This is a genomic window from Leclercia barmai (assembly GCF_049312895.1).
GTDB lineage: Bacteria > Pseudomonadota > Gammaproteobacteria > Enterobacterales > Enterobacteriaceae > Enterobacter > Enterobacter barmai.
Genome location: NZ_JBMNWZ010000004.1, coordinates 112,800 through 170,470 on the forward strand (window position 1 = coordinate 112,800; position 57,671 = coordinate 170,470).

The 57,671-nt window shown below is 57.6% G+C and carries 43 protein-coding genes and 3 tRNA genes; 30 read left to right on the forward strand and 16 right to left on the reverse strand.

What is annotated here, in order from left to right; genetic code table 11:
* Positions 1 to 156 precede the first annotated feature (156 nt).
* From ACOYA6_RS16305 to recD, 8 genes are all read left to right on the forward strand, one after another.
* Positions 157 to 621, forward strand: a complete 465-nt coding sequence (locus ACOYA6_RS16305; RefSeq protein WP_422655010.1) for a prepilin peptidase-dependent protein — start codon at positions 157 to 159, stop codon at positions 619 to 621.
* Positions 612 to 1,175, forward strand: coding sequence for a prepilin peptidase-dependent protein (locus tag ACOYA6_RS16310; RefSeq protein WP_139563541.1), 564 nt, complete (start codon positions 612 to 614; stop codon positions 1,173 to 1,175). Before ACOYA6_RS16305 ends, ACOYA6_RS16310 begins: the two co-directional genes overlap by 10 nt.
* Positions 1,172 to 1,576, forward strand: coding sequence for a DUF2509 family protein (locus ACOYA6_RS16315; protein ID WP_039029903.1), 405 nt, complete (start codon positions 1,172 to 1,174; stop codon positions 1,574 to 1,576). Before ACOYA6_RS16310 ends, ACOYA6_RS16315 begins: the two co-directional genes overlap by 4 nt.
* Complete coding sequence (locus tag ACOYA6_RS16320) at positions 1,561 to 1,884, forward strand: prepilin-type N-terminal cleavage/methylation domain-containing protein (RefSeq protein WP_138370531.1); 324 nt, start codon at positions 1,561 to 1,563, stop codon at positions 1,882 to 1,884. Before ACOYA6_RS16315 ends, ACOYA6_RS16320 begins: the two co-directional genes overlap by 16 nt.
* Positions 1,885 to 1,896: 12 nt before the next feature.
* Positions 1,897 to 5,271, forward strand: a complete 3,375-nt coding sequence (recC, locus tag ACOYA6_RS16325) for an exodeoxyribonuclease V subunit gamma (RefSeq protein WP_039029905.1) — start codon at positions 1,897 to 1,899, stop codon at positions 5,269 to 5,271.
* Between the two features lie 141 nt (positions 5,272 to 5,412).
* Complete coding sequence (gene ptrA / locus ACOYA6_RS16330) at positions 5,413 to 8,295, forward strand: pitrilysin (RefSeq protein WP_422655011.1); 2,883 nt, start codon at positions 5,413 to 5,415, stop codon at positions 8,293 to 8,295.
* Positions 8,292 to 11,837 carry an exodeoxyribonuclease V subunit beta gene (recB, locus tag ACOYA6_RS16335; protein ID WP_422655012.1) on the forward strand — a complete coding sequence of 1,182 codons (3,546 nt, stop codon included), beginning with the start codon at positions 8,292 to 8,294 and terminating at the stop codon, positions 11,835 to 11,837. Before ptrA ends, recB begins: the two co-directional genes overlap by 4 nt.
* Positions 11,834 to 13,654, forward strand: coding sequence for an exodeoxyribonuclease V subunit alpha (gene recD, locus ACOYA6_RS16340; protein ID WP_422655013.1), 1,821 nt, complete (start codon positions 11,834 to 11,836; stop codon positions 13,652 to 13,654). The genes recB and recD overlap by 4 nt, the downstream gene beginning before the upstream one ends.
* Positions 13,655 to 14,123: 469 nt before the next feature.
* On the opposite strand, the gene argA is transcribed toward recD, so the two are convergent.
* A complete protein-coding gene (gene argA, locus ACOYA6_RS16345) occupies positions 14,124 to 15,455 on the reverse strand; it encodes an amino-acid N-acetyltransferase (RefSeq protein ID WP_039029909.1) in 1,332 nt (443 codons plus the stop codon).
* Between the two features lie 229 nt (positions 15,456 to 15,684).
* Here argA and amiC point away from each other — a divergent pair, with 229 nt between their 5' ends.
* Positions 15,685 to 16,938, forward strand: a complete 1,254-nt coding sequence (amiC, locus tag ACOYA6_RS16350; RefSeq protein WP_422655014.1) for an N-acetylmuramoyl-L-alanine amidase AmiC — start codon at positions 15,685 to 15,687, stop codon at positions 16,936 to 16,938.
* A 103-nt stretch (positions 16,939 to 17,041) separates the two neighbouring features.
* On the opposite strand, the gene ACOYA6_RS16355 is transcribed toward amiC, so the two are convergent.
* The 3 genes from ACOYA6_RS16355 to ACOYA6_RS16365 form a co-directional block, all read right to left on the reverse strand.
* Positions 17,042 to 17,118: transfer RNA gene (locus tag ACOYA6_RS16355), tRNA-Met, on the reverse strand.
* A gap of 33 nt (positions 17,119 to 17,151) precedes the next feature.
* Positions 17,152 to 17,228, reverse strand: a tRNA-Met gene (locus tag ACOYA6_RS16360).
* 43 nt (positions 17,229 to 17,271) lie between these two features.
* Positions 17,272 to 17,348, reverse strand: a tRNA-Met gene (locus tag ACOYA6_RS16365).
* Between the two features lie 207 nt (positions 17,349 to 17,555).
* Here ACOYA6_RS16365 and mltA point away from each other — a divergent pair.
* Complete coding sequence (gene mltA / locus ACOYA6_RS16370) at positions 17,556 to 18,653, forward strand: murein transglycosylase A (RefSeq protein WP_039029911.1); 1,098 nt, start codon at positions 17,556 to 17,558, stop codon at positions 18,651 to 18,653.
* A 70-nt stretch (positions 18,654 to 18,723) separates the two neighbouring features.
* The gene (tcdA, locus tag ACOYA6_RS16375; protein WP_039029912.1) at positions 18,724 to 19,530 is read left to right on the forward strand and encodes a tRNA cyclic N6-threonylcarbamoyladenosine(37) synthase TcdA; all 807 of its coding nucleotides are present in this window, start codon (positions 18,724 to 18,726) and stop codon (positions 19,528 to 19,530) included.
* On the opposite strand, the gene csdE is transcribed toward tcdA, so the two are convergent.
* Positions 19,521 to 19,961 carry a cysteine desulfurase sulfur acceptor subunit CsdE gene (gene csdE / locus ACOYA6_RS16380; RefSeq protein ID WP_223074745.1) on the reverse strand — a complete coding sequence of 147 codons (441 nt, stop codon included), beginning with the start codon at positions 19,959 to 19,961 and terminating at the stop codon, positions 19,521 to 19,523. The two genes, tcdA and csdE, sit on opposite strands and share 10 nt — an antisense overlap.
* Positions 19,961 to 21,166: a cysteine desulfurase CsdA gene (csdA, locus tag ACOYA6_RS16385; protein ID WP_422655015.1), complete on the reverse strand. Its 1,206-nt coding sequence runs from the start codon at positions 21,164 to 21,166 to the stop codon at positions 19,961 to 19,963. The genes csdE and csdA overlap by 1 nt, the downstream gene beginning before the upstream one ends.
* 192 nt (positions 21,167 to 21,358) lie before the next feature.
* Between csdA and ACOYA6_RS16390 the strand changes: the two genes are divergently transcribed.
* The 4 genes from ACOYA6_RS16390 (at position 21,359) to rlmM (ending at position 24,381) form a co-directional block, all read left to right on the forward strand.
* Positions 21,359 to 21,586 (forward strand): YgdI/YgdR family lipoprotein, encoded by a 228-nt coding sequence (locus tag ACOYA6_RS16390; RefSeq protein ID WP_039029916.1) that lies wholly within the window; start codon positions 21,359 to 21,361, stop codon positions 21,584 to 21,586.
* A gap of 349 nt (positions 21,587 to 21,935) precedes the next feature.
* On the forward strand, positions 21,936 to 22,850 hold the full coding sequence (gene gcvA / locus ACOYA6_RS16395) for a glycine cleavage system transcriptional regulator GcvA (protein WP_250585678.1): 915 nt from the start codon (positions 21,936 to 21,938) through the stop codon (positions 22,848 to 22,850).
* Positions 22,851 to 22,892: 42 nt separating this feature from the next.
* Entirely contained in the window at positions 22,893 to 23,288 is a 396-nt protein-coding gene (locus tag ACOYA6_RS16400) for a DUF423 domain-containing protein (protein WP_039029918.1), read from the forward strand.
* Entirely contained in the window at positions 23,281 to 24,381 is a 1,101-nt protein-coding gene (rlmM, locus tag ACOYA6_RS16405; protein WP_422655016.1) for a 23S rRNA (cytidine(2498)-2'-O)-methyltransferase RlmM, read from the forward strand. Before ACOYA6_RS16400 ends, rlmM begins: the two co-directional genes overlap by 8 nt.
* Positions 24,382 to 24,473: 92 nt before the next feature.
* On the opposite strand, the gene xni is transcribed toward rlmM, so the two are convergent.
* The 5 genes from xni to queF all read right to left on the reverse strand — a co-directional run bounded on the left by xni (position 24,474) and on the right by queF (position 30,940).
* A complete protein-coding gene (gene xni, locus ACOYA6_RS16410; RefSeq protein WP_422655017.1) occupies positions 24,474 to 25,232 on the reverse strand; it encodes a flap endonuclease Xni in 759 nt (252 codons plus the stop codon).
* A 113-nt stretch (positions 25,233 to 25,345) separates the two neighbouring features.
* Positions 25,346 to 26,713, reverse strand: coding sequence for an L-serine ammonia-lyase (locus tag ACOYA6_RS16415; protein WP_039029921.1), 1,368 nt, complete (start codon positions 26,711 to 26,713; stop codon positions 25,346 to 25,348).
* Between the two features lie 63 nt (positions 26,714 to 26,776).
* Positions 26,777 to 28,066 (reverse strand): HAAAP family serine/threonine permease, encoded by a 1,290-nt coding sequence (locus ACOYA6_RS16420; protein ID WP_039029922.1) that lies wholly within the window; start codon positions 28,064 to 28,066, stop codon positions 26,777 to 26,779.
* A gap of 550 nt (positions 28,067 to 28,616) precedes the next feature.
* The gene (gene ppnN, locus ACOYA6_RS16425) at positions 28,617 to 29,981 is read right to left on the reverse strand and encodes a nucleotide 5'-monophosphate nucleosidase PpnN (protein ID WP_039029923.1); all 1,365 of its coding nucleotides are present in this window, start codon (positions 29,979 to 29,981) and stop codon (positions 28,617 to 28,619) included.
* A 116-nt stretch (positions 29,982 to 30,097) separates the two neighbouring features.
* Positions 30,098 to 30,940 carry an NADPH-dependent 7-cyano-7-deazaguanine reductase QueF gene (gene queF, locus ACOYA6_RS16430; RefSeq protein WP_422655018.1) on the reverse strand — a complete coding sequence of 281 codons (843 nt, stop codon included), beginning with the start codon at positions 30,938 to 30,940 and terminating at the stop codon, positions 30,098 to 30,100.
* Between the two features lie 69 nt (positions 30,941 to 31,009).
* Here queF and syd point away from each other — a divergent pair, with 69 nt between their 5' ends.
* The 8 genes from syd to ACOYA6_RS16470 all read left to right on the forward strand — a co-directional run bounded on the left by syd (position 31,010) and on the right by ACOYA6_RS16470 (position 39,399).
* The gene (gene syd / locus ACOYA6_RS16435) at positions 31,010 to 31,555 is read left to right on the forward strand and encodes a SecY-interacting protein (RefSeq protein WP_138370542.1); all 546 of its coding nucleotides are present in this window, start codon (positions 31,010 to 31,012) and stop codon (positions 31,553 to 31,555) included.
* Between the two features lie 632 nt (positions 31,556 to 32,187).
* The gene (locus tag ACOYA6_RS16440; protein WP_039029926.1) at positions 32,188 to 32,514 is read left to right on the forward strand and encodes a YqcC family protein; all 327 of its coding nucleotides are present in this window, start codon (positions 32,188 to 32,190) and stop codon (positions 32,512 to 32,514) included.
* A complete protein-coding gene (gene truC, locus ACOYA6_RS16445) occupies positions 32,511 to 33,284 on the forward strand; it encodes a tRNA pseudouridine(65) synthase TruC (RefSeq protein ID WP_138370543.1) in 774 nt (257 codons plus the stop codon). The genes ACOYA6_RS16440 and truC overlap by 4 nt, the downstream gene beginning before the upstream one ends.
* A 24-nt stretch (positions 33,285 to 33,308) precedes the next feature.
* A complete protein-coding gene (locus ACOYA6_RS16450) occupies positions 33,309 to 33,758 on the forward strand; it encodes a flavodoxin (protein WP_039029928.1) in 450 nt (149 codons plus the stop codon).
* A gap of 359 nt (positions 33,759 to 34,117) precedes the next feature.
* The gene (locus ACOYA6_RS16455) at positions 34,118 to 35,473 is read left to right on the forward strand and encodes an MFS transporter (protein ID WP_138370544.1); all 1,356 of its coding nucleotides are present in this window, start codon (positions 34,118 to 34,120) and stop codon (positions 35,471 to 35,473) included.
* Complete coding sequence (locus tag ACOYA6_RS16460; protein WP_039030113.1) at positions 35,473 to 36,813, forward strand: enolase C-terminal domain-like protein; 1,341 nt, start codon at positions 35,473 to 35,475, stop codon at positions 36,811 to 36,813. Before ACOYA6_RS16455 ends, ACOYA6_RS16460 begins: the two co-directional genes overlap by 1 nt.
* 12 nt (positions 36,814 to 36,825) lie before the next feature.
* The gene (gene gudD, locus ACOYA6_RS16465) at positions 36,826 to 38,166 is read left to right on the forward strand and encodes a glucarate dehydratase (RefSeq protein ID WP_039029930.1); all 1,341 of its coding nucleotides are present in this window, start codon (positions 36,826 to 36,828) and stop codon (positions 38,164 to 38,166) included.
* Between the two features lie 87 nt (positions 38,167 to 38,253).
* Positions 38,254 to 39,399 (forward strand): glycerate kinase, encoded by a 1,146-nt coding sequence (locus ACOYA6_RS16470; protein WP_422655019.1) that lies wholly within the window; start codon positions 38,254 to 38,256, stop codon positions 39,397 to 39,399.
* 50 nt (positions 39,400 to 39,449) lie between these two features.
* On the opposite strand, the gene barA is transcribed toward ACOYA6_RS16470, so the two are convergent.
* A complete protein-coding gene (barA, locus tag ACOYA6_RS16475) occupies positions 39,450 to 42,206 on the reverse strand; it encodes a two-component sensor histidine kinase BarA (RefSeq protein ID WP_039029932.1) in 2,757 nt (918 codons plus the stop codon).
* 57 nt (positions 42,207 to 42,263) lie between these two features.
* On the opposite strand from barA, the gene rlmD reads away from it, so the two are divergent.
* From rlmD to eno, 5 genes are all read left to right on the forward strand, one after another.
* Complete coding sequence (gene rlmD / locus ACOYA6_RS16480) at positions 42,264 to 43,562, forward strand: 23S rRNA (uracil(1939)-C(5))-methyltransferase RlmD (protein WP_422655020.1); 1,299 nt, start codon at positions 42,264 to 42,266, stop codon at positions 43,560 to 43,562.
* Between the two features lie 52 nt (positions 43,563 to 43,614).
* Positions 43,615 to 45,852, forward strand: a complete 2,238-nt coding sequence (gene relA / locus ACOYA6_RS16485) for a GTP diphosphokinase (RefSeq protein ID WP_422655021.1) — start codon at positions 43,615 to 43,617, stop codon at positions 45,850 to 45,852.
* 103 nt (positions 45,853 to 45,955) lie between these two features.
* The gene (gene mazG / locus ACOYA6_RS16490; RefSeq protein WP_138370549.1) at positions 45,956 to 46,747 is read left to right on the forward strand and encodes a nucleoside triphosphate pyrophosphohydrolase; all 792 of its coding nucleotides are present in this window, start codon (positions 45,956 to 45,958) and stop codon (positions 46,745 to 46,747) included.
* A 224-nt stretch (positions 46,748 to 46,971) separates the two neighbouring features.
* Positions 46,972 to 48,609 carry a glutamine hydrolyzing CTP synthase gene (gene pyrG, locus ACOYA6_RS16495; protein ID WP_039029936.1) on the forward strand — a complete coding sequence of 546 codons (1,638 nt, stop codon included), beginning with the start codon at positions 46,972 to 46,974 and terminating at the stop codon, positions 48,607 to 48,609.
* Positions 48,610 to 48,691: 82 nt separating this feature from the next.
* Positions 48,692 to 49,987 (forward strand): phosphopyruvate hydratase, encoded by a 1,296-nt coding sequence (gene eno / locus ACOYA6_RS16500; protein WP_039029937.1) that lies wholly within the window; start codon positions 48,692 to 48,694, stop codon positions 49,985 to 49,987.
* A 57-nt stretch (positions 49,988 to 50,044) separates the two neighbouring features.
* Here eno and ACOYA6_RS16505 read toward each other — a convergent pair whose 3' ends face one another.
* Positions 50,045 to 51,259 carry a glycosyltransferase gene (locus ACOYA6_RS16505; RefSeq protein WP_422655022.1) on the reverse strand — a complete coding sequence of 405 codons (1,215 nt, stop codon included), beginning with the start codon at positions 51,257 to 51,259 and terminating at the stop codon, positions 50,045 to 50,047.
* Positions 51,260 to 51,513: 254 nt separating this feature from the next.
* Between ACOYA6_RS16505 and queE the strand changes: the two genes are divergently transcribed.
* Complete coding sequence (gene queE, locus ACOYA6_RS16510) at positions 51,514 to 52,185, forward strand: 7-carboxy-7-deazaguanine synthase QueE (RefSeq protein WP_039029939.1); 672 nt, start codon at positions 51,514 to 51,516, stop codon at positions 52,183 to 52,185.
* A 20-nt stretch (positions 52,186 to 52,205) separates the two neighbouring features.
* Here the strand turns inward: queE and ACOYA6_RS16515 are convergent, their stop codons facing one another.
* The gene (locus ACOYA6_RS16515; RefSeq protein WP_341932578.1) at positions 52,206 to 53,600 is read right to left on the reverse strand and encodes an MFS transporter; all 1,395 of its coding nucleotides are present in this window, start codon (positions 53,598 to 53,600) and stop codon (positions 52,206 to 52,208) included.
* A gap of 26 nt (positions 53,601 to 53,626) precedes the next feature.
* Complete coding sequence (locus ACOYA6_RS16520) at positions 53,627 to 54,796, reverse strand: M20 aminoacylase family protein (RefSeq protein ID WP_138370553.1); 1,170 nt, start codon at positions 54,794 to 54,796, stop codon at positions 53,627 to 53,629.
* Positions 54,797 to 54,967: 171 nt separating this feature from the next.
* Between ACOYA6_RS16520 and ACOYA6_RS16525 the strand changes: the two genes are divergently transcribed.
* A complete protein-coding gene (locus ACOYA6_RS16525) occupies positions 54,968 to 57,307 on the forward strand; it encodes a helix-turn-helix domain-containing protein (RefSeq protein ID WP_039029942.1) in 2,340 nt (779 codons plus the stop codon).
* Here ACOYA6_RS16525 and queD read toward each other — a convergent pair.
* Positions 57,292 to 57,654: a 6-carboxytetrahydropterin synthase QueD gene (gene queD / locus ACOYA6_RS16530; protein WP_039029943.1), complete on the reverse strand. Its 363-nt coding sequence runs from the start codon at positions 57,652 to 57,654 to the stop codon at positions 57,292 to 57,294. The two genes, ACOYA6_RS16525 and queD, sit on opposite strands and share 16 nt — an antisense overlap.
* Positions 57,655 to 57,671: the final 17 nt, after the last annotated feature.

Here is a 57,671-nt window from a genome sequence, read left to right on the forward strand (position 1 = left end):
CTCTGCGCCGGTTTTTTTATGCCTGCTTACGCGTTTTGCGAGCCTGTTTCCGCAAGAAATGCAACGCGCTGCAATCCTTTAAAAACCGCGGAAAGCGCCTCGTAAATCATCCAACTGCCTCTCGAATTGCTGATCTCCTCACGGCACCCTGCTGCCATGAAAAAGGAAAAGGGATTCACCCTCATGGAAATGCTGATTGCCCTTTCGCTCATCATGACGCTGAGCGCCGCAGGGCTGTACGGCTGGCGGAGCTGGCAGCAGCAACAGCAGCTATGGCAGACGGCGCGCCAGGTGCGGGATTATCTGGTGGTGCTACGCAATGATGCCTGGCGCAATAACCGTGACCATGTCGTCACCCTGAAACAGGACGGCAAACGGTGGTGCCTGTTAAAGACGGATATGGCTGAGTGTCGGGCAGACAGCGCCTTTGTGCTTATTCCGCAGTGGGGAAATATCAGCATCACCGAGTTAACGCCTGCGCTGGGGTTTTATGGTTTACGGGATACCGCCTGGGCCGGACGAGTAAGACTGCAAAGCCAGGCGGGCGAGTGGCTGATCGTCATCTCCTCGTGGGGGCGTATCCGCATGTGCAACGGCAAGGGAGAGTTCGCGTGTCGCTGAAGCAGCAGGGATTTTCTTTGACGGAATTGCTGATAGCCATGGCGATAAGCAGCGTGCTGCTGTTGAGCGCCGCGCGGTTTTTGCCCGCGCTACAGCAGTCTGTCACTGTGCTGACGAAACAGCAGGAGCTTGAAGAGGAGCTCTGGCTACGCGTAAGCAGCATCGGTAAGCATCTGCAGCGCGCCGGATATTGTGCAGGCGAGTGCGTTGGTGAGGCGCTGAAAATTGGGCAGGGTGGAGAATGTGTCATTGTGCAGTGGGACGAAAACAGCAACGGCCGCTGGGAAACAACTCCCGCGGCCGCGGCAGAACAGACCGGTTTTCGCCTGAGCGGCGGCGCGCTGGAAACATTGCGCGGCGCGACGCACTGCGAAGGGAAGGGGTGGGAGAGGATGACCGATCCCGACAGGATCAGAGTGCTGCGTTTTCAGGTGCAACGTATGACACGGGCGGGCTTTGCGCCGGAGCTGAGTCTGACGCTGGCGGCTTCCGTTAAGGGGAAGCGCGATGGCGGCGTTGAGGCGCACCACATCGTGACCGGATTTAATTTGTGAGCCGTGAGCGGGGAATGTCGTCGCTGGCGCTGGTGCTCCTGCTGTTAATTCTGGGCAGCCTGATGCTGGCCGGGCTTAATCAGCAGCTTGATTCACTGGCGCGTATCGTTAGTACAGAGCGCCAGGCGACAGAGCATCAGGCGATAGCTCAGTCCGCGCTGGAGTGGGGGAGAACGCTCGACTGGCAAACGCAGGGGGACTACGCATGCCAGCAGCATCCGCAACAGCCGTGGCGGGTCTGTTTGCGCCTGATAGAAACACGCGCGCTGCTTATCGCCAGCAGCGACAGCATCACGCTGTGGCGGCAGGGCGAGGTAACGGCAGACGGCGTACGTTTTTCGCCGCACGGCTGGAGCGATTTTTGTCCCATAAAGGAGAGGGCGTTATGTCAGCAACCGTAGCCAGACAGAAGGGGTTCAGCATGGTGGAAGTCCTGCTGGCGATGATGCTGATGGTCTTGGTCGTCACCGCGCTGGCGGGTTACCATCGTGTTTTAGCCAGTCGGTTTGTCACCCTTGAGCAGTATCGCCAGCTCTGGCGTTATGTTCACGCACAGTCACAGCTGAGCGCCGGGGATGTTCCCGCCGGCTGGCAGGTAAACAGGATGCAGACAACACAGGCTGGATGTGTCAGCATCTCGGTCAAACTTATTTCTCCTCTGGGTCGGCAGGGTCAAATGACGCGCCTGCACTGCCCGGTTAGCCAGTAGTTGGGAGCAGCGATGTTAAGGGTCTACCACTCAAACCGTCTTGATGTGCTGGAAGCACTGATGGAGTTTATTGTCGAACAGCAGCGGCTCGACGATCCCTTTGAACCGGAGATGATCCTGGTTCAGAGCACCGGTATGGCGCAGTGGTTACAGATGTCCCTTTCGCAAAAGTTTGGTATCGCCGCCAACATTGATTTCCCGCTGCCGGCCAGCTTTATCTGGGATATGTTTGTCCGCGTGCTGCCGGAGATCCCAAAACAGAGCGCATTCAACAAGCAGAGCATGAGCTGGAAGCTGATGTCGCTGCTGCCTGAGATGTTGACCCATGACGAGTTCGTCATGCTGCGCCACTACCTGAACGACGATACCGATAAACGAAAACTGTTCCAGCTGGCATCAAGGACGGCGGATCTGTATGACCAGTATCTGGTCTACCGGCCGGAGTGGTTAACGCGCTGGGAAGCGGGCGAGCTTGTCGACGGCCTCGACCAGGCGCAAATCTGGCAGGCACCGTTGTGGAAAGCGCTGGTTGAGCATACTGAACAGCTGGGCCAGCCGCAGTGGCACCGTGCGAATCTCTATGATCGCTTTATCGCGACCCTGGAATCCGCCTCTGAGACGCCCGCCGGGTTGCCGTCCCGGGTCTTTATCTGCGGCATATCAGCCCTGCCGCCGATCTACCTGAAAGCGCTGAATGCGCTGGGCAGGCACATCGACATCCATATTCTGTTTACCAATCCCTGTCGCCATTACTGGGGGGATATTCAGGATGCCCGCTGGCTGGCCCGTATGGTGACCCGCCAGCGTCGCCGCCTGTTTGACGAGGGCACGGTGCCGCTCTTTAAAGACAGCGAGACGGCGTCTGAGCTCTTTGACGAACAGGGTATACAGAACTTACCGAACCCGCTGCTGGCCTCCTGGGGCAAGCTGGGGCGCGACTACATCTACATGCTCTCGGAGCTGACCGCCTCCGGCGAGGGGGATGTTGACGCCTTTGCGGATGTCAGCCCGGACAGCCTGCTGCATAACGTTCAGCGGGACATCCTGGAGCTGGATAACCGCGCGGTTACAGGGATCACCGCCAAAGAGTTTTCCCGCAGCGACAGCAAACGCCTTCTCGATCCTGACGATCGCAGCGTGACCGTTCACCTGTGCCATAGCCCGCAGCGTGAGGTGGAAGTTCTGCACGATAAACTGCTGGCGATGCTGGAAGACGATCCTGACCTGACGCCGCGCGATATCGTGGTGATGGTGGCGGATATCGACAGCTACAGCCCCTATATTCAAGCCGTATTTGGTAGTGCCACGGGGGATCGCTATCTGCCGTTTGCGATTTCAGACCGTCGTGCTCGCCAGTCTCACCCGGCGCTGCAGGCGTTTGTCAGCCTGCTTTCCCTGCCGGACAGCCGCTTCGTTCCGGAAGATGTACTGGCTCTGCTGGATGTCCCGGTGCTGGCTGCCCGTTTTGATATTGATGAGGACGCGCTGCGCTACCTGCGCCAGTGGGTCAACGAATCGGGCGTGCGCTGGGGGATGGACGATGACAACGTGCAGGAGTTTGAGCTGCCTGTCACTGGTCAGCACACCTGGCAGTTTGGTCTTACGCGTATGCTGCTCGGCTACGCCATGGAGAGCAGTCAGGGAGAGTGGAATGCCGTTCTGCCCTATGACGAATCCAGCGGCTTAATCGCCGAACTGGTCGGGCACCTGGCTTCGCTTTTGATGCAGCTTAACCGCTGGCGTCGGGAGCTGATGAAGGCCCGTCCGCTCGACGAGTGGATGCCGGTATGCCGGGAGATGCTCAATGATTTCTTCCTGCCGGACCAGGAAACCGAAGCGGCAATGGCGTTAATCGAGCAGCAGTGGCAGGCCATTATCGACGAGGGTATCTCCTCGCATTATGGCGAAGCGATACCCCTGTCGCTGTTGCGGGATGAACTCACCCAGCGTCTCGATCAGGAACGTATCAGCCAGCGTTTTCTCGCCGGGCCGGTGAATATCTGCACCCTGATGCCGATGCGTTCCATTCCGTTTAAGGTTGTCTGCCTGCTGGGCATGAACGACGGTATTTACCCGCGCGCGCTGGCGCCGCTGGGCTTTGATTTAATGAGTCAGAATGCGCAGCGCGGTGACCGCAGTCGTCGCGATGATGACCGCTATCTGTTCCTTGAGGCGCTGATTTCCGCCCAACAGCAGCTCTATATCAGCTATATCGGCCGCTCGATTCAAGATAACAGCGAGCGTTTCCCCTCCGTGCTGGTGCAGGAACTGGTGGACTACATCGGCCAAAGCCACTATCTGCCGGGCGATGAAGAGCTCAACTGTGATGAAAGCGAAAAGCGCGTAAAAGCGCACATCACCTGCTGCCACAGCCGTATGCCGTTTGATGCCGTTAACTACGAGGACAACGAGCAGCAGAGCTACGCCCGGGAATGGCTGCCCGCCGCGAAGAGAGAAGGGGTTGCCCATGGCGACTTTATCCAGACCCTGAAGCCGTTAGCGATCGATACTGTCCCCTTCGAGCAGCTTCAGCGCTTCTGGGCCCACCCGGTGCGGGCCTTTTTCCAGATGCGGTTGCAGGTGAACTTCCGCTCCGAGGAGAGCGAGATCCCGGATGCCGAGCCGTTTACGCTGGATGGCTTAAGCCGTTATCAGCTTAACCAGCAGCTGCTGAATGCGCTGGTGGAGCAGGAGGATGCGCAGAAGCTGTTCCGGCACTATCGCGCTGCGGGACAACTGCCGTATGGTGCCTTCGGTGAGATCGTCTGGGACGCCCAGTGTCAGGAGATGCAGGCGCTGGCAGGCCGGGTGATTGAGTGCCGTCAGCCTGGTACGAGCATGGAGATCGATCTCAATTGCAACGGTATCAATCTGACGGGGTGGCTGCAGCATGTGCAGCCTGACGGGCTGCTGCGCTGGCGGCCGTCGATGCTCAGCGTTTCACAAGGTTTGCAACTTTGGCTGGAACACCTTGTCTACTGTGCGAGCGGTGGCGAAGGTGAGAGCCGGTTGTTTGTACGTAAAGACGGCGAATGGCGCTTCCCGGCGCTTCCCGCTGAACAGGCAATGAACTATCTGTCGCAGCTGGTTGAGGGTTATCTGCAGGGGATGAATAAGCCTCTGCTGCTGCTGCCAGAAAGTGGGGGGGCGTGGATTAAAACCTGTTACGACGCCACAAATGATGCCATGTTAACGGATGACGCAACCCTGCAAAAAGCGCGCAGTAAATTTTTGCAGGCCTACGAAGGCAACATGATGGTCAGTGGCGAGGGTGACGACGTCTGGTATCAACGCTTATGGCGAACCCTTGAACCTGAGTACTTTGAGGCGATTACCGACGAGGCCCGACGCTACCTGTTGCCGCTGTATAAATTTAATCAGTCCTGACATTTGTATAAAAATTGCACAGGGATGGGCATTCATTTATGATGCGCATCTTGTCATGGACTGATGTACCAAAACAAAGAGATGCTGGCTTGTCCGGCACGAAGCTTGTTAATGATGATGTCCGTGATGAAGAGGTAGTGAATGCCAGGCAGCACCTTGTTGAAATCGTTGGTTTTGTTCGTCGCTCTTTGGGCCCCCCTCAGTCAGGCAAATACCGGTTGGCAACCCGTTCAGGAAACGATCCGCAAAAGTGATAAAGACACCCGTGACTATCAGGCGATCCGCCTCGATAACGGGATGGTCGTGCTGCTGGTTTCCGACCCTCAGGCCGTAAAGTCACTGTCGGCGCTGGTGGTGCCGGTGGGCTCGCTGGAAGATCCGGAATCCCATCCGGGACTGGCGCACTATCTTGAGCACATGACCCTGATGGGCTCAAAGAAGTATCCGCAGCCTGACAGCCTGGCCGAATTTTTAAAAATGCACGGTGGCAGCCATAACGCCAGCACCGCGCCGTACCGTACGGCTTTTTATCTGGAAGTCGAAAACGATGCGCTGGAAGGTGCGGTCGATCGTCTTGCGGACGCCATTGCCGCGCCGCTGCTGGATAAAAAATATGCCGATCGTGAGCGCAACGCCGTTAACTCGGAGCTGACGCTGGCGCGTACCCGGGACGGTATGCGTATGGCGCAGGTCAGCGCTGAAACCATCAACCCCGCACACCCCGGCTCTCGCTTCTCCGGCGGTAACCTTGAGACGCTGAGCGATAAACCGGGCAGCCCGGTGCTCGACGCACTGCACGCATTCCGCGACAAATACTACTCCGCTAACCTGATGAAGGCCGTGGTGTACAGCAATAAGCCGCTGCCGGAACTGGCGCAGCTGGCGGCCCAGACCTATGGCCGCGTGCCGAATAAAAATATTACCCGTCCGGAAACTACCGTTCCGGTGGTCACCGACGCCCAGAAAGGGTTAATCATTCACTATGTTCCTGCGATGCCGCGTAAGGTGCTGCGCGTTGAATTCCGTATTGATAACAATACTGCGCAGTTTCGCAGCAAAACCGACGAACTGGTTAACTATCTGATTGGCAACCGGAGCCCGGACACGCTCTCCGACTGGCTGCAAAAGCAGGGGCTGGTGGAAGGTATCCGCGCGGACTCCGATCCTGTCGTCAACGGCAACAGCGGTGTGCTGGCGATCTCCGCCACCTTAACCGATAAAGGGCTGGCCCATCGCGACGAGGTTGTCGCCGCGATTTTCAGCTACCTCTCGCTGCTGCGCGATAAAGGCGTGGATAAACGCTACTTCGACGAACTGGCGCACGTGCTGGACCTCGACTTCCGTTATCCTTCCATCACCCGCGATATGGACTACGTCGAGTGGCTGGCGGACACTATGATCCGCGTGCCGGTTGAGCATACGCTGGATGCGGTCAACATCGCCGATAAATACGATGCTGATGCCGTTAAAGCCCGCCTGGCGATGATGACGCCGCAGAACGCCCGTATCTGGTATATCAGCCCGAACGAGCCGCATAACAAAACGGCCTACTTTGTGAATGCCGAGTACCAGGTGGACAAAATCAGCGAGCAAACTTTCGCCGACTGGCAGAAGAGAGCCGCTGGCATCGCCCTCAAGCTGCCGGAGGTGAACCCCTATATCCCGGATGATTTCACCCTGATCAAGCCCACAAAAGAGTATCCAAAACCGCAGCTGATTGTGGATGAACCTGACCTGCGCGTGGTCTATACCCCCAGCCGCTATTTCGCCAGCGAGCCGAAAGCTAACGTCAGCATGGTGCTGCGTAACCCTGCGGCGATGGACACTGCTAAAAATCAGGTGATGTTCGCGCTGAATGACTATCTGGCGGGTATCGCGCTGGATCAGCTCAGCAACCAGGCCGCGGTAGGCGGGATCGGTTTCTCAACCAACGCCAACAATGGCCTGATGCTGAACGCTAACGGTTATACCCAGCGTCTGCCGCAGCTGTTCAAGGCGTTGCTGGAAGGCTATTTCAGCTACACCGCCACCGGGGAGCAGCTTGAGCAGGCGAAATCCTGGTATGCGCAGATGATGGACTCCGCCGAAAAAGGCAAAGCCTTCGACCAGGCCATCATGCCGGTGCAGATGCTCTCCCAGGTTCCCTATTTCCAGCGCGAAGAGCGCCGGGCGCTGCTGCCGTCCATCACCCTCGACGAGGTGATGGCCTATCGTGCCGCGCTGAAAACCAACGCCCGCCCGGAGTTCCTGGTCGTGGGCAACATGAGCGAAGATCAGGCGAAAACCCTGGCGCAGGACGTGCGTACACAGCTGGGTGCGAAGGGTACTGAATGGTGTCGTAACCAGGACGTGCTGGTCGAAAAACAGCAGAACGTGATATTCGACAAAGCAGGCAGCAGCACGGATTCCGCGCTGGCAGCGGTCTTTGTCCCGACCGGCTATGACGAATACGCCAGCTCGGCATACAGCGCCATGCTCGGACAAATCGTGCAGCCCTGGTTCTACACCCAGTTACGTACCGAAGAGCAACTGGGCTATGCCGTCTTTGCCTTCTCGATGAACGTTGGCCGCCAGTGGGGGATGGGCTTCCTGTTGCAAAGCAGTGATAAACAGCCGGATTATCTCTGGCAGCGTTTCCAGGCTTTCTTCCCGCAGGCGGAAGCGAAGCTGCGCGCCATGAAGCCAGAAGAGTTTGCCCAGATCCAGCAGGCGGTCATTACCCAGATGATGCAGCCGCCGCAGACGCTGGCTGAAGAAGCATCAAAGATCAGCAAAGATTTTGATCGGGGTAATATGCGCTTTGATTCGCGTGATAAAGTAGTGGCCGAGATAAAACAGCTCACGCCACAGAAAGTGGCCGACTTCTTCCACCAGGCGGTGGTTGCCCCGCAGGGGATGGCTATCCTGTCACAGGTTTCCGGTAGCCAGAGTAAAAAAGCCGACGTCACCCCGCCTGCAGGCTGGACGGTATGGAAGAGCGTGAGCGCATTGCAGCAATCTTTGCCCAGGAGTAAGAACGAATGACCGATACCGCTGAGTCCCTTAACCCCTTAGGTTTACCGTTACAGGGGGAGCGACTGATAGAGGCCTCAGCGGGAACCGGAAAAACTTTCACCATCGCGGCACTCTATCTGCGACTGCTGCTCGGCCTGGGCGGCAGCGCTGCCTTCAGCCGCCCGCTCAGCGTGGAAGAGCTGCTGGTGGTGACCTTCACCGAAGCCGCGACGGAAGAGCTGCGCGGACGTATCCGCTCCAATATTCATGAACTGCGCATCGCCTGCCTGAGACAGAGCACGGATAACCCGCTGTACGCCAGCCTGCTGGAAGAGATTAACGATAAACAGCAGGCGGCCCAGTGGCTGCTGCTGGCGGAACGGCAGATGGATGAGGCCGCCGTGTTCACTATCCACGGCTTCTGCCAGCGTATGCTCAGCCTGAACGCCTTTGAATCCGGCATGCTCTTTGAGCAACAGCTGATCGAAGATGAATCCCAGCTGCGCTACCAGGCGTGCGCCGACTTCTGGCGTCGCCACTGTTACCCTCTGCCACGCGACATTGCCGAAGCGGTACACGGATTGTGGAAAGGCCCGGAGGAGCTGCTGCGGGCCATCGATCGCTATCTGCAGGGGGAAGCCCCGGTCATTAAATCTGCTCCGCCTGCAGACGAAACGCTGGCGTCCCGCCATGAGAAAATCGTCGGCTTAATTGCCACCATGAAACAGCAGTGGTCTGACAGCGTGGCGGAAATCGAGGCGGTGATTGAGCGATCCGGCATCGACCGTCGCAAGTTCAACCGCGGCAATCAGGCAAAGTATATCGAGCGTATCACCGCCTGGGCCCAGGAAGAGAAGCACAGCTATCAGCTGCCCGACGCGCTGGAAAAATTCTCCCAGTCGTTCCTTGCTGAGCGCACGAAAGCGGGCGGCGAGGTGCCTGAACACCCGCTGTTTGTCGCCATCGACACTCTGCTGGCAGAGCCGCTGACCCTTAACGATCTGATGATTACCCGCGCGCTGGCAGAGATCCGCGAAACGGTGGCGCGCGAAAAGCGCCGTCGCGGCGAACTCGGTTTTGACGATATGCTCAGCCGTCTCGATGAAGCCCTGAACAGCGACAATGGCGAGGCGCTGGCCGCCGCTATCCGGGGGCGTTTCCCGGTGGCGATGATCGACGAATTTCAGGATACCGATCCCCAGCAGTACCGCATTTTCCGCCGCATCTGGCGTCAGCAGCCTGATACCGCGCTGCTGCTGATTGGCGACCCGAAACAGGCGATTTACGCGTTCCGTGGGGCGGATATCTTCACCTATATGAAAGCGCGTGGCGAAGTGGCCGCGCACTACACCCTGGACACCAACTGGCGCTCGGCGCCCGGCATGGTCGACAGTGTGAATACGCTCTTCTCACAGATGAACGACGCCTTCATGTTCCGGGAAATCCCTTTTTTACCGGTCAAATCCGCCCCGAGGAACGCCACGCTGCGTTTCGAGTATAAGGGCGACTTCCAGCCAGCGATGAGCATCTGGCTGATGGAGGGCGAGGGGTGCGGCGTCGGGGATTACCAGACCTTTATGGCTCAGCACTGCGCGGCACAAATCCGCGACTGGCTTAGCGCAGGGGTGCGCGGCGAAGCGATCCTGCACCGGGGCGATGACGCCCAGCCGGTGAAGGCGTCGGACATTACGGTGCTGGTGCGCAGCCGCCAGGAGGCGGCGCTGATCCGCGATGCGCTGACCCTGCTGAGCATTCCTTCGGTCTATCTCTCAAACCGCGACAGCGTGTTTGAAACGCTGGAAGCCCAGGAGATGCTTTGGCTGCTGCAGGCGGTACTGGCACCGGAGCGTGAAAGCACTCTGCGCAGCGCGCTGGCAAGCGCCATGCTCGGTCTTAACGCCCAGGATATCGATACGCTGAATAACAGCGAGGTCCTCTGGGATGAGGCGGTAGAGGAGTTTACCCGCTACCGTGAGCGCTGGCAGAAGCGGGGCGTCATGGCGATGCTGCGCGACATCATGACCCAGCGCAACATCGCTGAAAATATGCTGGCAACCGCCGGAGGCGAACGCCGCCTGACCGATATTCTGCACATCAGTGAACTGCTTCAGGAGGCGGGCGCACAGCTTGAAAGCGAGTACGCCCTGGTGCGCTGGCTGGCGCAGCACATCGCTGAGCCAAACAGCAATGCTTCAAGCCAGCAAATGCGCCTCGAAAGTGACAAGCATCTGGTCAAAATCGTCACCATTCACAAATCGAAAGGGCTGGAGTATCCCCTGGTCTGGTTGCCTTTTATTGCCAATTACCGGGTGCAGGATCAGGCCTTTTATCACGATCGTAAAACCTTTGAAGCGGTGCTCGACCTCAGCAAGGCCGACGACAGCGTGGAACTGGCCGAGGCCGAGCGGCTGGCGGAAGATCTGCGTCTGCTGTATGTGGCGTTAACCCGTTCGGTGTGGCACTGCAGCTTAGGCGTGGCGCCGCTGTTCCGCCGTCGGGGTGAAAAATCCGGCGACAGCGATTTTCACCTGAGCGCGCTCGGGCGTCTGATCCAGCGCGGCGAGCCGAAAGACGCCGCCGGTCTGCGCCAGTGCCTGGAGGCGCTCTGCAACGAGCACATCGCGCTGCAGCTTGCGGGTGTGGCAGACACCGCCCGCTGGCACATGCCGGAGCCGGTAATGCCGGATCTGCAGGCGCGGCAGGTGGCCCGCTCGCTGTTCGACGACTGGCGGGTTACCAGCTATTCCGGGCTACAGCAGAACGGGCACAGTATCGCCCAGGATCTGATGCCGCGCCTCGACGTTGATGCCGCGGGCACCGGCGATGTGCCGCAGCAGCCTGAGCTGACCCCGCACCAGTTTCCGCGCGGAGCCTCGCCGGGGACCTTTTTACACAGCCTGTTTGAAGCGCTCGATTTTACGCAGCCCGTCTCCCCGGAGTGGGTGCTGGAGATGCTGCAAAAAGGGGGCTATGACGCCCACTGGGAGCCGGTGTTGACCCGCTGGATCGCCCAGGTGCTGGAGACCCCGCTCAATGAGGAGGGCATCTCGCTGAGCAAGCTAACGGCCGCTGATAAACAGGTTGAGATGGAGTTTTATCTGCCCGTGGCCGGACCGCTCACCGCCGATGCGCTGGATGCACTGATCCGCGAGTACGATCCCCTGTCGCAGGGCTGCCCTCCGCTCGATTTTCGTCAGGTGCGCGGCATGCTGAAAGGCTTTATCGACCTGGTGTTCCGCCACAATGGCCGCTACTACCTGCTGGACTATAAATCCAACTGGCTGGGGGAAAACAGCGAAGCGTACACCCCGCAGGCCATGGCCAGGGCGATGCAGTCCCATCGCTACGATCTGCAGTACCAGCTCTACACCCTGGCGCTGCACCGTTATTTACGTCACCGTATTGCCGACTATGACTATCAACAGCATTTCGGTGGGGTGATCTACCTGTTTTTACGTGGGGTGGATGGCAGCTCGCCGGGTGCCGGTTGCTTTGCCACCCGCCCGGATGAAGCGTTAATTGATCAAATGGATAGCCTGTTTTCAGCCAGTAACGAGGAGCTAACACAATGACGATGCAGGAACACTTGCTGGAGGCCGTAGAGCAGCGCGTGCTGCGTCGTCTGGATGTGCAGTTCGCGATGATGGTGGCCGGTAACGACGAGCCGGCGGTGATGCTGGCGGCGGCAGTTTTAAGCCGTGATACGGGAGAAGGGCACGTTTGCCTGCCGCTGTCGCGACTGCGGGCCGAGGCGAAAAGCGCCGCGTTACAGCCCTGCTTTGCCCTGTTTGACGAAGAGCCGGACTGGGAAGCCACGCTCCTGCGCTCCCGCGCGGTGAGTACCGGGGATGAACCGACGCCGCTGGTGCTGACCGGCGAGCGGCTCTATCTCAACCGGATGTGGCGCTACGAGCGGGCGGTGGCCAGCTTCTTTAGCGAAGCCAACCAGCCTTTGCCTCATGACAGCGCCGACGTTCAGCGTACCCTGAACGCGCTGTTCACCTCTGATGAGGCCGTCAACTGGCAAAAGGTGGCCGCGGCGGTTGCGTTAACGCGGCGCATCTCTGTGATTTCCGGCGGGCCGGGTACCGGTAAAACCACCACCGTTGCCCGCCTGCTGGCGGCGTTGATCCAGATGGCGGGAGAGCAGAAATGCCGTATTCGCCTGGCGGCACCGACCGGTAAAGCCGCCGCGCGCCTGACCGAATCTCTGGGCGGTGCTCTGCAAAAACTCCCCCTGACCGACGCTCAGCGTACGCGATTCCCGACGGAAGCGAGCACGCTGCACCGTCTGCTCGGCGCGCAACCGGGCAGCCAGCGCCTGCGCTACCATGCCGGAAATCCGCTGCATCTGGATGTGCTGGTGGTGGATGAAGCCTCGATGATCGACCTGACGATGATGTCCCGCCTGATCGACGCCCTGCCGCCTCATGCCCGGGTGATCTTCCTGGGCGATCGCGATCAGCTGGCCTCCGTCGAAGCGGGCGCGGTGCTGGGAGACATCTGTACCTGGGCCTGCGCCGGATTTACCGTCCAGCGCGCGCAGGAGCTTGCCAGCATGACGGGATGCGAGATGGAGGGCAACGTCAGCCCGGTGGCGGGTGCGCTGCGCGACAGCCTGTGCCTGCTGCAAAAAAGCTACCGTTTCGGCAGCGATTCAGGCATCGGACAGCTGGCGGCGGCGGTCAACCGCGGCGATCGTCACGCTATCCGCTCGGTATTTGACGGCAAATTCAGTGATATCGAGAAAAAACAGCTTCAGAGCGGGGAAGAGTATCTGGTGATGCTCGAAGATGCCCTGCAGGGGTATCAACACTTCCTCGACAGCGTGCAGCAGCAGGCTTCCGAAGCAGACATTCTGGCTGCATTTGGTGGCTTCCAACTGCTGTGTGCCTTGCGGGATGGGCCCTTTGGCGTTGCCGGCCTTAACGAAAGGCTGGAGCAGGTGCTGGCGCAAAAACGGCGGATTGGTCGCCAGCCGCATTCGCGCTGGTATGAGGGAAGGCCGGTGATGATCTCACGCAACGACAGCGCGCTGGGGTTGTTTAACGGCGATATTGGCATTGCGCTGGATCGCGGTCAGGGGCTGCGCGTCTGGTTCCAGATGCCCGATGGCAGCGTGAAATCGGTCCAGCCCAGCCGCCTGCCGGAACATGAAACCGCCTGGGCTATGACGGTGCATAAATCCCAGGGCTCTGAGTTCGATCATGCGGCGCTGATTTTACCTAACCAGATCTCCCCGGTCGTCACCCGCGAGCTGGTCTATACCGCCATTACCCGCGCCCGTCGGCGGCTGTCGCTGTATGCAGATGAAGGCGTGCTGACCCAGGCCGTCACCACTCGTACAGAGCGGCGCAGCGGCCTGAGCGCGATTTTTGAGACCCTGTGATTATTCCTTCTCCCAATGGGTTGAAGAATCCCCAGTAATTTTCGTATGTTTGATGCGATGAAATAATTTCAGGATAATAAATGACTTAAAGCGACTGCCTCGTTCGGCTGAAAATCGACGAAGCGTTGACCGCAGGCCGGGGCGAGGCGCAGGGACGCGCCGAGAGGGTATAGCCTGCATGGATGCAGGCTGGTACCCGACCCGAAAGCCTGCGGGAATAAGCTGAGTGCACCGCGAAGCGGCGATTTTCTTTGCCGGGAGCCGGGATTGCTAAGGGGGCGGCGGCGAGCCCACTTAGCACGTTCACGGGTGACGGAGCTGACAGAGAAGCACAAAAGATACAGTGAACGGAACCACCACCACAGCCGCATGTTCCCCCTCACCCCAGCCCTCTCCCTGAATGGAGAGGGGGCAGACCGTGCCAATATTTATTGTGGTGATCCCTAAACCTGATGGGAGAGGGAAGAGCTTATCCCAGATCCGCCATCAGCACCTTAGAACGACGCTGATAGTTATACATCTCTTTCTTGGTTTCCGGCAGGGAATCAATGTCCACCGGGCTAAACCCCCGCTCCTGGAACCAGTGAATGCTGCGGGTGGTCAGCACGAACAGCTTGCTCAGCCCCATCTGGCGTGCCTGGAGAGCAATTCGCTCCAGCAACACTTCGCCGCGCGACGAGCTGCGGTAATCAGGATGCACCGCCACGCAGGCCATCTCGCCGATCTTCTCTTCCGGGAAGGGATAGAGCGCCGCACAGGCGATGGTCAGGTTATCGCGCTGAATAATGGTGAACTTGTCGATCTCCATCTCCAGCTGCTCGCGGGAGCGACGCACCAGGATCCCCTGCTGCTCCAGCGGGCGGATAAGCTCCAGAATGCCGCCGATGTCGTTGATGGTGGCGCGACGAATTTGCTCCGCGCTCTCCATCACAATCTGCGTCCCGATGCCGTCGCGAGAGAACAGCTCCTGCAGCAGGGCACCATCTTCCTGATAGCTGATCAGGTGGCTGCGGCGCACGCCGCTGCGGCAGGCTTTGATTGCGCCGCGCAGAAAACGCACGGTGCCGGAGTAATAATCACCCTGCGCCTCGAGCGCGTCGACGCGCGCCTGGGCTTCGTTCGGGAACAGCTCGGAGACGATATTCCCCAGCTCGTTAGTCACCCCCTGAGAGGAGCAGAAGCCGATCATTTTCTCAGCCTTCAGCTTGATCGCCAGCTGGGTGGCTATCTCTTCGGAGGTGAGGTTGAAGCTTTCGCCGGTGACGGAGACGGCGACCGGGCCGGTCAGCACAATCGCACCGCCGTCGAGCTGGCGATGGATGGCCTCTTCATCAATACGACGAATACGTCCGCTGTGGCAATAATCCACACCGTCATCCACGCCAAGCGGCTGGGCGATAATAAAATTACCGCTGACCACGTTAATGTGCGCCCCTTGCAGCGGGGTGTTGTTGAGGCTCATCGACAGGCGCGCGGTAATATCCAGCTGCAGCAGACCGGCTGCCTGCTTAACCAGCTCCAGCGTTTTGGCGTCGGTAACGCGGGTATGCTTGTGGTAGATCGGCTCGTGATGGTGCGCGGCCAGATTCTGTTCGATCTGCGGGCGGGCGCCATAAACAACCACCAGGCGGATCCCCAGGCTGTGCAGCAGGCCTATATCATTGACTATGCTGGAGAAATTTTCATGCTCAATGGCTTCGCCACCCAGCATGACGACAAACGTCTTTCCCCGGTGGGCGTTGATATAGGGAACAGAATGACGGAATCCCTGGACCAGTTCGATTCTACGTTCCTTCACCACGGCATAACCCCTCAATGAATGTTTATTCGTAATTTTTGTATTTTTATTCGAATATGCCCTTGCGCGCAAGCCAAAATTTCCTGCGAAGCAAAGAAAAGATTCAGCGAAGTTATCGTTAACGCATGATTGTTTACCCTTTTATGGATGACAGGTTATGCATCATTCGCTAAAGTTTTTGGTCAATTTGGACGTTATGAAAAGTTATTCGATATCTTTGCTCGGGAGAAGCATGTCGGGATCCAGTAAAGCATTAAGTCGTCGCCGCCTGTTACAAGGGGCCGGAGCAATGTGGTTGCTTAGCGTCAGTCAGGTAGGACTTGCCGCCGTCAGTCAGGTCGTTGCGGTGCGTGTCTGGCCATCGTCGACCTATACACGCGTGACGGTCGAGTCGAACCGGGTGTTGAATTATAAGCAATTCGCTCTGAGCAACCCGGAACGGGTGGTGGTGGATATCGAAGGCGTAAATCTTAACTCGGTGCTGAAGGGGATGAGCGCCCAGATCCGCGGCGACGATCCTTTTATCAAGTCCGCGCGGGTCGGGCAGTTTGATCCGAAAACCGTGCGCATGGTGTTTGAACTTAAGCAGAACGTGAAACCGCAGCTGTTTGCCCTGGCACCGGTGGCGGGCTTTAAAGAGCGTCTGGTGATGGATCTCTATCCTGCCAACGCGACCGATATTCAGGATCCGTTGCTGGCCCTGCTGGAAGATTACAATAAAGGCGATCTCGAAAAACAGGTGCCGCCAGCGCAAAGCGGCCCGCAGCCAGGCAAAGCCGGGCGCGATCGCCCGATTGTGATCATGCTCGATCCTGGGCACGGCGGAGAGGACTCCGGCGCGGTAGGCAAATACCGGACGCGGGAAAAAGACGTGGTGCTGCAGATCGCCCGTCGCCTGAAGGCCCTGATCGACCGGGAAGGCAATATGCGCGCGTACATGACGCGTAACGAAGATGTCTTTATTCCACTGAAGGTGCGGGTCGCGAAGGCGCAAAAGCAGCGCGCGGATCTGTTCGTCTCCATTCATGCGGACGCCTTTACCAGTCGTCAGCCGAGCGGTTCATCGGTGTTTGCCCTCTCCACAAAAGGGGCGACCAGTACCGCCGCACGCTATCTTGCTGATACCCAGAACGCCTCCGACCTTATCGGTGGGGTGGGAAAGAGCGGGGATCGCTACGTCGACCACACCATGTTCGATATGGTGCAGTCGCTGACCATTACCGACAGTCTGAAGTTTGGCAAAGCGGTGTTGGGTAAGCTCGGCAATGTGAACAAGCTGCATAAGAACAGCGTTGAGCAGGCCGGTTTTGCGGTGTTAAAAGCGCCGGATATTCCGTCGATTCTGGTGGAAACCGCGTTTATCAGTAACGTGGAAGAGGAGCGCAAACTCAAGACGGCGAAGTTCCAGCAGGAAGTGGCAGAGTCGATACTGTCAGGGATTAAGGCTTACTTCTCGGATGGGGCGACGCTGGCAAGACGCGGATAACCTCACCATAGCCCGGCGGCGCTGCGCTTGCGCGGGCCTACGGGTGGGCTGGCGACAAAAACAAAAAAACACCCGAAAGGGTGTTTATTGTTTTTAGAAGTGTTGGTTGCGGGGGCCGGATTTGAACCGACGACCTTCGGGTTATGAGCCCGACGAGCTACCAGGCTGCTCCACCCCGCGGCACCGTACTGCTTGTACTTCTTTAAATTTGATTGGTTGCGGGGGCCGGATTTGAACCGACGACCTTCGGGTTATGAGCCCGACGAGCTACCAGGCTGCTCCACCCCGCGTCCGTCTTTCTGCTTTGCAGAAGATACTTCATCAAATTTTAATTGGTTGCGGGGGCCGGATTTGAACCGACGACCTTCGGGTTATGAGCCCGACGAGCTACCAGGCTGCTCCACCCCGCGTCCGTGGAAGCGCACTATACTCTGCTGACTTTTTGTTGCAACCCTTTTTCGTAAAAATCACCAAATTAGGCGTTGTGTTGCCCGCAATAACGACAGTTAGACTGTTTTTTGCGCAAAATTTGCGTGAGGGAAGGTAATCGCATTTCAATACCCCTGCCGGTTTGTTATCTTCGTTGCGCAGAATCGGGCAACTTATAGATGGGATATATGAAAGGACATTGGGCGAAGTATCTGATGACGGGCGCGATGGTAGCTATTCTGGCTGCCTGTTCCTCCAAACCGACCGATCGCGGTCAGCAATATAAAGACGGGAAACTGACCCAGCCTTTCTCTTTAGTGAACCAGCCGGACGCCGTGGGCGCGCCTATTAATGGCGGAGACTTCGCGGAGCAGGTAAACCAGATCCGCACCGCGTCGCCGCGGCTGTATGGCTCGCAGAACGCCGTCTATAACGCCGTGCAGGACTGGTTACGTGCCGGGGGCGATACCCGCACCATGCGCCAGTACGGTATCGACGCCTGGCAGATGGAAGGCACCGACAACTACGGTAACGTCCAGTTTACCGGCTACTACACCCCGGTGGTGCAGGCGCGCCATACCGCACAGGGTGAGTTCAAATATCCTATTTACCGCATGCCGCCAAAACGCGGCCGCCTGCCGTCCCGCGCCGAAATCTACTCGGGTGCCCTGAGCGACAACTATGTCCTCGCCTACAGCAACTCGCTGATGGATAACTTCATCATGGACGTGCAGGGCAGCGGCTATATCGATTTTGGTGACGGCAGCCCGCTTAACTTCTTTAGCTACTCCGGCAAGAACGGCCATGCGTATCGTAGTATCGGTAAGGTGCTGATCGACCGTGGGGAAGTGAAACGCGAAGATATGTCGATGCAGGCGATCCGCGAGTGGGGCGAGAAGCACAGCGAATATGAGGTGCGCGAGCTGCTGGAGCAGAACCCGTCGTTTGTCTTCTTTAAACCGCAAAACTTTGCGCCGGTGAAAGGGGCAAGCGCGGTACCGCTGATTGGCCGTGCGTCGGTGGCTTCAGACAAGACGGTGATCCCGCCGGGCACCACGCTGCTGGCAGAAGTCCCGCTGCTGAATAATGAAGGCAAGTTCAGCGGCCAGTACGAGCTGCGTCTGATGGTGGCGCTGGACGTTGGCGGCGCGATTAAAGGCCAGCACTTCGATATTTATCAGGGCATTGGTGCCGATGCCGGCCACCGTGCAGGCTGGTATAACCATTACGGACGCGTATGGGTGCTGAAATCCGCAGCAGGCGCGGGCAACGTGTTTAGCGGCTGAGTGTGGTAATATTGACGCTATGTTTTCCGGGGTGAGGGGCAACTCTCACCCTTTTTACATCTGAGGTCTTATGTCTGTGGTAATGAGCGAAGCCTGGCGCCAGCGTTTTGGTGGCACCGCGCGTTTATATGGTGAAAAAGCCCTGCAGCTGTTTGCCGATGCACACATCTGCGTGGTCGGGATTGGCGGCGTGGGTTCATGGGCGGCGGAAGCGCTGGCACGAACCGGGATCGGCGCCATTACGCTAATCGACATGGATGATGTCTGCGTCACCAACACCAACCGGCAGATCCACGCCCTGCGCGACAGCGTCGGGCTGGCAAAGTCAGAGGTGATGGCGGAGCGCATTCGCCAGATCAACCCGGAATGTCGCGTCACCGTGATTGATGATTTCGTGACTGCCGATAACGTGGCGCAATACATGGGCGCCGGCTACAGCTACGTGATTGACGCCATCGACAGCGTACGCCCGAAAGCGGCCCTTATCGCCTGGTGTCGTCGCAATAAAGTGCCGCTGGTGACCACCGGCGGAGCGGGCGGGCAGATTGACCCGACGCAGATCCAGGTGACTGACCTGGCGAAAACCATTCAGGATCCGCTGGCGGCTAAGCTGCGCGAGCGCCTGAAAAGCGATTTTGGCGTGGTGAAAAACAGTAAGGGCAAGCTGGGCATCGACTGCGTCTTTTCAACGGAAGCGCTGGTCTACCCGCAGGCGGACGGTTCGGTGTGTGCCATGAAGAGTACCGCAGAAGGGCCAAAACGGATGGACTGTGCCTCCGGGTTTGGTGCGGCCACCATGGTGACCGCGAGCTTTGGTTTTATCGCCGTGTCTCATGCCCTGAAAAAGATGATGGCGAAGGCGGAACGTCAGGCCTGACGCGCCGCCTCCAGCACCGCTTCACTGAGCGCAGTCAGCCCCTGGCTGCGCGAGGCGCTGAGCTGGCCGCGAAGTCCCAGCGCATCAAACAGGCTCAGCGGATTTTCTCCCAGGATCTGCGCGGCGCTTTTCCCCTCGATGGCCGTCAGCAGCACGGCCAGCAAGCCGCGAACAATACGTCCTTCGCTGTCGCCATAAAAATGCAGCTTATCTCCAACGCGCGTGACCCCAAGCCAGACGCGGTTCTCACAGCCGGGGATCTCTTTCGCCTGGGCCTTAAGCTCATCGGACAGCGCAGGCAGCTGTTTGCCCAGCAGGATCAGCTGGCGATATTTATCTTCCCACTGGTTTAGCGGGGCGAAGGTCTGTTTTAACGTCTCTTCAGTGATGACGGTGCCGAACGGGTGTCCGGCCAGAGTTGGGCTTGTCATTAATCCACCAGTAAAGCAAGGGCGCGATCGACGGCGGCAACCAGCGCGTCGACATCGCTTTGGGTGTTATAGGGGGCAAACGAGGCGCGCAGCGTGCCGTTAACGCCCAGCGCCGCCAGCAGCGGCTGGGCGCAGTGCTGACCGGCGCGCAGGGCGATGCCGTACTCCGCCAGCAGCGTCACCATATCGCTGTGATGAACGCCGGCAAAATCGAACGCCAGCAGGCTCGAATCCTGCACGCGGAATGAGCGAAAACCGGGGCGTTGTTTCAGCGCCTCTTCTGCCAGCGTCGCCAGCCCGCGACTCCAGCTCTCCGCCTGCTGCAGGTCGATATCCGCCAGCCACTCCAGCGCCGCGCTCAGGCCAATGACCCCCGCGACGTTTGGCGTCCCGGCTTCCAGACGATAGGGCACTTCCTGAGTTTTGAAGCCGTCGAAGGTCACCTCGGTGATCATCTTGCCGCCGCCGAGCCACGAGGTCATCTCCTCCAGCAGCGCCGCTTTGCCATACAGCGCGCCGATTCCGGTCGGCCCGTACAGTTTATGTCCGGAGAAAGCATAGAAGTCGATATCCAGCTGCTGAACATCCGCCGGGAAATGCACTACCCCCTGCGCGCCATCCACCATCACCACCATCCCGCTGGCATGGGCGAGGCTGATAGCGCGGGCGAGATCCGGGCAGCCGCCGGTTACGTTAGACATCTGCCCCAGCGCGAGGATGCGGCTGCGCGGGGTGATAAATTCAGGCAGGCGGGCGACATCTGCCAACAAATCAGCGCCCAGGGGGAGCTTCACCACCTTCGCGCCGGTCTGTTCGGCAACCATCAGCCAGGGCACGAGGTTAGCGTGATGCTCCGCCTCGCTGACGATAATCTCATCCCCCGGCTGCAGGCGCGGGCGGGCGTAGCATTGCGCCACCATGTTGATGGCTTCGGTTGTCCCGCGCGTCCAGACAATGTTTTTACCGCTTTCGGCATTGAGCAGACGGGCGACCTGATCCCGCGCCGCTTCGTAGCGCGCGGTTAAGCGTTGCGCCTCGGCAAACTGGCTGCGATGCACGTTGCCCGCGCTCAGGCTGTAAAACTGGTGGGTAGCCTCGATAACCGCCTGAGGCTTGAGGGCGGTTGCGGCGCTATCGAGATAGACGCCAGCATCGGCCAGCGCCGGAAACTGCGCGCGAAAATGGGCAGGGCTGAATGCGTTCATGGAATTCCTCTTCGTGATGATCAGATCGTCGCGCAATTTCCCCGGCAGGGCAAGGAGGTTGATCTCTATCGGAATTGTCTGTTTATCCTGGCGCAACAGACGAAGCAGGTTATGCTGAAAGTGTGTCTGGAGAATGTTTTAGCCTGTTATAAAACACGCTTTGAATAGCATTTATTGCTAAAGGAGAAGAAAATGAAAAAGACTATCGCAATTGCCTCTGCCTGTATGCTTACTTTTGCCCTGAGCGCCTGTTCTGGTAATAACTACGTGATGCACACCAATGACGGCCGCTCCATCGTGTCAGAAGGTAAGCCGCAGACAGATAATGATACCGGTATGATCTCGTATAAGGATGCGAACGGGAACAAACAGCAGATCAACCGCAGTGATGTGAAAGAGATGGTTGAGCTGAACAAGTAAGGATACAGCAGACAAAAAAAAGCACCGCAATTGGGCGGTGCTACATTAATCACTATGGACAGACAGGGTAAATGTACAGGAAGTGAAAAGGTGGTAGTTTTCCTACCGTGGTCTGAATCGCAGACCAATTGCAAACACAACAACACAACATCACAACCGTAAGCCAAAAGCCCATCAGAACACGCATTCCAAAAAAAGCTTTTCGTTCCGGCTCAGGAAGTGCCGCCACTATAGGTATTTGCTGGTAGTTCCTCAACGGACAATTTATAATGGCTCAGATAAAAAAAACTAATAGGTTAAACGTTGTTTCCTGTTTGTTAAAAGCCGTTAACATCTAAGCCAGATAACCATGTCCAAGCGATTACCACCACTTAATGCATTACGTGTATTTGATGCTGCCGCGCGCCATTTAAGCTTCACCCGCGCGGCCGATGAGCTTTTTGTGACTCAGGCCGCAGTAAGTCATCAAATCAAGTCCCTCGAGGATTTTCTGGGCCTCAAGCTGTTCCGCCGCCGCAACCGTTCCCTGCTTCTGACGGAAGAGGGGCAGAGCTATTTTCAGGATATTAAAGAGATATTTTCTCAGCTCACCGAGGCCACCCGTAAGCTACAGGCGCGGAGTGCGAAAGGGGCCCTGACGGTCAGCCTTTTGCCCAGTTTTGCCATTCAGTGGCTGGTGCCGAGGCTCTCCAGCTTTAACTCAGCTTATCCGGGAATCGACGTTCGAATCCAGGCGGTCGACCGTCAGGAAGACAAGCTGGCAGACGATGTCGACGTCGCGATTTTTTATGGCCGCGGTAACTGGCCAGGCCTGCGTGTCGAAAAATTGTACGCAGAATATTTGCTGCCGGTCTGCTCGCCACTACTCTTAACAGGCGAAAAAGCGTTAAAAACGCCGGAGAATCTGGCGCAGCACACGCTTTTACACGATGCTTCTCGCCGCGACTGGCAAACTTATACCCGCCAGCTCGGTCTTAACCATATAAATGTGCAGCAGGGCCCCATCTTCAGCCACAGCGCGATGGTGTTACAGGCTGCCATCCACGGACAGGGCGTGGCGTTGGCCAACAACGTGATGGCGCAGTCCGAGATTGAGGCAGGCCGCCTGGTTTGCCCCTTTAATGATGTTTTGGTCAGCAAGAACGCATTTTATCTGGTTTGTCATGACAGTCAGGCAGAACTGGGTAAAATAGCCGCGTTTCGCCAGTGGATCCTGGCAAAGGCGGCCAACGAGCAAGAAAAATTCCGCTTCAGGTACGAGTAAATACTTTTGCGCGCAGGACGCGCATAACTTCAGGACAAAAACATGACCAGCCGTTTTATGCTGATTTTTGCCGCGGTGAGTGGCTTTATTTTTGTTGCGCTGGGCGCCTTTGGCGCACATGTATTACGTAAATCATTGGGTGTGGTCGAGATGGGCTGGATCCACACCGGTCTGGAATATCAGGCGTTTCATACCCTGGCGATCTTCGGACTGGCGGTGGCGATGCAGCGTCGCATCAGCATCTGGTTTTACTGGAGCAGCGTATTTATGGCGCTGGGTACCGTGCTGTTCAGCGGTAGCCTCTACTGCCTTGCGCTGTCGCATTTACGCCTGTGGGCGTTTGTTACCCCGGTAGGTGGCGTCAGCTTCCTGGTCGGGTGGGTATTAATGTTAATCGGTTCGTTCCGTCTGAAACGCAAGGGCGTTGTTCATGAATAAAGTTGTCTTATATTGTCGCCCGGGCTTTGAAAAAGAGTGTGCCGCGGAAATTACTGATAAAGCCGCGAAGCGTGAAGTCTTTGGTTTTGCTCGTGTTAAAGAGAATGCGGGCTATGTTGTTTTCGAATGCTATCAGCCAGAAGACGCAGATAAACTGGTTCGCGACCTGCCGTTCAGCTCGCTGATTTTTGCCCGCCAGATGTTTGTTGCCGGGGAGCTGCTGCAGGATCTGCCGCCAGAAGATCGCATTACCCCTATCGCCGGTATGCTGCAGGGCGTGGTGGAGAAGGGCGGTGAACTGCGCGTTGAGGTTGCAGACACCAACGAAAGCAAAGAGCTGATGAAGTTCTGCCGTAAATTCACCGTGCCGCTGCGCGCCGCGCTGCGTGACAGCGGCGTACTGACCAACTACGAGACGCCAAAGCGTCCGGTGGTGCATGTCTTCTTTATCGCCCCGGGCTGTTGCTACACCGGGTATTCTTATACGACTAACAACTCGCCGTTTTATATGGGGATCCCGCGCCTTAAGTTCCCTTCCGACGCGCCGAGCCGTTCCACCCTCAAGCTGGAAGAGGCGTTCCATATCTTCATTCCGGCCGACGAGTGGGATGAGCGTCTGGCAAACGGCATGTATGCGGTGGATCTGGGGGCCTGTCCGGGCGGCTGGACCTATCAGCTGGTGAAACGCAACATGTGGGTCTACTCCATTGATAACGGCCCGATTGCGCAAAGCCTGATGGATACCGGCCAGGTGACCTGGCTGCGTGAAGACGGTTTCCGCTATCGTCCGAACCGCAATAACATTACCTGGCTGGTGTGCGACATGGTGGAGAAACCGGCGAAAGTGGCGGCGCTGATGGCGACCTGGCTGGTCAACGGCTGGTGCCGCGAGGCGATCTTCAACCTCAAGCTGCCGATGAAAAAACGCTACGAAGAGGTTTCCCAGAACCTGGCGTACATTCAGGCCCAACTTCAGGAGCATGGCATTAATGCCGAGATCCAGGCGCGTCAGCTGTACCATGACCGCGAAGAGGTGACGGTGCACGTGCGCCGCTGGTGGGCTGCCGTGGGTGGACGTCGCGACGAGCGATAACGTATATAACGCCCGGTGGCGCTGCGCTTACCGGGCCTACAACTACACTCGTCCCCCCAGGACCGGTAAGCGTAGCGCCACCGGGCAAACATTCACACTCGATCTAACCTTAGCTGCTGCAAATTCCCGTCTAGCTGTAAATCCGTCTGTAAGCGCGCCACGTCCCGGCAGATAAAGGCCATCTCTTTATGGGCCTCCAGTTTTTTACGCCATTTTTCCGGCACCTCATCCAGACGGGCGTAAATCCCTTCCAGATCCTGAAAGTCTGTCAGCAACTGGGCCGCGCTTTTCGGGCCAATGCCCGCCACGCCCGGCACCTTTGAGCTGCTGATACCCGCGAGCCCCCAGTAATCCGGCAACTGCTGGGGCGATACGCCGAACTCAGCGGCAATAAAGGGGGCATCAAGCCAGCGTTTCTGGAAATAGTCGCGGATGCGGATGGTGGGGGAAAGCAGCTGGCAGTAGCCTTTGTCCGTCGAGACAATCGTGGCCTGATGCCCGGCGCTGGCGACTTTAACCGCCAGAGTGGCAGCGAGATCGTCGGCTTCGTTGCCCTGAGCGCCCCAGCAGGGCACGCCGCGTTGCTCAAAGGCGGCGCGTATCATCGGCATTTCGGCGTGCAGATCGTCCGGCATCGGCGCACGTCCGGCTTTGTAATCCGGCAGACGCTGATGGCGCCAGCCGCTGTTACGCGCCTCATCATCAAACACGGCGACCACATGGCTGGGCTGGCTATGGCGAATAAGCTGCTCCAGCGCATTCAGGCAGGTATCCTTGCAGGGCGTACCCTGTACCGCGTGAATACGGCGGATAAGGTTCAGCGCGTCGACAATAAGTAAATGAACAGCCACAGATAATCCCTCTTATATCCAGTGGATTAAGGGTAACACCGTCGGCGGAATGAAACTACGAGAGGCGGGAAGAACGGGAAGGAGCCTCGCAAAACAAGGCTCCTTTTTCGGGCTTAGTCGCAGGTGACAATCTTCATCGCCAGGCCACCGCGAGAGGTTTCGCGGTATTTGGCGTTCATGTCTTTCCCGGTTTCATACATGGTTTCGATCACTTTATCGAGGCAGACGCGCGGCTCGCTGGTGCGGCGTAGCGCCATACGTGCGGCGTTAACCGCCTTCACGGAGGCAATCGCGTTACGTTCGATACAGGGCACCTGCACCTGGCCGGCAACCGGATCGCAGGTCAGACCCAGGTTATGCTCCATGCCGATTTCTGCCGCGATGCAGACCTGAGCCGGGCTACCGCCCAGCAGCTCTGCCAGACCCGCCGCCGCCATGGAGCAGGCCACGCCCACTTCACCCTGGCAGCCCACTTCCGCGCCCGAGATCGAAGCGTTCATCTTATACAGCGAGCCAATGGCGCTGGTGACCAGCAGATAGCGGGCCAGCGAGTTGGCGTTCACTTCACGGATGAATTTGTCGTAATAGGCCAGCACCGCCGGAACGATACCGCAGGCACCGTTGGTCGGGGCCGTGACCACGCGGCCACCCGCGGCGTTCTCTTCGTTCACCGCCAGCGCGAACATGTTGATCCAGTCAACGACCGCCATCGGATCGCTGGTGGTTTTGTCGCTGCTGACCAGCATCCGGCGCAGGGCCGCAGCACGGCGCGGGACGCGCAGTTTGCCCGGCAGAACGCCTTCGGTAGTGATACCGCGTTCGATACCGCCGCGCATCACTTCCCAGACGCTGGCAAAGTGCTGCTCCAGTTCTGCTTTGCTGTGCAATGCCAGCTCGTTTTGCATCATCAGGCCGGAGAGTGACAGACCACTCTCATGGCAATGGCGCTGGAGATCGGCTGCCGATTTATACGGATAAGGGACCGCGACAGGCGCGCTGTCCTGCTGCCCAAAATGGTCTTCGTCGACGATAAAACCGCCGCCGATGGAGTAATAGGTTTGGCTGTAAATGGCCTTGTCGCCTGCGAGGGCGGTGATCCGCATGCCGTTTTCGTGCAGCGACAGGTTGTCGGCATGGAAATTCATGCAGCGATCAACCGGGAACTCGACTTCATGTTCACCGTTGGCCAGCAGCAGGCGGCCGTGGGTGTTTACGTCCTGGATAAAGGTCGGGATGGCGTCAATATCAACGCTATCCGGCAGGTTGCCCGCCAGGCCCATAATGATGGCGATATCGGTATGGTGACCTTTGCCGGTCAGCGACAGGGAGCCATAGACATCAACAACCACGCGGGTAGTGTCGTGCAGCATTCCGCGCGCAATAAGATCGTCCGTGAACTGTTTACCCGCTTTCATTGGCCCGACGGTGTGCGAGCTGGAAGGACCAATACCAATTTTAAAAATATCGAAAACGCTAATCATGATGCGTCCGTTGCTTTACGTCAGAGGAGAAGAGTGCGCCGTCCGAAGACGGCGCGGGAGGAATTAAGCGAACAGCGAGAAGAAGATAGCGGAGATAGCAATCAGACCCATAATCACAACGAAGACGTTGCTGATATGGCCGCTGTATTTACGCATCGCTGGCACTTTCTGAATCGCGTACATCGGCATCAGGAACAGGATCATCGCGATAACCGGACCGCCCAGGGTTTCGATCATGCCGAGGATGCTCGGGTTCAGGGTCGCAACCGCCCAGGTGGTCAGCAGCATGAACAGAGCAGTGATCTTGTTCAGCTTGTTGATTTCAATGCTCTTGCCTTTGCCGCGCAGAGATTTAATCACCATGCCGTTAAAGCCTTCACGTGCGCCCAGGTAGTGGCCGAGGAAGGATTTGGTGATAGCGATAATCGCGATGATTGGCGCCATCCAGGCAATAACCGGTGCATTAAAGTGGTTTGCCAGGTAAGAGAGAATCGAGATGTTCTGCTCTTTTGCCGCCGCCAGATCCGCCGGGGAGAGGCTCAGTACGCAGCTGAAGACGAAGAACATAACGGTCAGCACCATCATCACGTGAGCGCGAGCCAGGATGCTGGAGCACTTCTTCTCGGCACCCTGACCGTACTCTTCACGCTTCGCTACCGCGAAGGAGGAGATGATCGGGGAGTGGTTGAAGGAGAAGACCATTACCGGGATTGCCAGCCACAGGGTCATCCACAGGCCGTTACCGGTAGCAGACGCGCTGCTCAGGGAGAGGGTTTCCAGCGCCGCGCCGTTCCACTGTGGGATCAGGTAGCAGGCCAGCACCATCAGGGCAATAACGAACGGGAACACCAGCACGCTCATCGCTTTAACAATCATCTGCTCACCGAAGCGCACGATAGTCATCATGCCGACAATCAGGATCAGCGACAGAATGGCGCGCGGTGGCGGCGTCATGCCCAGCTGGTGGGTCATGAAGCTGTCAACGGTGTTGGTGATCGCCACGCTATACACCAGCAGGATTGGGTAAATTGCGAAGAAGTAGAGCAGGGTAATCAGCTTACCTGCGCCAATGCCGAAATGCTCTTCAACCACTTCGGTGATGTCTTCACCCGGGTTTTTACCGGACAGCACAAAACGGGTCAGGCCGCGGTGTGCGAAGTAGGTCATCGGGAACGCAATGATTGCCATGATGATCAGCGGAATCAAGCCGCCAACACCCGCGTTAATAGGCAGGAAGAGAACACCAGCGCCGATTGCCGTGCCGTACAGGCCAAGCATCCACATGGTATCGGTTTTACGCCATCCGCTTCGGGTTTCAATCGAAGCAACGGTGCTGGTTTGAGTGGTTTCCATCTGTGTCTCCAGGAGTAGCTAATGTCAGGTTTCTGGTCAAATTCGATGCAAAAAGAGCTAAACGTAATATGAAATTCGCTCAGTGACGGTTTTTATATGATTTTTCTCCGTAACTATCAGCGGGCGGAAAGATACATTTTCGTAATGGATCTATCAGTGATCCCGATCTCAAATGCAATAATCTACTTTTGAGGTGGGTATCTTTAGACCATTTATCTGCTAATAAATCATCACGACGAATTTCTGGGCGCGAAGGCTACCATCAACGATATGTGGCGTACCAGACAGCCCTGTAAGATAGGAGGCATACGCTGTAAAAGCGCCTGTTTAGAGCATTTTTTAATGCTTTATGGTGTTTAGGGGTAATTTATCACGCTCTGTAAAACCACGTAATCGTTTGCGTTGTGTTATGAAATAACGGAAATATAAGTAACGATGATGTTACAACGCAGGCCATGTTACTGAAGGCAATAAAAAAGCCGGGCGGCTATAACCATTCCCGGCGACCAGGCGAGTGAGAAGGTGTCCGGCAGGCTGCCGGACACAGAGGTTATGCGCAAATCTCGTAGCAGGGGATATAGGCAGTGCCGGGGAGTTTCATACGGTGCTGGGCGACAAAGCCCTGCAGCAGATCGTCCATGCGGCGCATCATTTCGCGGTCGCCATGGATCTTATACGGACCAAACTCTTCAATGGCCTGGATACCCACCTCTTTCACGTTACCCGCCACAATGCCCGAGAAGGCGCGGCGCAGGTCGGCGGCCAGCGTCTCAACAGGCTGATCCGGATACAGTTTCAGGTTTGCCATATTTTCATGGGACGGCTCAAACGGGATCTGCAGATCCGGCGCAATGCGAATTGACCAGTTAAAGCTGTAGGCATCCCCGGTATCGCGACGGTTCTCTTTCACCAGCGGCATCGCCTTTTTCATCAGGCGAGCCACTTCTGCGGCATCGTCAATGATAATGCGGTAGTGACGACGCGCCGTCTCGCCGAGCGTATGCACGATGAACTCATCCAGCACGCGGAAGTAGTCAGCGCTCTCTTTCGGCCCGGTGAGGATCAGCGGCAGGACCTGATCCTGGTTAGCCGGATGCATCAGAATGCCCAGCAGATAGAGCAACTCTTCTGCCGTACCTACGCCGCCCGGGAAGATGATAATCCCGTGAGCGATGCGGACAAACGCCTCCAGACGCTTCTCGATGTCCGGCATGATGATCAGTTCGTTAACCAGCGGGTTAGGCGGCTCTGCGGCGATGATCGACGGCTCGGTCATGCCGATGAAGCGCCCCTCTTTGTAGCGCTGCTGCGCATGGCCCACAGCTGCACCTTTCATGGGCGCTTCCATCGCACCCGGGCCGCAGCCTGTGCAGATGTTCAGCTCGCGCAGACCCAGCTGGGTACCCACGCGACGGGCGTAGAGATATTCGGTTTCGTTGATGGAGTGACCACCCCAGCACACCACCATGCTCGGGGCTTCACCCACGTGCAGGGCGCGGGCGTTACGCAGAATAGAGAACACCAGGTTGGTGATATGGACCGAGCTCTCCAGGTTCAGATGCTGGAAACGACCGGCGTTACTGATCTGGCCATTCACGAACAGGATATCGCGCAGGACGGCAAACAGGTTGGCCTGCAGCGCACGAATAATGCGTCCGTCCACAAAGGCATCTTCAGGTGGATTAATCAGCTCCAGCTTCACGCCGCGTTCGCGACGCAGAACGTTAATGTCAAAGCTTTCAAAGCGGGACAGCAACTCTTTGCTGTTGTCGGTGAGGCTACCGGAGTTCAGAACGGCAAGCGAACAGTTGCGAAACAGTTGATATAAATCGCTGCTGGCCGTGCTCTTGAGCATGTCCACTTCCAGCTGCGACAACATATCCATTGAGCCAAGCGGGCTAATATGTGTAATCAAGTGAGCTCCTTACGGGACGTTTATCGTCTTTCCCTGTTGATTACAATAGCCCTGGCTTATGACGTTTCACAACCTAAAGCGCGGAACAGACCGCGCATATTGTGAATTTATTTATTTTACTGACGCACTAACCGGCCAATCGCCGGAACGAAATCGGTGTTGCTGCGCCACGGATTGATATCCAGCCCGCCGCGTCGGGTATAGCGGGCATAGACGCTCAGCGCCTCTGGCTGGCAGAAATGGAGAATGTCGTTGAAGATGCGCTCAACGCACTGCTCGTGAAACTCGTTATGATTACGGAAAGAGACCAGATAGCGCAGCAGCTTTTCACGGTCGATTTTCGCGCCGCGATACTTAATCTGCACGGAGCCCCAGTCAGGCTGGTGGGTAATCAGGCAGTTGGATTTCAGCAGGTGGCTGACCAGCGTCTCTTCCACCACTTTGCCGCTGGCGGCATTTTCCAGCCAGGCGGCGTCAAACGCGTAGTTGTCGATCTCGATATCCTGATCGTCGATGCAGGTGCCGTGGAAGTGGGCGATGGGCTGACCTTCCAGCTCATCAATCCGGTAGAGCGCCACGGTGACCTTGCCCTGGGCGCAGGCGCTTAAGTCGCGTTCCAGCGTGCGTTGCACCGCTTCCCAACTGTCGAAACGCGTCTGGTTAAAGCTGTTGAGGTAGAGCTTAAAGCTTTTGGACTCCACCAGATTCACGCTGGCGTGATCCAGCTCAACGTGACCGACCGCCACCTGCGGCAGCCCGCGGGCGTTCAGCCAGGAGAGTTCATACAGCGTCCAGATATCGCCGCCGTGGAAGGGCAGGGCATCGGCCTTCAGACCCAGCGGATCGCGGTTGAGAGTGCGCGGCACGCCCTGTAACAGGCTGGCATCGTAGATGTCGCGGTAGGCTGTGCTTTTGCCCAGCGTCAGGCCCGATAAGGCGTCATGATTTTCGTAAGACATGTTTCGTTGTCACTTTAAAGGTAAACTATGGGGCTGAGTGTATCCTGGCTTATATGAAGAGAGAAACCGGTGGATAAAGAGACTGCTGCTGCGTTAACTGCATTTACCACGCGTTATTGTGACGCATGGCATGAACAGAAAGAGTCATGGCCGCAAAGCGAAGAGCTGTACGGCGTGCCTTCACCCTGCATTATTACCTCTTCCGCAGATAGGGTAACCTGGCAGCCGCAGCCGTTTACCGCTGAACAGAATGTAAATGCCATTGAACGCGCCATGGACATTGTGGTACAACCAGCGGTCCACGCGTTCTATACCACTCAGTTCGCCGGGGATATGTCTGCTCGCTTTGCTAATGAAGCGCTGACGCTGCTGCAAACCTGGAGTGAAGAGGACCTGCTGCGCGTACAGGAGAATCTGATCGGGCACCTGGTGACCCAGAAGCGTCTGAAGCTATCGCCAACGCTGTTTATCGCCACGCTCGACAGTGAAATGGACGTTATCTCCGTCTGTAATCTCACAGGCAACGTCATTAAAGAGACGCTGGGCACGCAAAAACGTCAGCTCCTCTCCGATTCCCTTGCGGATTTCCTCAATCATCTTCATCCCGTTGTGTAATCCTGAATACTAGTGCGCTTGTGAGAGATCTCTTACAGAGTTTGTGAGAGATCGGCGTCATGACCTGTATGCACACTCTGTTAGGCTGCTATTAAAGGTTAATTTAATCAATAAGTTGAACGATTAAATCCTGTCTTACAGATAAGCCGACTCTTTAATCTGGCTTACGCACTGCCTTGTAAGACGAAGCGGAATAAGGGATTCTATGTCCGTCGACAGGAAGCCGACACAAGAGACGAACATCAGGATGATGACGTTTCTTATCAAGGACACGTCAGGAAGGCGTTACAGGGAAGGCTTCAGGAAGAAGCTAGAGGATAACGCAGGACGCGTTGAAGGACACCTCCAGGACGGAGAATGAGAGCCGGTAAGGATGTCCGGTGGGTCAGGAAGGCCAGGACGTTTCAGGATGAAGCAGTCACATCAGGACGATGTGCGCAGGATGCAGCGGTCAAGGGAAGACCAGACCTTCGGGTCAGAGGAAAAGTTGTCACGGATGAGCAGGGAGCACCAAAAGTAGCTGGATTGCTGCGAAACGAACCGGGAGCACTGTGTAAACAGTGCTCCCTTTTTTTATTTCTGCGTGCTCTTTGCTATGCTGCGCGTCGTTCACATTTTCAGTTGAGGTTTTCATGACCCATCACGACAACGTGCGCGCGCAACTGCACGCTATCGAAGCTTTACTGCGCGAGCATCAGCTGTGGCAGGAGACGGCGCCGCAGCCTGACGCGTTTGAAAGTACGCAACCTTTCTGCATGGATACCCTGGAGCCGTTTGAGTGGCTGCAATGGGTGCTCATCCCCCGCATGCACGCCCTGCTGGATAGCGGTCATCCGCTGCCCCAGAGCTTTGCCGTGGCGCCCTATTATGAAATGGCGCTGGACGCCGCCCATCCTTCTCGTGACGCGGTGCTGACGGCCTTACTGGCGCTGGATACGCTCTTTGGCGACGACGCATGATCGAGATCCTCTATCAGGATGAGTGGCTGGTGGCCGTCAATAAACCCTCGGGCTGGCTGGTACACCGCAGCTGGCTGGATCGGGATGAGAAAGTCGTCGTCATGCAGACGGTGCGCGACCAGATCGGTCAGCATGTCTTTACGGCACATCGTCTCGACAGACCGACTTCCGGCGTTCTGCTGATGGGGCTCTCCAGTGAAGCCGGACGACGTCTGTCGCAGCAGTTCGAGCAGCATCAGATCCAGAAGCGCTACCACGCGATTGTCCGCGGCTGGCTCACAGAAGCCGCAACCCTCGATTATCCCCTGACGGAAGAGCTGGATAAAATCGCCGATAAGTATGCCCGCGACGACAAGGGCCCGCAGCCGGCGGTGACCGACTATCGTGGGATGGCGACCACTGAAATGCCGGTTGCCACCAGTAAGTTTCCCACCACGCGCTATAGTCTGATCGAACTGGAGCCGAAAACCGGGCGTAAGCACCAGCTGCGACGCCATCTGGCGCATCTGCGCCACCCGATCATCGGCGACAGCAAGCACGGCGATCTACGCCAGAACCGCAGCGCAGCGGAGCATTTTGGCTGCAACCGGCTGATGTTACACGCCAGCCAGCTGCAGCTTATCCATCCCTTTACCGGTGAGCCGCTGACGATCCGGGCCGGGCTGGACGAGGTGTGGATGCAGGCGCTGTCACAGTTTGGATGGCGCGGACAACTCCCCGAAAATGAAAGGGTTGAGTTTGACGTTGCCAGCGTTCAGGATGATCGTTAATTGCGTCTAATCAGGGAGTAAAACATGGCGGTAATCGGAATTTTTGTCGGCACGATGTACGGCAATTCGCTGCTGGTGGCTGAAGAGGCCGAAGCGATCCTCGCGGGAATGGGCCATAAAGCCACGGTCTATGAAGATCCCGATCTGGCCGACTGGGAGAAATATCAGGGTCAGTATGCGCTGGTGGTCACCTCGACAACCGGGCAGGGCGATCTGCCGGACAGCATCGTTCCGCTGTTTCAGGGGATCAAGGATAAGCTGGGTTACCAGCCGGAAATGCGCTACGGCATTATTGCGCTCGGTGACAGCACGTACGCGAACTTCTGCGGCGGCGGTAAGCAGTTCGATGCGCTATTGCAGGAGCAAAGCGCGCAGCGCGTCGGTGAGATGCTGATGATTGATGCCTCTGAACATCCCGAGCCGGAGAGCGAATCCAATCCCTGGGTTGAACATTGGGGCACGCTTCTCGGCTAAATCCTTTCCCTTCCGGCCGCGGGAGGGCATTCCACCGCGTCAAGCGACCTGATTCACACTCTTCTCTTTCTCTTCTGCTGTTTTCTCACTCAGCCACGTTTCCGTGAACTACCTTCCATTGAGTTAGGCTTTTGCCACAAACAACCGCACAGGATGGTTCCAATGTTGTGGCGTTGCACGGTGAGGGCTACCTGGATCCTTTCTTATACTTTTTTCGCCAGTTAATAAAAATGCAGTCAGTAAGGCGAAACGACCTCACGTTTGAACTGCAAAAAACACATACACGTCATTCTGATTACCCTACGGTTGAGCTGTTCAGAATGAACGTAGCGAAAACGCTATGATTCAGGAGTGCAAGAATGAGTTCATTAAGCCAAGCGGCGAGCAGCGCTGAAAAGCGTACCAATGCCCGCTACTGGATAGTGGTGATGCTGTTTATCGTCACATCCTTCAACTATGGCGACCGCGCCACGCTGTCGATTGCCGGTTCAGAGATGGCAAAAGATATCGGTCTGGATCCGGTCGGTATGGGGTATGTTTTCTCTGCATTTTCATGGGCCTATGTTATTGGCCAAATCCCTGGCGGTTGGCTGCTTGACCGCTTCGGCTCTAAACGTGTCTACTTCTGGTCCATCTTCATCTGGTCCCTGTTCACCCTGTTACAGGGCTTTGTCGATATCTTCAACGGCTTTGGCATTATCGTCGCGCTCTTTACTCTGCGCTTCCTGGTGGGTCTGGCAGAAGCGCCATCCTTCCCGGGCAACAGCCGCATAGTGGCGGCCTGGTTCCCGGCCCAGGAGAGGGGAACGGCGGTCTCCATTTTTAACTCCGCGCAATACTTCGCCACCGTCATCTTCGCCCCAATCATGGGCTGGCTGACTCACGAGGTGGGCTGGTCACACGTGTTCTTCTTCATGGGCGGTCTGGGTATTCTGATCAGCTTTGTCTGGCTGAAAGTGATCCACGAGCCGAACCAGCATCCGGGCGTAAACCAGAAAGAGCTGGACTACATCGCCGAAGGCGGCGCGCTGATCAACATGGATCAGGCGAAAAACAAAGAGAAAGTGCCGTTCAGCCAGAAATGGGGCCAGATCAAACAGCTGGTGGGCTCCCGCATGATGGTGGGGATTTACCTCGGCCAGTACTGCATCAACGCCTTAACCTACTTCTTTATTACCTGGTTCCCGGTCTATCTGGTGCAGGCGCGCGGCATGTCGATTCTGAAAGCCGGGTTTGTGGCCTCTGTTCCGGCGATCTGCGGCTTTGTCGGCGGCGTGCTGGGCGGGGTAATTTCCGACTGGCTGATGCGTCGCACGGGTTCCCTGAATATCGCCCGTAAAACGCCAATCGTGCTGGGGATGCTGCTCTCCATGTCGATGGTGGTGTGTAACTACGTTGACGCCGAGTGGATGATTATCGGCTTTATGGCGATGGCGTTCTTCGGTAAAGGTATCGGTGCGCTGGGCTGGGCGGTGATGGCAGATACCGCGCCGAAAGAGATCAGCGGCCTGAGCGGTGGTCTGTTCAATATGTTCGGCAACATCTCCGGGATCGTCACCCCGATTGCCATCGGCTACATCGTCGGCACTACCGGCTCGTTCAACGGGGCGCTGATTTACGTCGGGATCCATGCCCTGGTAGCGGTGCTGAGCTACCTGGTGCTGGTGGGTGATATTAAACGTATCGAGCTGAAACCTGTTGCGGAGCGTTCATGATGAGTATGCAATCCAGCCCTATCGTCACTGAAATGAAGGTTATTCCGGTCGCCGGCCAGGACAGCATGCTGCTGAACATCGGCGGCGCACATAACGCCTGGTTTACCCGCAACATCGTGGTGCTGACCGATAACGCCGGGAATACCGGCGTCGGGGAAGCCCCCGGCGGCGAGGTGATCTACCAGACGCTGGTGGATGCCATCCCGCAGGTGGTCGGTCAGGAGGTGGCGCGGCTGAACAAAGTGGTACAGCGCGTGCACAAGGGCAACCAGTCTGCCGACTTCGATACCTTCGGCAAAGGCGCCTGGACATTTGAACTGCGGGTCAATGCGGTGGCGGCGCTGGAAGCGGCGCTGCTGGATCTCCTCGGCAAGGCGCTGAACGTGCCGGTGTGCGAACTGCTGGGTCCCGGTAAACAGCGCGATGCGGTCACCGTGCTGGGCTATCTCTTCTACCTGGGGGATCGCAACAAAACCGATCTGCCTTATCTGGAGCGTTCACCGGGCAACCACGAGTGGTATCACCTGCGCCATCAGGAGGCGCTCACCAGCGAGGCGGTGGTCCGCCTGGCGGAAGCGGCGCAGGATCGCTACGGCTTTAAAGATTTCAAACTGAAAGGCGGCGTACTGCCGGGCGAGCAGGAGATCGACAGCGCCCGCGCCCTGAAAAAACGCTTCCCGGATGCCCGCATCACCGTGGACCCCAACGGCGCGTGGCTGCTGGATGAAGCCATCGCCCTGTGCAAAGGCCTGGGCGATGTGCTGACCTACGCCGAAGATCCCTGTGGCGCTGAGCAGGGCTTCTCCGGCCGTGAGGTGATGGCAGAGTTCCGCCGCGCCACGGGCCTGCCGGTGGCAACCAACATGATTGCCACCAACTGGCGCGAGATGGGCCATGCGGTGATGCTGAACTCGGTGGATATTCCGCTGGCGGATCCGCACTTCTGGACCCTTTCCGGCGCGGTACGCGTGGCGCAGCTGTGCGATGACTGGGGCTTAACCTGGGGTTGCCACTCCAACAACCACTTTGATATTTCGCTGGCGATGTTTACCCACGTCGGTGCCGCCGCTCCGGGCACGCCGACGGCTATCGACACCCACTGGATCTGGCAGGAAGGCGAAGCGCGCCTGACCAAAAATCCACTCGAAATTAAAAACGGCAAGATTGCCGTTCCTGACGCACCGGGGCTTGGCGTGGAGCTTGACTGGGATCAGATCCACAAAGCGCATGAGGCGTATAAGAAACTGCCTGGCGGCGCACGTAACGATGCAGGCCCGATGCAGTACCTTATCCCCGGCTGGACCTTTGACCGTAAACGCCCTGCGTTCGGTCGCCACTGATTAAAGGATTGAATTATGAGCACTTTTACTACGCCTGTTGTCACCTCCATGCAGATCGTTCCGGTTGCCGGTTATGACAGCATGCTGATGAACCTGAGCGGCGCCCATGCCCCGTTCTTCACCCGTAATATTGTGATTATCAAAGACAACTCCGGTCATACCGGCGTGGGTGAAATCCCGGGTGGCGAGAAGATCCGTAAAACGCTGGAAGATGCGATCCCGCTGGTCGTCGGCAAAACGCTGGGCGCGTACAAAAACGTCCTCAATGCGGTACGCAACGAATTTGCCGACCGTGACGCGGGCGGACGCGGGCTGCAGACGTTTGACCTGCGCACCACCATTCATGTGGTCACCGGTATTGAAGCGGCGATGCTCGACCTGCTGGGCCAGCACCTGGGCGTGAACGTCGCCTCGCTGCTGGGTGACGGGCAGCAGCGCTCTGAAGTCGAGATGCTGGGTTACCTCTTCTTCGTGGGCAACCGCAAGCTGACGCCGCTGCCGTACCAGAGCCAGCCGGATGAGCAGTGCGACTGGTATCGCCTGCGCCACGAAGAGGCGATGACCCCGGACGCGGTTGTCCGCCTGGCAGAAGCGGCTTACGAGAAGTACGGCTTTAACGATTTCAAACTGAAGGGCGGCGTGCTGGCCGGTGACGAGGAGGCCGAATCGATCATCGCCCTGGGGAAACGCTTCCCGCAGGCTCGCGTTACCCTCGATCCTAACGGGGCATGGTCGCTCGATGAAGCGATCCGTATCGGTAAACGCCTGAAGGGGGTGCTGGCCTACGCGGAAGATCCATGCGGCGCCGAGCAGGGCTTCTCCGGCCGTGAAGTGATGGCGGAGTTCCGCCGAGCCACCGGCCTGCCGACCGCAACCAATATGATCGCCACCGACTGGCGTCAGATGGGGCACACCCTATCGCTGCAGTCGGTGGACATTCCGCTGGCAGATCCGCACTTCTGGACCATGCAGGGCTCGGTGCGCGTGGCGCAGATGTGCCACGAGTTCGGCCTGACCTGGGGTTCGCACTCCAACAACCACTTTGATATCTCGCTGGCGATGTTCACCCATGTGGCTGCCGCTGCGCCGGGCAACATCACCGCCATCGACACCCACTGGATCTGGCAGGAGGGCAACCAGCGCCTGACCAAACAGCCGTTCGAAATCAAAGGCGGTATGGTGCAGGTGCCGACCACGCCGGGTCTGGGCGTTGAGCTGGATATGGATCGGGTGATGAAGGCGCACGAGCTCTATCTGCAGCACGGTCTGGGCGCACGCGACGACGCGATGGCGATGCAGTACCTGATCCCGGAGTGGACCTTCAACAACAAACGCCCTTGCATGGTGCGTTAAGTCCGGTGCCGGTTCCTGCGGGAGTCGGCATTTTCTCTTGCGTGACGGGTGTATGCTTATGGTAGTCAACATGCGTAAGGACGGCTTATGAAAATAGTTATCGCACCGGACTCTTACAAAGAGAGCCTCAGTGCCCTGGCAGTGGCAACGGCGATAGAGCAAGGATTTTGCGAGATTTTCCCGACGGCGGAGTATGTGAAACTGCCGGTTGCCGATGGTGGCGAGGGCACCGTAGAAGCGATGGTGGCCGCCACTCAGGGTGACATTATTCAGGTGCGGGTAACGGGGCCGCTCGGTGAGCATGTTGACGGTTTTTATGGCCGCTCCGGCGATGGCAAAAGTGCGTTTATCGAGATGGCGGCGGCCAGCGGTCTGGAGCTGGTCCCCCCGGCCCAGCGTAATCCGCTGAAAACCACCTCCTGGGGAACCGGGGAGCTGATCCGTCATGCGCTGGATGCGGGCGTAAAACATATCATCATCGGCATTGGCGGCAGCGCCACCAACGATGGCGGCGCAGGGATGGTGCAGGCGCTTGGCGCGAAGCTGCTGGATGAACAGGGCCACGCCATCGGCGCGGGCGGCGGCGAGCTGGAGAAGCTGGCACGTATCGACATCAGCGGCCTGGATAAACGGCTGGCGGAGTGCCGCATTGAGGTAGCCTGCGACGTCACCAATCCGCTGACCGGCGACAACGGCGCCACCGCGGTGTTTGGTCCGCAGAAGGGGGCAACCCCGGAGATGATCGTTCGCCTCGACCGCGCGCTGACGCAGTATGCCCGGATCATCGCCCGCGATCTGGACGTTGACGTGCTCAACCTGGCCGGCGGCGGTGCCGCGGGCGGTATGGGTGCGGCGTTATATGCCTTTTGCGGCGCGCAGCTGCGTCAGGGCATTGAAATTGTGACCGATGCGCTCAACCTCGACAGCCTGGTGGCCGATGCCGATCTGGTGATCACCGGCGAAGGGCGGATCGACAGCCAGACCATCCATGGCAAAGTGCCGGTGGGCGTGGCGAAGATCGCCAAACGCCACAATAAACCGGTGATTGGTCTCGCGGGCAGCCTGACGGCGGACGTCGGCGTGGTCCATGAACACGGCATCGACGCGGTGTTCAGCGTGATTTACACCGTCTGCACGCTGGAGGAGGCGCTGGAAAACGCCGAGGAGAATGTGCGGATGGCGGCGAGGAATATTGCAGCGGTGTTGAAGGTGGGGATGGGGGCTGGTCTCTAGGGTTTATTCCCTCTCCCCTGTGGGGAGAGGGTCAGGGTGAGGGGGAATGGCTACCCCAGCACCTTCATCGCTTCCCGCGTAACGTTATCCATCTCATCCAGCAGCTCCAGGAACTCCGGTTCCAGCTCGCTCTCCGGCGTGCCGGAACGTAGCTGCTGTTCCAGTAGCTGACACAGATTTTTCAGGCGCGGCACCCCGCTATACCCACAGCTGCCGTGCAGCTTATGGATCGCTCCAAGCAGGTCTTCCGGATCTTCACCTACCAGCTGCTCTTCCACCTTATTGCGGATCTCCGGCAGGAAGGCCACCAGCATCTGCAGCATCTCCCGCGCCAGATCGTTTTTACCCGCAGCCTGACGCAGCGCCAGCTGCCAGTCGAGGGTTGCACTGCTGTTAACCACTATCGCCGGGGGCTCCGGCGGGGCTATCCGGTTGCCCGTGGCGGGGCCGGGTTTGTAGCGCAACAGCAGGCTGCGCAGCTTCTCTTCTTCGATCGGCTTCGCCAGATAGTCGTTCATCCCGGCGCTCAGCAGCTTCTCTTTTTGACCCGCCATCGCATGCGCCGTTACGGCGATAACCGGCGTTTGCAGATGATGAGGAAGCTGGCGAATCAGTTCACAGGCGCGGATGCCGTCCATGCCGGGCATCTGAATATCCATCATGATCAGGTCAAACGGCATCTCCTTCGCCCGCTCCACGGACTGCAGGCCGCTTTCGCACAGTTCGACATGCTGCACCTGATCCTCCAGCAGCGCGCCAATCAGCTTCAGGTTGGCGGGGTTATCATCCACCGCCATCACGGTCATCGGCAGTTTGCTCTCATCGCTGATCGCAGGCGCGGCGTGATGGTTCAGGCGGCAGTACTCGGTCAGGGTCGGCAGCAGGCGGGTGGCGGTCAGCGGTTTCAGCAGACAGGCGGCAGCCCCGTCATGCTTAAGCTCCTCGGCGTTAATCTGCGCATGGCACGGCAGGGCCAGCAGCAGGTAATCGGTCATCGAGGCCGCTTTCGCCAGCCGCTCCTGCTGCATGCTCAGCTCGCCGGTAAAGGTCACCGGGATCCCCATCAGCAGGATGTCGTAATGGTCAACCGGCAGCGCGGAGAACCCCGGGCTGTAGACCACCTCCAGCGGGGTGGTGCTCAGCACATCGAGGGTGCTTTGCGCGGCGGCGGTATTGGGCTCCACGTACGCCAGCCGTTTACCCTGCAGGCAATCCATGGCCAGGCGATCGGTCAGGACATTCGGGTTCAGGTCAAGATTGATATGGAACCAGAAGGTTGAACCCCGGTTAGGCTGGCTGTGGAAGGAGATATCTCCCCCCATCTCGTTAACCAGCTTCTGGGTGATCACCAGCCCCAGCCCGGTGCCGCCGTGGCGACGGGAGATGCTGGCATCGGCCTGACGGAAGGCCTGGAACAGCCGGGACTGATCCCGCTCAGGAATACCGATCCCGGTGTCGCGGATCTGCACCTCAATCTGCACCTTGGTATTGCTGATGGCGCGCTTTTCAACCAGCACATCGATGTTACCGCTCTCGGTGAATTTAATGGCGTTACCCACCAGGTTGGTGATCACCTGCTGCAGGCGCAGCGGATCGCCAATCACGTTGTCCGGCACGTCGTTTTTAATGTTGAGCGTCAGCTCCAGCCCTTTATCGTGAGAGGAGTGCGCCAGCAGGGTGACCACTTCATCCAGGGTGTTGCGCAGCGGGAACGGAATGCTCTCGAGGATCAGTTTGCCCGCCTCGAGCTTGGAGAAGTCCAGCACGTCGTTGATGATCGCCAGCAGGTTATTAGCCGAACGCTCGATGGTATGCAGGTGGTCGCGCTGGGTCGGGTTGAGCTCGGTTTTCAGGGTCAGGCGGGTAAAGCCGATCACCCCGTTAAGCGGGGTGCGCAGCTCGTGGGACATGTTCGCCAGGAACTCTGACTTGATGCGGGCCGCCTCCTGGGCGCGTTTTTTCGCCAGATCCAGCTCGACGTTCTGGATCTCCATCTGCTCCAGCGTTTCACGCAGGTCGGAGGTGGCCTGATCGACGTTATGCTGCATCTCCTCGTGGTACGCCGCCAGCGACATCGCCATCGAGTTGATGCCATTTTTCAGCATATCCAGCTCGCCGAGCATAAAGCCTTCAACGCGGCTGTCGAGCTGGCCCCGGCGGATGCGGTCGACGGTATTCACCATGTTGCGGATAGGGCTGGTCACATCCCGCATCAGACGCCAGCCGAAGATCAGCGCGATGCCGATACAAAACAGCATCATCACCGTGGAGATAAAGATCTCCCGGTACTGCTGCAGCCGCACGGACTTGAGATCCAGCTCGAGGGCCACATATCCCAGCAGGTTGTTATTGGGCTTGGCGTCCGAGGCGGGTGATTCATCCGGTGAATAGCTTTCCGAGATAATCGGCGTGCGCAGGATCATTTTTTCGCCCTGGCGGATCACGCTCAGCCGCTTGGGAAACGCGGAACCGTCCGGCAGCTTCAGGGTATCCGGGTCAAGCTGGATGTTGGAGGTGACGAACAGGCGATTATTTTGGTCATACACCGAGATAGCCCGCACAATCTCTGAATGACGGCGATGCAGAATGCTGATGAGCTGGCCTATTGGCTCGCGATTTTGCAGGTTCATGCCGTATTCGCTGGAGACCGCCAGCGGCTCAATAATGCTGGCCCCGGCGTCCTCGAGCTGGCGCTGCAGGTCGTTATAACGGTGCACCACGAAGAAGGTACTCAGCAGTAAACCAATGAGTACGGTAGGGGCGAGGATCAAAATCATCATGCGCGCACGCAGGCTGTAGTTGGTCATGGAGTTCCGTTATGGGACAATTAGAGTCAATATGTTCATTTGAGAAAATTCCCGGCGATGGCGCAATTCTACTCTGCAAAGCGACGCGTGACGACGCGTCAGATCATAACTGTTGAAGTGACAGACCTCGATCCGTTCGGACAGGGGGTGGCGCGCCATGAGGGTAAGACCGTGTTTATCCCCGGACTGCTGCCCCAGGAGCGTGCGGAAATCACCCTGACGGAAGAGAAACGTCAGTACGCACGCGGGCAGGTAAAGCGTCGTCTTAATGATAGCCCGGAACGCGAAACGCCACGCTGTCCGCACTTCGGCGTGTGCGGCGGCTGCCAACAGCAGCACGCCAGCGTTGCGCTCCAGGAGCGCAGCAAAAGCAATGCCCTGGCGCGCTTGCTAAAGCACGACGTCGATGAAGTCATCGCCGATAAGCCCTGGGGCTACCGCCGCCGGGCGCGTCTGAGCCTGAACTGGCAGCCGAAAACCGCGCGTCTGGAGATGGGCTTTCGCAAGGCCAACTCCAGCGACATCGTGGACGTAAAACAGTGCCCCATTCTGGTGCCCCGTCTTGAAGCATTACTGCCAGAAGTGCGCAAATGCCTCTCTGAACTGCAGGGTGCTCGCCATCTCGGGCACGTTGAGCTGGTGCTGGCCAACAGCGGTCCGCTGATGGTGCTGCGCCATACGGCGCCGCTGTCGGCCCAGGATCGTGAAAAACTGGAACGCTTTTCGCATTCCCTTGACCTTGCGCTTTATCTCGCTCCGCAAAGCGAGATACTTGAGCAACTGAGCGGTGAAACGCCCTGGTATGATTCAGACGGGCTACGCTTAACGTTCAGTCCGCGCGATTTTATTCAGGTCAATGACGGTGTAAATCAGCAGATGGTGGCGGCCGCGCTGGCGTGGCTGGATATTCAGCCAGAAGACCGGGTGCTCGACCTGTTTTGCGGGATGGGCAACTTTACCCTGCCGCTGGCAAAACGGGCGCACAGCGTCGTGGGCGTAGAGGGCGTGGCGGCGCTGGTGGAAAAGGGGCGCGACAACGCTGTTCACAATGCGCTGCAAAACGTGACATTTTTTCATGAGAATCTGGAAGAAGATGTCACCAGGCAGCCCTGGGCGGCGCACGGTTTCGATAAAATCCTGCTGGACCCGGCACGCGCGGGCGCGCCAGGCGTGATGCAGCATATTATTAAACTCGCCCCTAAACGCGTGGTCTATGTTTCCTGTAATCCGGCGACGCTTGCCCGGGATAGCGAGGCGTTACTCGCGGCGGGTTACCAGATTCAGCGTCTGGCAATGCTTGATATGTTCCCGCACACTGGACATCTGGAATCAATGGCGTTGTTTGAACACAACTGATGAGTTTCGGCTTGTCGAATTCGACAGGCAAGGGTCCCTAAAGGAGAGGACAATGGTTGCGGTAAGAAGTGCACATCTCAATAAAGCTGGTGAGTTTGACCCACAAAAATGGATCGCAAGTCTGGGGATTGCCAGCCAGCAGTCGTGTGAACGCTTAACCGAAACATGGGCCTATTGTCTGCGCACCACTCAGGGGCACCCCGACGCCGAGCTGATGCTGTGGCGCGGCATTGAAATGGTCGAAATCCTCTCGATGCTGAGCATGGATATCGAAACGCTGCAGGCTGCGCTGCTGTTCCCGCTGGCGGACGCGGAGGTGGTCACAGAAGATGTCCTTCGCGAAAGCGTGGGCAAATCTGTTGTCGCCCTGATCCACGGCGTGCGCGACATGGCGGCCATCCGCCAGCTTAAAGCCACCCACACCGATTCGGTCTCCTCTGAACAGGTCGATAACGTCCGCCGTATGCTGCTGGCGATGGTGGATGATTTCCGCTGCGTGGTGATCAAACTTGCGGAACGCGTCGCCCATCTGCGGGAAGTGAAAGACGCGCCGGAAGATGAACGCGTGTTGGCAGCGAAAGAGTGCACCAATATCTATGCCCCGCTGGCGAACCGTCTGGGGATCGGGCAGCTGAAATGGGAGCTGGAAGATTACTGCTTCCGCTACCTGCACCCGGCGGAATACAAGCGCATTGCTAAGCTGCTGCACGAGCGCCGTATCGACCGTGAACATTACATCGACGAGTTTGTCGGCGGTTTGCGTAAGTCGATGAAAGAAGAGGGCGTGAAGGCCGAAGTGTATGGCCGTCCGAAGCATATCTACAGCATCTGGCGCAAAATGCAGAAGAAGCATCTCGCCTTTGACGAGCTTTTTGACGTGCGCGCCGTGCGTATCGTGGCGGAGCGGTTACAGGACTGCTACGCCGCGCTGGGTATTGTTCACACCCATTACCGCCACATGCCGGATGAGTTTGACGACTACGTCGCTAACCCGAAACCGAACGGCTACCAGTCGATCCATACCGTGGTGCTGGGGCCGGGCGGCAAACCGGTCGAGATCCAGATCCGTACCAAACAGATGCACGAAGAGTCCGAGCTGGGCGTCGCCGCGCACTGGAAATACAAAGAGGGCACCTCAGGGGGGGCGCGCTCCGGGCACGAAGATCGCATTGCCTGGCTGCGCAAACTGATCGCGTGGCAGGAGGAGATGGCCGACTCCGGCGAAATGCTCGACGAAGTGCGCAGCCAGGTCTTTGATGACCGGGTCTACGTCTTTACGCCAAAAGGCGACGTGGTTGACCTGCCTGCGGGCTCAACGCCGCTCGACTTTGCCTACCACATCCACAGTGACGTGGGGCATCGCTGCATCGGGGCCAAAATCGGCGGGCGTATCGTGCCGTTCACCTATCAGCTGCAGATGGGCGATCAGGTGGACATCATTACCCAGAAGCAGCCGAACCCGAGCCGCGACTGGCTGAACCCGAACCTCGGCTATGTCACCACCAGCCGCGGGCGCTCAAAAATTCACGCCTGGTTCCGCAAGCAGGATCGTGACAAGAACATCCTTGCCGGGCGTCAGATCCTTGACGACGAGCTGGAACATTTAGGCATCCACCTGAAAGAGGCGGAAAAATTCCTGCTGCCGCGCTACAACTTCAACGAGCTGGATGAGCTGCTGGCCGCCATCGGCGGCGGGGATATTCGTCTTAACCAGATGGTGAATTTCCTGCAGGCGCAGTTCAACAAACCGAGCGCGGAAGAGCAGGATGCCGCGGCGCTGAAGCAGTTGCAGCAGAAGAGCTACAACCCGCAGCACCGTAGCAAAGAGAAAGACAACGGCAGGGTGGTGGTGGAAGGCGTCGGTAACCTGATGCACCACATCGCCCGCTGCTGCCAGCCGATCCCCGGGGATGAGATCGTCGGCTTTATTACCCAGGGGCGCGGGATCTCCATACACCGTGCGGACTGCGATCAGCTGGACGACTTACAGTCCCACGCCCCGGAACGCATCGTGGATGCGGTGTGGGGCGAGAGTTATTCTGCCGGTTATTCGCTGGTGGTGCGGGTTTCGGCCAACGACCGCAGCGGCCTGCTGCGCGACATCACCACCATTCTGGCGAACGAAAAGGTGAACGTGCTGGGGGTCGCCAGCCGCAGCGACACCCGTCAGCAGCTCGCCACCATCGATATGACCATCGAAATCTATAACCTGCAGGTGCTGGGCCGGGTGCTCGGCAAGCTGAACCAGGTGCCGGATGTGATTGACGCCCGTCGTCTGCACGGCGGTTAATCTATCTCCCCGGCGGCGCGTTGCTTGCCGGGGCTACGCTTTTACGTAGGCCGGGAAAGGCGTCAGCCGCTACCCGGCAACCTCGATTCAAACAGGATAAGACATGACCCAAATCGACCGCCTGCTCGGCATTATGCAACGCCTGCGCGACCCGGAAAACGGCTGCCCGTGGGACAAAGAGCAGACTTTCGCCACCATCGCCCCTTACACCCTGGAAGAGACCTATGAGGTGCTGGACGCCATCTCCCGGGAAGATTTTGACGATCTGCGCGGCGAACTGGGGGACCTGCTGTTCCAGGTGGTGTTCTACGCGCAAATGGCCCAGGAAGAGGGGCGCTTTGATTTCAACGATATCTGCGCCGCCATCAGCGACAAGCTGGAGCGCCGTCACCCGCACATCTTTGGCGATGCCACCGCTGAGAACAGCCACGAAGTGCTGGCCCGCTGGGAGCAGATCAAAAGCGCGGAGCGGGCGGAAAAGTCGCAGCATTCCGCGCTGGATGACATCCCGCTGAGCCTGCCGGCGCTGATGCGCGCGCACAAGATCCAGAAACGCTGCTCGACGGTGGGGTTTGACTGGACGACTCTCGGCCCGGTGCTCGACAAAGTGCATGAAGAGATCGACGAGGTGATGCACGAAGCGCAACAGGCGGTTGTGGATCAGGAGAAGCTGGAAGAGGAGATGGGTGATCTGCTGTTTGCCACCGTCAATCTTTCGCGTCATTTAGGGGTAAAAGCCGAAGTGGCGTTGCAAAAAGCGAACCTCAAATTCGAGCGTCGCTTCCGGGAAGTGGAGCGCATTATCGCTGCCCGCGGCCTGGAAATGACCGGCGTGGACCTCGAGGCGATGGAAGAAGTTTGGCAGGAAGTAAAACGCCAGGAATCTGATCTCTAACGGGTTTTTGCGATCAAGCGCAATTTGTGTGATTTTTTAAATGACAAGCGCTTGATTTGCGTCAAAAACATTTACCCAAAAGGGGCTATTTTCTCACTCCCAATGTGAGTCAAAGCCTGAGACAGGAGACGGAGAATGAAAGTTTGTGGCGCTCGCCGTGTTCGGGTATACTACTTTCCCGTCCTGGTTATTCCATCGTTTCACCCTAACTTCTCAGGTTCAGCATGACAACGAACTATATTTTTGTGACCGGCGGGGTTGTATCCTCTCTGGGTAAAGGCATTGCCGCAGCCTCCCTCGCAGCCATTCTTGAAGCCCGTGGCCTCAATGTGACCATGATGAAGCTGGATCCGTACATCAACGTCGATCCAGGTACCATGAGCCCAATCCAACACGGGGAAGTGTTCGTTACTGAAGACGGCGCTGAAACCGACCTGGACCTGGGTCACTATGAGCGCTTCATTCGCACCAAAATGACCCGTCGTAACAACTTTACGACTGGCCGCATCTACTCCGACGTTCTGCGTAAAGAGCGTCGCGGTGACTACCTGGGCGCAACCGTTCAGGTTATCCCACACATCACCAACGCCATTAAAGAGCGCATCATTGCCGGTGGCGAAGGCCACGACGTGGTGCTGGTTGAAATCGGTGGTACCGTAGGTGATATCGAATCCCTGCCGTTCCTTGAAGCGATTCGCCAGCTGGCGGTGGATATCGGTCGCGAGCACGCCCTGTTCATGCACCTGACCCTGGTGCCTTACATGGCTGCCGCAGGTGAAGTGAAAACTAAACCGACCCAGCACTCTGTTAAAGAGCTGCTCTCTATCGGTATTCAGCCTGATATCCTGGTTTGCCGCTCCGATCGTGCGGTTCCGGCCAACGAACGTGCAAAAATTGCATTGTTCTGTAACGTGCCAGAAAAAGCCGTTATTTCAATGAAAGATGTCGATTCCATTTATAAAATCCCGGGCCTGTTGAAATCACAGGGGCTGGACGATTATATTTGTAAACGATTCAGCTTGAACTGTCCGGAAGCTAACCTGTCTGAATGGGAACAGGTTATTTACGAAGAAGCGAACCCGGCAGGCGAAGTGACTATCGGTATGGTCGGCAAGTACATTGAACTGCCGGACGCCTATAAGTCAGTTATCGAAGCGCTGAAACACGGTGGCCTGAAGAACCGCGTTACCGTCAACATCAAGCTGATCGATTCGCAGGATGTTGAAACCCGCGGTGTAGAAATTCTGAAAGATCTGGATGCTATTCTCATCCCTGGCGGCTTCGGCTACCGTGGTGTTGAGGGTAAGATCGCTACCGCACGCTATGCGCGTGAAAACAATATTCCTTACCTCGGCATTTGCCTGGGTATGCAGGTTGCGCTGATTGAATTTGCGCGCAACGTGGTGGGGATGGAAAACGCGAACTCTACGGAATTTGTGCCAGACTGTAAGTACCCTGTTGTGGCGCTGATTACCGAATGGCGCGACGAAGAAGGTAACGTCGAAGTCCGTACCGAGAAAAGCGATCTGGGTGGCACGATGCGTCTGGGTTCTCAGGCTTGCCAGCTCTCTGACGACAGCCTGGTACGTCAGATGTACGGTGCGCCGGTCATCACTGAGCGCCATCGTCACCGTTACGAAGTGAACAACCTGCTGTTGAAACAAATTGAAGCCGCGGGTCTGCGTATTGCGGGCCGCTCCGGGGACGATCAGTTGGTCGAGATCATCGAAGTGCCGAACCATCCATGGTTCGTTGCCTGTCAGTTCCACCCGGAATTTACTTCTACGCCGCGTGATGGACATCCGCTGTTTGCTGGCTTTGTGAAAGCCGCCAATGAGTTCCAGAAGCGTCAGGCGAAGTAAGAAAAGTTAGAACGGCAACGCGTACCAAAGGTACGCGTTGTTTGTCTGGAGTTTTAGTTTAACTTGTACTGAGGAAAATCTAATGTCCAAAATCGTTAAAGTCATCGGTCGTGAAATCATCGACTCCCGTGGTAACCCGACTGTTGAAGCCGAAGTACACCTGGAAGGTGGTTTCGTAGGTATGGCTGCTGCGCCGTCAGGTGCTTCTACTGGTTCCCGCGAAGCGCTGGAACTGCGCGATGGCGACAAATCCCGCTTCCTGGGCAAAGGCGTAACCAAAGCGGTTGGCGCAGTAAACGGTCCTATTGCTCAGGCAATCCTTGGCAAAGATGCCAAAGATCAGGCTGGCATTGACAAGATCATGATCGATCTGGACGGTACTGAAAACAAATCTAACTTCGGTGCTAACGCAATTCTGGCTGTTTCCCTGGCGAACGCCAAAGCAGCAGCTGCTTCTAAAGGTCAGCCACTGTTCGAACACATTGCTGAACTGAACGGCACTCCAGGCAAATACTCTATGCCAGTTCCGATGATGAACATCATCAACGGCGGTGAGCACGCAGACAACAACGTTGATATTCAGGAATTTATGATTCAGCCAGTTGGCGCGAAATCCCTGAAAGAAGCAGTACGTATGGGTTCTGAAGTGTTCCATAACCTGGCTAAAGTTCTGAAAGCTAAAGGCATGAACACTGCAGTAGGTGACGAAGGTGGTTATGCACCTAACCTGGGCTCCAACGCCGAAGCACTGGCTGTAATCGCTGAAGCGGTTAAAGCAGCTGGCTACGAGCTGGGCACCGACATCACCCTGGCGATGGACTGTGCAGCATCTGAATTCTACAAAGACGGTAAATACGTTCTGGCTGGCGAAGGCAACAAAGCATTCACCTCCGAAGAGTTCACTCACTTCCTGGAAGACCTGACCAAACAGTACCCAATCGTCTCTATCGAAGACGGTCTGGACGAGTCTGACTGGACTGGTTTCGCATACCAGACCAAAGTACTGGGCGACAAAATCCAGCTGGTTGGTGACGATCTGTTCGTAACCAACACCAAGATCCTGAAAGAAGGTATCGAGAAAGGCATCGTTAACTCCATCCTGATCAAATTCAACCAGATCGGTTCTCTGACCGAAACTCTGGCTGCGATTAAAATGGCGAAAGACGCTGGCTACACTGCCGTTATCTCTCACCGTTCAGGCGAAACTGAAGACGCTACCATTGCTGACCTGGCTGTTGGTACCGCTGCAGGCCAGATCAAAACCGGTTCTATGAGCCGTTCTGACCGTGTTGCTAAATACAACCAGCTGATTCGTATCGAAGAAGCGCTGGGCGAAAAAGCACCATACAACGGTCGTAAAGAGATCAAAGGCCAGTAATTCATACTGAACCTTAATCTTTAGAAAAAACCCGCTTCGGCGGGTTTTTTTATGTCATCACACCGTCGGGACGCTATGACGTGTGCGTACCGCCTGTTCAATAATTTCGGCAGCCCGTGCTGCCCCTCCGGCATTTATCAGCTGAGTCTGGAGGGCGGTGATGCGCTGCGTGTACTGCTTGTTTTCCAGCAGCTCGAGAAGATGCTGGCTGAGCGTATGGCTCGGCGAAAAACGGCAGGCCTTAAGGCCAATGCCGCTGAAAACCACGCGGGCGGCGACGCCCGGCTGATCAAACGCCAGCGGCACGGCGAGGATCGGCGTGGCGGTGGCGATGGCATCCATCACCGTATTCAGCCCTGCATGGGTAATGACGGCGCTGGCATCGCGTAATACCGCCAGCTGATCGGTAAATCCTACGGTTTGCGCCCCCGCACGCGCCAGCCGGGCGGTTTGACTGGCATTTAGCCCGTCACAGTGGGCAATAAGCAAGGGTACGCCAGCCTCCCGGCAGGCGCGGGTAATCTTGCGGAACAGTCCATAGCGGTAGCCCTGCAGCGTGCCTAATGATGCAAAAACAAACCGCTTTTTATTGCCGGAAGAGACCCCTGGCGGATCGTGGCGTAGCGGACCTACCGCATGGAAGCAGGCGGGCAAGGTGCGTGGAAAATCAAAGCCTGGGATGGTCTGGCTGATTTGCGCCAATGGCGACAGGCATTGATCCAGCCTGTTACGCGCAGGCAGACCAAATGCCCGGGCATGACGGGCAATGACCCGCCCCTGTCCCGACATTAGCCAGTCATAAACATCCGCGCTGGAGGCGTATAATTTCCGGCTGCGATCGCTGGTGCCATAGCGAAAAGGCATCACCGGCAAGGGGATGGTGTTATCCCGGTTTACCGGCAGGGCGCAGCAGATGGAGATAAAGGGCAGGTTGAGCGCTTGTGCGACCAGCCCTCCTGCCGGCTCCATCTGATCGACAATCACGGCGTCAATATTGTGCTGTCTGAAGGCGATTGGCAGTTCACGGCACAGCATATCGGTAACGCTTGCCATACCTGATATCAGGCGAAAAAATCCCGGCTCATGCATCCCAGACGGCGTGGGGTGACCCACCGGGATGAAGTGCGCCTGCGGTTCCCTGAGCAGCGAGCGAGCCTCTTCCTGCTGAAAAAAAGTGACCCGATGGCCGCGCACGATAAGGTGTTTCGCCAGTGCTTCCATAGCCTGCATATGGCTGTATAACGGTAGCGTTATTACCGCAAAATGGCTCATTCTGCTTGTCCAGTATTCTGATGGCGACTCAGTCAAGGGGGTTAACGTCGACGCGAGCCGGGTGGGGGATATCTTAAAAGCGTAGCGTAAGTTTTTATGTTTTTAACATTGCCTTCTGACAACGGCTTTCCACCATAAGGCCGTTAGCCTGGCTATCCTTAAACTGACAGGAATTAAATCGTGGCCGGGGTTGTTTTGCCTGATTATGTGCGATCTGCAATAATGCCCCCCCGTAAATCTGACCAGAGATAACTATGCAGTACCCGATTAACGAGATGTTCCAGACCCTGCAAGGCGAGGGTTACTTCACCGGCGTTCCCGCTATCTTCATTCGTCTGCAGGGATGCCCGGTTGGCTGTGCCTGGTGTGATACCAAACATACCTGGGAAACGCTCAGCGATCGGGAAGTTTCACTGTTCAGCATTCTGGCGAAAACTAAAGAGAGCGACAAATGGGGCGCGGCAAACCCGGACGATCTGCTGGCGATCATTGGTCGTCAGGGCTGGACGGCGCGCCATGTGGTGATCACCGGCGGTGAACCCTGCATTCACGACCTGATGCCGCTGACCATGCTGCTGGAAAGCAACGGCTTTAGCTGCCAGATTGAAACCAGCGGCACCCACGAAGTGCGCTGTTCCCACACCACCTGGGTGACGGTATCGCCAAAAGTGAATATGCGCGGCGGGTATGACGTGCTGTCCCAGGCGCTGGAACGCGCGGACGAGATTAAACACCCGGTTGGTCGCGTACGCGATATCGAAGCGCTGGATGAACTGCTGGAAACCTTAACGGACGATAAGCAGCGGGTGATTGCCCTGCAGCCGATCTCTCAGAAAGAAGATGCCACGCGCCTGTGTATCGAGACCTGTATCGCGCGGAACTGGCGTCTGTCGATGCAGACGCACAAATATCTGAATATCGCCTGACAGCCCTGCGGCCCCTGTGATTAAGGGGCCCGCAGTCTGGGTAACAACGCCCAGGTCACTACCGCCGAGCCGAGACAAATCGCACTGTTAAACAGCAGCGCGTATTGGGCGGCGCTGGCCATGCCCAGCGGCAGCAGTAGGGCATACAGCGAAGCCGTCACGGCGATCCCCATTGCTCCACCCAGCGAACTCCCCATCTTGTAGATCCCGGACGCCACGCCGACTTTACTCTCCGGCGCGTTCATCACCGCCGTGTCAGTCGATGGCGTGGCGTAACAACCCAACCCCAGGCCAAACAGGACGTTGCTCAAAAAGACGGTGACGATATAGATCTCTTTGCTTAAGAAGGTGCAGGAGATAAAGGTAATGCCGATCGCGGTCAGCACGGGCCCGGTCATCATCGGCAGGCGGGCACCATAGCGTTGCAGCAGTTTCTCCCCCACGCGGATCATGGCGAGCACGGTCACCAGATACCCCAGGGTCATCATCCCGGTTTGCAAAGGCGTCAGATGATGACCCTGCTGCAGCCAGATGCTGGTGATCATCATGGTGCCAATACAGCCGTTGAGCATGAAGTTGGAGAGCACCGCCGCGCTGTAGGCCCGGTTTTTAAACAGCGCAAAATCAATCAGCGCCGCATCGCCTTTACGCAGGCCGGTTATGATAAAGCCCAGCGCCGCCAGGATCGCCGCCCCCAGCACCGCCAGCGACAGGCCGCTACTCCAGCCCCAGCTGTGCCCTTTGCTGATAAACAGGTTGAGCAGCACCAGCATAAAGACAAAACTCACCAGCCCGCCAATATCCAGCTTATGCTGACCAGCGCTGGCGCTCCGGCTTTCGGGCGTACCGCGGATGAGCAGCAGAGCCGCCAGAGCCATCACGATGGAGAAAATAAATATCCAGCGCCAGCCCAGGCTGGTGGCGATCGCGCCGCCCACAAACGAGCTCAGGCCGCTACCACCCCAGGAGCCAATTACCCAGAAACTGATCGCCCGCTGGCGCGCTTTGCCTTCGTACCAGGTTTTAATCAGCGCCAGGGTGGCGGGCATAATGCAGGCCGCCGACAGCCCCTGGATCGCCCGTCCCAGCAGAAAGAGCACCGGCTCCCGGGCCATAAACAGCAGGCCGCTGCCGACAATACTCAGCACCAGGCCGATGACCGTCAGGCGCACGCGACCAAACTTATCGGCAAAGCCGCCGCTGGCAACGACAAAGCAGCCGCTGAATAACGCGCTGAGGCTGACCGCCAGCGTGAGCGTCTCCAGGGAAATGTCGAGGCTATTTTTCATGGCCGGCACCACGTTGATCACCGACTGGGCAAATAACCAGAATGTCAGAACGCTCAGAACAATACCCGCCAGCAGTCGATCGTTACCTGCAAAAGCCGGGGTGCCTGTCAGGGGAACGGTACTCATTGTGCAGCCCTCCTGGGGATACGCGATTAACGCAGATAGTGTTCGGTCAGGGCGCTCCAGAGCGCGGCACCGGTGAGCAGGATCTTGTCGTTAAAGTCATAGCCCGGGTTATGCACCATGCAGCGATCCGCTTCGTCGCCGGCACCAATGGTGAAGTAACAGCCGTCGGGGTTCTTCTCAAGCATGAAGGCGAAATCTTCGCTGCCCATAAATGCACCCACGGTGGCGACCGCATCCTGTCCGAACAGATCCTGGGCGACGGTACGCACCATCTCGTTGGCGGCGGGGTTATTGGTGAGTACCGGGCTGCCGTTGATATGCCGGATTGTGGCCGTGGCGTTGAAGCTTTCTGCCTGCGCAACCGCGATGTCGTGGATACGCTGCAGAACGGTCTGGCGCACCTTCTCGTTCAGCGTGCGCACGGTCAGCTTCATCAGCACTTTTTCGTTGATGATATTGGGCGCATGTCCGGCCTGAATACTGCCGACGGTGACCACCGCAGGCTCAAACGGGGTGATATTGCGCGACACAATCGACTGCAGGGCGAGGGTGATGTGGCAGGCCACCAGCGTGGCATCGACGGTATGTTCCGGCAGGGCACCGTGCCCGCCGACGCCGTTAACTTCAATGTGCAGGGTGTCAGAGGAGGCCATCATGGCGCCATCGCGCAGGCCAATTTTGCCGAGCTTTTGCCCGGGCATATTATGCAGACCGAAAATATGGTCGCAGGGGAAGGTATCAAACAGGCCATCTTCGACCATTACCCGCCCGCCGTACAGCAGCTCTTCAGCCGGCTGGAAAATCAGGTGCAGCGTACCGTTAAAATTGCGGGTGCGCGCCAGGTATTCGGCGGCATAGAGCAGGGTGGTGGTATGGCCGTCATGGCCGCAGCCGTGGAATTTGCCCGCAACGGTGCTGCTCCAGGCTTTGCCGCTGTCCTCCTGCATCGGTAACGCATCCATATCGGCGCGCAGGCCCAGGCGTTTGCTGCCGTTGCCCACTTTCAGGGTGCCTACCACTCCGGTTTTCGCCATTCCGCGATGCACGTCGTAACCCCACTGCTGGAGCAACTCTGCGACGCGCTGGCTGGTTTGTTGCTCCTCGAAACCGATTTCGGGGTGCTGATGAAAATGGCGGCGCAGCTCAATAAACTGCGCCTCGTTGCGCTGCAGTGCTTCAACAATCGGATGTGTCATTTTTGTTATCCTTTTTTTATCAAACAATGCTAATTTCGAGTTTATGCCGATCGCAGCGACGGAAAATGCACTTTTTTGTTGTGAAGCGACGCTTTATTTCTGATTGTTTTTCATACAATTCTGTTATGACAAAAAACAGCGCGTCATTATTTGTCTTCCCGGGAGGGGCAAATGGAGCAACGGGGTAGCGAATTTTCGGTGAAGGTGCAGGACATTCGTCAGTTTCATCAGGAGGAGGACGATGCACTGACCCTGCTGTGGCTGCTGGAAGGCAGCGCGGAACTGAAAACCGACCAGCGGCAGGTGACTCTGGAGGCGGATAGCCTGACCATCGTCAACCGTAATCAACGCTGGCAGCTCACCAGCGAGAGCGGGAATACGACGATGTGCGTTGTGCTTTCCGGACGCTGGATCCAGCAGCTTTGCCGCGACTTTTTCGCCCACGATTACGCCATTCCGTCCGACGCCGGGGGCGGCTGGCCCCAGTGTGATGAGCTACGCCATCTCCTGCGCCAGCTGCTGGCAAGCACCCTCATCAACGAGCAGCATCGCTACCGGCTGGAAGCAATCCGCTGGCTGAGCGAGATCCTGCTGCTGTTGACCAGCCGGTTCCAGCAGCCCGCCCGCCTGATCCTGCGGGAAAACCATCCGGGCTTAAGCAAACGTATCGCCCGGGTGGTGGAACGCATCAACGCCAGCTACACCCGACGCATTACCCTGGCAGAAATCGCCGAAAGTGAATTTGTCTCGGAAGCCTGGCTCTCCCGTCTTTTTCGTAAAGAGATGGGCGTCAGTTTTATGCAGTACATTACGACCCTGCGGCTGGAAAAGGCCGCCGATGCGCTTCGCCTGACCAGTCGACCGCTGCACCAGATTGCGCTGGAGCAGGGATTCGCCAGTACGCGCATGATGAGCGATCTGTTCCGGCGTCATTACCAGATGGCCCCGGGAGAGTTTCGTAAACAACGACGTTCTCATCCCGGTACGCCCCGTTTACGCCAGAGCAACGGGGAGCAGCTCTACCCGGTGGCGGTGGACAGGCTTTTCAGCCTGCTGAATCAACCCGAAACGCGCGGCCGGGAGCCGTCGTCATTAACCCCTCATCCGGTGCAGGAGAGAGTACTCGATCTGCCCCTTCTCAAACCTTCCGCGCCGCTGCGCCATACCCGAATGGTGGTGACGGTGCGTGAGCTGGACGATCTGTTGCGTGAGGACGTGCGTCGGGAGCTGGAAAAGCTCGGGGAGGCGATGCCCGTTTACGGGATCGATATCGCGGAACCCTTTCTCAGCAGCCGCCTGTTTGCCAGCGGCTGGGACGATCCGCAGATGGCGGGGTATGCCTGCTGGTACAACCTTCATCAGGTCTTCACCTGGCTTGGGCAAAAACAGTGGGCGGTGCTGCTGCATACCGGCCTGACCACCCGCACTGATTTGCTTGCACGCTTTTTACAGCAGTCGGTTAATCACTTTTCACCCGATATCACCGGCAGCTGGCAGTTTGTGATGCACTGGTCGACGCAGGCGAGCGAGGAGACGCGGTCACAGGTCTGGCAGGCCCAGCGGGCGACGCTTCGCGAGTATCTGCCGCAGGCGACGTTCGGCATCTGGCACCGCTTTTCCCCCGGCCATGGTGCGCAAAATGACGAGGCGCTGCTGAACTCCACTCTTCTTACGCAGGCCGATTTTTTGGCCTGTCCGGCCGATGCCAACGAGCTTCTCGATCTGGCGCAGCTGGATCCGGCCCATCTCTCCTCCTCAGAAAATTATCCGGTACAGAAGATCCGGCAGATCCTGACCTCGCTTCGCCAGCGCAAGATCTCTCTTCCGCTATGGCTGCTGTCGTGGAACACCCTCACCGGGAATACCCGGACGACCAACGGCGGGTTTTTCCGCGGGGCACTGCTGATGCAAAACCTGCTCGGGCTTTCGGAGCAGGTCTGGCTGGCGGGGTTCTGGCTTAATTCAGGCTTACAGGGCGAAGCGCGGGCCAACAACACCATCGATACGTCGAGCCTTGCCCTGCAGTACAACCACGGCCTGCCTCGCCCCATCTACTGGGTGCTCTGGCTGTGGCGACGCCTGCGCGGTGAAATGCTGGTAAACGAAAAGAACCTTCTGCTGTTGCGCCACCACAACGGATATCAGCTGTTACTGTGCAATACGGTGGTATTTAACCCGCTGCTCTCCAGCGAAGAGGCTTTTATTCAGCGTTTTCGCCAGCAGTACCATGTCCAGTTGAAGGGGTTAAGCGGCAGATGGCGGATTAAGTGCCACCTGTTTGATCAGCACAACGGCGCGCTGTACCCCTTAATTGAAGGCGTGCGCAGTGAAAGGGGGCCGGACGAAGAGATGTGGCGCTGGGTTGAGCATAAAGCGCGTCCAATGCTGTCAATGCATGATGAACGGCTTCATGAAGGCTGGCAGATAGCGGAATCGCTGGAAAGCAACGCGCTTATGCTCTTTGAGCTCGCGCCGTTGCTTCCTCTTGAGGGGGATCACTCGCCGCGATAGATGCAGCCGGCGGTGCAGGTCTCTTTGATCATCACCGCGCTCAGCAGCGGCACCAGCGGTTTCATCTCATTCCAGATCCACTTCGCCAGCACTTCGCTGGTCGGATTTTCCAGCCCTGGAATATCATTCAGATAGTAGTGATCGAGGCGGTCATAGGTCGGTTTGAACGCCGCTTTCAGTTCGGAGAAATCCATAATCCAGCCGGTATGCGGATCGACTTCACCCGTGATCTCCAGACGCACCATAAAGGAGTGCCCATGCAGGCGACCACATTTATGCCCTTCCGGGACGTGAGGCAGATGGTGGGCGGCTTCGAACATAAAATCTTTAAACAGCGTGGTGGACATCGTGGACTCTCAAAAAT

Excerpts from the sequence above, each read along its gene's own strand:
- ACOYA6_RS16305 (WP_422655010.1), top strand. The coding sequence starts at position 157 with ATGAAAAAGGAAAAGGGATTCACCCTCATGGAAATGCTGATTGCCCTT.
- ACOYA6_RS16320 (WP_138370531.1), top strand. The coding sequence starts at position 1,561 with ATGTCAGCAACCGTAGCCAGACAGAAGGGGTTCAGCATGGTGGAAGTC.
- recC (WP_039029905.1), top strand. The coding sequence starts at position 1,897 with ATGTTAAGGGTCTACCACTCAAACCGTCTTGATGTGCTGGAAGCACTG.
- ptrA (WP_422655011.1), top strand. The coding sequence starts at position 5,413 with ATGCCAGGCAGCACCTTGTTGAAATCGTTGGTTTTGTTCGTCGCTCTT.
- recB (WP_422655012.1), top strand. The coding sequence starts at position 8,292 with ATGACCGATACCGCTGAGTCCCTTAACCCCTTAGGTTTACCGTTACAG.
- recD (WP_422655013.1), top strand. The coding sequence starts at position 11,834 with ATGACGATGCAGGAACACTTGCTGGAGGCCGTAGAGCAGCGCGTGCTG.
- amiC (WP_422655014.1), top strand. The coding sequence starts at position 15,685 with ATGTCGGGATCCAGTAAAGCATTAAGTCGTCGCCGCCTGTTACAAGGG.
- mltA (WP_039029911.1), top strand. The coding sequence starts at position 17,556 with ATGAAAGGACATTGGGCGAAGTATCTGATGACGGGCGCGATGGTAGCT.
- tcdA (WP_039029912.1), top strand. The coding sequence starts at position 18,724 with ATGTCTGTGGTAATGAGCGAAGCCTGGCGCCAGCGTTTTGGTGGCACC.
- csdE (WP_223074745.1), bottom strand. The coding sequence starts at position 19,961 with ATGACAAGCCCAACTCTGGCCGGACACCCGTTCGGCACCGTCATCACT.
- csdA (WP_422655015.1), bottom strand. The coding sequence starts at position 21,166 with ATGAACGCATTCAGCCCTGCCCATTTTCGCGCGCAGTTTCCGGCGCTG.
- ACOYA6_RS16390 (WP_039029916.1), top strand. The coding sequence starts at position 21,359 with ATGAAAAAGACTATCGCAATTGCCTCTGCCTGTATGCTTACTTTTGCC.
- gcvA (WP_250585678.1), top strand. The coding sequence starts at position 21,936 with ATGTCCAAGCGATTACCACCACTTAATGCATTACGTGTATTTGATGCT.
- ACOYA6_RS16400 (WP_039029918.1), top strand. The coding sequence starts at position 22,893 with ATGACCAGCCGTTTTATGCTGATTTTTGCCGCGGTGAGTGGCTTTATT.
- rlmM (WP_422655016.1), top strand. The coding sequence starts at position 23,281 with ATGAATAAAGTTGTCTTATATTGTCGCCCGGGCTTTGAAAAAGAGTGT.
- ACOYA6_RS16415 (WP_039029921.1), bottom strand. The coding sequence starts at position 26,713 with ATGATTAGCGTTTTCGATATTTTTAAAATTGGTATTGGTCCTTCCAGC.
- ACOYA6_RS16420 (WP_039029922.1), bottom strand. The coding sequence starts at position 28,066 with ATGGAAACCACTCAAACCAGCACCGTTGCTTCGATTGAAACCCGAAGC.
- queF (WP_422655018.1), bottom strand. The coding sequence starts at position 30,940 with ATGTCTTACGAAAATCATGACGCCTTATCGGGCCTGACGCTGGGCAAA.
- ACOYA6_RS16440 (WP_039029926.1), top strand. The coding sequence starts at position 32,188 with ATGACCCATCACGACAACGTGCGCGCGCAACTGCACGCTATCGAAGCT.
- truC (WP_138370543.1), top strand. The coding sequence starts at position 32,511 with ATGATCGAGATCCTCTATCAGGATGAGTGGCTGGTGGCCGTCAATAAA.
- ACOYA6_RS16450 (WP_039029928.1), top strand. The coding sequence starts at position 33,309 with ATGGCGGTAATCGGAATTTTTGTCGGCACGATGTACGGCAATTCGCTG.
- ACOYA6_RS16455 (WP_138370544.1), top strand. The coding sequence starts at position 34,118 with ATGAGTTCATTAAGCCAAGCGGCGAGCAGCGCTGAAAAGCGTACCAAT.
- ACOYA6_RS16460 (WP_039030113.1), top strand. The coding sequence starts at position 35,473 with ATGAGTATGCAATCCAGCCCTATCGTCACTGAAATGAAGGTTATTCCG.
- ACOYA6_RS16470 (WP_422655019.1), top strand. The coding sequence starts at position 38,254 with ATGAAAATAGTTATCGCACCGGACTCTTACAAAGAGAGCCTCAGTGCC.
- barA (WP_039029932.1), bottom strand. The coding sequence starts at position 42,206 with ATGACCAACTACAGCCTGCGTGCGCGCATGATGATTTTGATCCTCGCC.
- rlmD (WP_422655020.1), top strand. The coding sequence starts at position 42,264 with ATGGCGCAATTCTACTCTGCAAAGCGACGCGTGACGACGCGTCAGATC.
- relA (WP_422655021.1), top strand. The coding sequence starts at position 43,615 with ATGGTTGCGGTAAGAAGTGCACATCTCAATAAAGCTGGTGAGTTTGAC.
- mazG (WP_138370549.1), top strand. The coding sequence starts at position 45,956 with ATGACCCAAATCGACCGCCTGCTCGGCATTATGCAACGCCTGCGCGAC.
- pyrG (WP_039029936.1), top strand. The coding sequence starts at position 46,972 with ATGACAACGAACTATATTTTTGTGACCGGCGGGGTTGTATCCTCTCTG.
- eno (WP_039029937.1), top strand. The coding sequence starts at position 48,692 with ATGTCCAAAATCGTTAAAGTCATCGGTCGTGAAATCATCGACTCCCGT.
- ACOYA6_RS16505 (WP_422655022.1), bottom strand. The coding sequence starts at position 51,259 with ATGAGCCATTTTGCGGTAATAACGCTACCGTTATACAGCCATATGCAG.
- queE (WP_039029939.1), top strand. The coding sequence starts at position 51,514 with ATGCAGTACCCGATTAACGAGATGTTCCAGACCCTGCAAGGCGAGGGT.
- ACOYA6_RS16515 (WP_341932578.1), bottom strand. The coding sequence starts at position 53,600 with ATGAGTACCGTTCCCCTGACAGGCACCCCGGCTTTTGCAGGTAACGAT.
- ACOYA6_RS16520 (WP_138370553.1), bottom strand. The coding sequence starts at position 54,796 with ATGACACATCCGATTGTTGAAGCACTGCAGCGCAACGAGGCGCAGTTT.
- ACOYA6_RS16525 (WP_039029942.1), top strand. The coding sequence starts at position 54,968 with ATGGAGCAACGGGGTAGCGAATTTTCGGTGAAGGTGCAGGACATTCGT.
- queD (WP_039029943.1), bottom strand. The coding sequence starts at position 57,654 with ATGTCCACCACGCTGTTTAAAGATTTTATGTTCGAAGCCGCCCACCAT.